The sequence below is a fragment of the Pseudomonas sp. NBRC 111138 genome, from assembly GCF_001320835.1.
Taxonomy (GTDB): domain Bacteria; phylum Pseudomonadota; class Gammaproteobacteria; order Pseudomonadales; family Pseudomonadaceae; genus Aquipseudomonas; species Aquipseudomonas paracarnis.
Genome location: NZ_BCBO01000061.1, coordinates 1 through 57,671, shown reverse-complemented (window position 1 = coordinate 57,671; position 57,671 = coordinate 1). Strand labels below are relative to the sequence as shown.

At 60.6% G+C, this 57,671-nt stretch carries 47 protein-coding genes and 2 tRNA genes (1 of these 49 running past the window's edge); 39 read left to right on the top strand and 10 right to left on the bottom strand.

Going from position 1 to position 57,671, the window contains the following annotated elements:
- The 9 genes from APH41_RS10765 to APH41_RS10725 form a co-directional block, all read left to right on the top strand.
- On the top strand, positions 1–123 hold the 3' portion of the coding sequence (locus APH41_RS10765) for an NUDIX domain-containing protein (protein WP_054918867.1). The gene continues 495 nt to the left of window position 1, outside the view; the window shows 123 of its 618 coding nt (coding positions 496–618); its start codon lies off the left edge, out of view; the stop codon is at positions 121–123.
- Entirely contained in the window at positions 114–563 is a 450-nt protein-coding gene (locus tag APH41_RS10760) for a DUF1249 domain-containing protein (protein WP_003188022.1), read from the top strand. The genes APH41_RS10765 and APH41_RS10760 overlap by 10 nt, the downstream gene beginning before the upstream one ends.
- A gap of 97 nt (positions 564–660) precedes the next feature.
- Entirely contained in the window at positions 661–1,473 is an 813-nt protein-coding gene (cpdA, locus tag APH41_RS10755; protein WP_054918866.1) for a 3',5'-cyclic-AMP phosphodiesterase, read from the top strand.
- Positions 1,474–1,651: 178 nt separating this feature from the next.
- The gene (locus APH41_RS10750; RefSeq protein ID WP_014716651.1) at positions 1,652–2,260 is read left to right on the top strand and encodes a YqiA/YcfP family alpha/beta fold hydrolase; all 609 of its coding nucleotides are present in this window, start codon (positions 1,652–1,654) and stop codon (positions 2,258–2,260) included.
- A gap of 46 nt (positions 2,261–2,306) precedes the next feature.
- Positions 2,307–4,211, top strand: coding sequence for a DNA topoisomerase IV subunit B (gene parE, locus APH41_RS10745; protein WP_003188026.1), 1,905 nt, complete (start codon positions 2,307–2,309; stop codon positions 4,209–4,211).
- The gene (locus tag APH41_RS10740) at positions 4,211–5,206 is read left to right on the top strand and encodes an esterase-like activity of phytase family protein (RefSeq protein ID WP_034125638.1); all 996 of its coding nucleotides are present in this window, start codon (positions 4,211–4,213) and stop codon (positions 5,204–5,206) included. The genes parE and APH41_RS10740 overlap by 1 nt, the downstream gene beginning before the upstream one ends.
- Positions 5,207–5,276: 70 nt before the next feature.
- Positions 5,277–7,541: a DNA topoisomerase IV subunit A gene (gene parC, locus APH41_RS10735; protein ID WP_034125639.1), complete on the top strand. Its 2,265-nt coding sequence runs from the start codon at positions 5,277–5,279 to the stop codon at positions 7,539–7,541.
- Positions 7,542–7,714: 173 nt separating this feature from the next.
- The gene (locus tag APH41_RS10730; protein ID WP_032873461.1) at positions 7,715–8,428 is read left to right on the top strand and encodes a membrane integrity-associated transporter subunit PqiC; all 714 of its coding nucleotides are present in this window, start codon (positions 7,715–7,717) and stop codon (positions 8,426–8,428) included.
- Between the two features lie 163 nt (positions 8,429–8,591).
- Positions 8,592–11,162: a hypothetical protein gene (locus tag APH41_RS10725; protein WP_054918864.1), complete on the top strand. Its 2,571-nt coding sequence runs from the start codon at positions 8,592–8,594 to the stop codon at positions 11,160–11,162.
- A gap of 53 nt (positions 11,163–11,215) precedes the next feature.
- Here APH41_RS10725 and APH41_RS10720 read toward each other — a convergent pair whose 3' ends face one another.
- Positions 11,216–12,763 (bottom strand): HAMP domain-containing protein, encoded by a 1,548-nt coding sequence (locus APH41_RS10720; protein WP_034125640.1) that lies wholly within the window; start codon positions 12,761–12,763, stop codon positions 11,216–11,218.
- Positions 12,764–12,896: 133 nt separating this feature from the next.
- Between APH41_RS10720 and serB the strand changes: the two genes are divergently transcribed.
- Positions 12,897–14,111, top strand: coding sequence for a phosphoserine phosphatase SerB (gene serB / locus APH41_RS10715; protein WP_003188034.1), 1,215 nt, complete (start codon positions 12,897–12,899; stop codon positions 14,109–14,111).
- A 134-nt stretch (positions 14,112–14,245) separates the two neighbouring features.
- On the opposite strand, the gene asd is transcribed toward serB, so the two are convergent.
- From asd to APH41_RS10700, 3 genes are read right to left on the bottom strand one after another with little or no spacing between them, the layout of a single operon-like run.
- Entirely contained in the window at positions 14,246–15,106 is an 861-nt protein-coding gene (gene asd, locus APH41_RS10710; RefSeq protein WP_054896259.1) for an archaetidylserine decarboxylase, read from the bottom strand.
- A gap of 15 nt (positions 15,107–15,121) precedes the next feature.
- A complete protein-coding gene (locus APH41_RS10705) occupies positions 15,122–15,937 on the bottom strand; it encodes a rhodanese-like domain-containing protein (protein WP_054918863.1) in 816 nt (271 codons plus the stop codon).
- Positions 15,938–15,994: 57 nt separating this feature from the next.
- Positions 15,995–17,530, bottom strand: coding sequence for an HDOD domain-containing protein (locus tag APH41_RS10700; protein WP_054918861.1), 1,536 nt, complete (start codon positions 17,528–17,530; stop codon positions 15,995–15,997).
- A gap of 166 nt (positions 17,531–17,696) precedes the next feature.
- Here APH41_RS10700 and motA point away from each other — a divergent pair, with 166 nt between their 5' ends.
- On the top strand, positions 17,697–18,548 hold the full coding sequence (gene motA, locus APH41_RS10695; RefSeq protein WP_003188041.1) for a flagellar motor stator protein MotA: 852 nt from the start codon (positions 17,697–17,699) through the stop codon (positions 18,546–18,548).
- A gap of 3 nt (positions 18,549–18,551) precedes the next feature.
- On the top strand, positions 18,552–19,571 hold the full coding sequence (motB, locus tag APH41_RS10690; protein ID WP_054896262.1) for a flagellar motor protein MotB: 1,020 nt from the start codon (positions 18,552–18,554) through the stop codon (positions 19,569–19,571).
- 360 nt (positions 19,572–19,931) lie between these two features.
- Here the strand turns inward: motB and rsgA are convergent, their stop codons facing one another.
- Complete coding sequence (gene rsgA / locus APH41_RS10685) at positions 19,932–20,963, bottom strand: small ribosomal subunit biogenesis GTPase RsgA (RefSeq protein ID WP_003188044.1); 1,032 nt, start codon at positions 20,961–20,963, stop codon at positions 19,932–19,934.
- 108 nt (positions 20,964–21,071) lie between these two features.
- Between rsgA and orn the strand changes: the two genes are divergently transcribed.
- The gene (orn, locus tag APH41_RS10680) at positions 21,072–21,614 is read left to right on the top strand and encodes an oligoribonuclease (RefSeq protein ID WP_003171343.1); all 543 of its coding nucleotides are present in this window, start codon (positions 21,072–21,074) and stop codon (positions 21,612–21,614) included.
- Between the two features lie 182 nt (positions 21,615–21,796).
- Positions 21,797–22,414 carry a trimeric intracellular cation channel family protein gene (locus tag APH41_RS10675; RefSeq protein WP_169913170.1) on the top strand — a complete coding sequence of 206 codons (618 nt, stop codon included), beginning with the start codon at positions 21,797–21,799 and terminating at the stop codon, positions 22,412–22,414.
- On the opposite strand, the gene queG is transcribed toward APH41_RS10675, so the two are convergent.
- Positions 22,411–23,475 carry a tRNA epoxyqueuosine(34) reductase QueG gene (gene queG / locus APH41_RS10670; RefSeq protein WP_038448633.1) on the bottom strand — a complete coding sequence of 355 codons (1,065 nt, stop codon included), beginning with the start codon at positions 23,473–23,475 and terminating at the stop codon, positions 22,411–22,413. The two genes, APH41_RS10675 and queG, sit on opposite strands and share 4 nt — an antisense overlap.
- Before the next feature lie 63 nt (positions 23,476–23,538).
- On the opposite strand from queG, the gene APH41_RS10665 reads away from it, so the two are divergent.
- The 12 genes from APH41_RS10665 to APH41_RS10610 all read left to right on the top strand — a co-directional run bounded on the left by APH41_RS10665 (position 23,539) and on the right by APH41_RS10610 (position 37,887).
- Positions 23,539–24,399: an NAD(P)H-hydrate dehydratase gene (locus APH41_RS10665; protein ID WP_054918859.1), complete on the top strand. Its 861-nt coding sequence runs from the start codon at positions 23,539–23,541 to the stop codon at positions 24,397–24,399.
- On the top strand, positions 24,387–24,857 hold the full coding sequence (gene tsaE, locus APH41_RS10660; RefSeq protein WP_014716665.1) for a tRNA (adenosine(37)-N6)-threonylcarbamoyltransferase complex ATPase subunit type 1 TsaE: 471 nt from the start codon (positions 24,387–24,389) through the stop codon (positions 24,855–24,857). The genes APH41_RS10665 and tsaE overlap by 13 nt, the downstream gene beginning before the upstream one ends.
- Positions 24,858–24,872: 15 nt before the next feature.
- Positions 24,873–26,294, top strand: a complete 1,422-nt coding sequence (locus APH41_RS10655) for an N-acetylmuramoyl-L-alanine amidase (protein WP_003188054.1) — start codon at positions 24,873–24,875, stop codon at positions 26,292–26,294.
- Positions 26,294–28,210 carry a DNA mismatch repair endonuclease MutL gene (gene mutL / locus APH41_RS10650; protein ID WP_054918857.1) on the top strand — a complete coding sequence of 639 codons (1,917 nt, stop codon included), beginning with the start codon at positions 26,294–26,296 and terminating at the stop codon, positions 28,208–28,210. Before APH41_RS10655 ends, mutL begins: the two co-directional genes overlap by 1 nt.
- On the top strand, positions 28,210–29,181 hold the full coding sequence (gene miaA / locus APH41_RS10645) for a tRNA (adenosine(37)-N6)-dimethylallyltransferase MiaA (RefSeq protein ID WP_034125648.1): 972 nt from the start codon (positions 28,210–28,212) through the stop codon (positions 29,179–29,181). Before mutL ends, miaA begins: the two co-directional genes overlap by 1 nt.
- A gap of 94 nt (positions 29,182–29,275) precedes the next feature.
- Positions 29,276–29,536: an RNA chaperone Hfq gene (gene hfq, locus APH41_RS10640; RefSeq protein ID WP_003188059.1), complete on the top strand. Its 261-nt coding sequence runs from the start codon at positions 29,276–29,278 to the stop codon at positions 29,534–29,536.
- Between the two features lie 12 nt (positions 29,537–29,548).
- The gene (gene hflX, locus APH41_RS10635) at positions 29,549–30,850 is read left to right on the top strand and encodes a ribosome rescue GTPase HflX (RefSeq protein WP_003188061.1); all 1,302 of its coding nucleotides are present in this window, start codon (positions 29,549–29,551) and stop codon (positions 30,848–30,850) included.
- Positions 30,851–30,946: 96 nt separating this feature from the next.
- Positions 30,947–32,122, top strand: coding sequence for an FtsH protease activity modulator HflK (gene hflK / locus APH41_RS10630; RefSeq protein WP_003188062.1), 1,176 nt, complete (start codon positions 30,947–30,949; stop codon positions 32,120–32,122).
- On the top strand, positions 32,122–32,988 hold the full coding sequence (gene hflC / locus APH41_RS10625; protein ID WP_003188064.1) for a protease modulator HflC: 867 nt from the start codon (positions 32,122–32,124) through the stop codon (positions 32,986–32,988). Before hflK ends, hflC begins: the two co-directional genes overlap by 1 nt.
- 293 nt (positions 32,989–33,281) lie before the next feature.
- Positions 33,282–34,469 carry an ATP phosphoribosyltransferase regulatory subunit gene (locus APH41_RS10620; protein WP_003188066.1) on the top strand — a complete coding sequence of 396 codons (1,188 nt, stop codon included), beginning with the start codon at positions 33,282–33,284 and terminating at the stop codon, positions 34,467–34,469.
- A gap of 54 nt (positions 34,470–34,523) precedes the next feature.
- On the top strand, positions 34,524–35,813 hold the full coding sequence (locus APH41_RS10615; protein WP_014716669.1) for an adenylosuccinate synthase: 1,290 nt from the start codon (positions 34,524–34,526) through the stop codon (positions 35,811–35,813).
- 139 nt (positions 35,814–35,952) lie between these two features.
- On the top strand, positions 35,953–37,887 hold the full coding sequence (locus APH41_RS10610) for a methyl-accepting chemotaxis protein (RefSeq protein WP_054918855.1): 1,935 nt from the start codon (positions 35,953–35,955) through the stop codon (positions 37,885–37,887).
- A 108-nt stretch (positions 37,888–37,995) separates the two neighbouring features.
- Here the strand turns inward: APH41_RS10610 and APH41_RS10605 are convergent, their stop codons facing one another.
- The 4 genes from APH41_RS10605 to APH41_RS10590 form a co-directional block, all read right to left on the bottom strand.
- On the bottom strand, positions 37,996–39,549 hold the full coding sequence (locus APH41_RS10605; RefSeq protein ID WP_054918853.1) for an iron ABC transporter permease: 1,554 nt from the start codon (positions 39,547–39,549) through the stop codon (positions 37,996–37,998).
- Positions 39,549–40,574, bottom strand: a complete 1,026-nt coding sequence (locus APH41_RS10600) for an extracellular solute-binding protein (protein ID WP_034125652.1) — start codon at positions 40,572–40,574, stop codon at positions 39,549–39,551. Before APH41_RS10600 ends, APH41_RS10605 begins: the two co-directional genes overlap by 1 nt.
- Before the next feature lie 144 nt (positions 40,575–40,718).
- Positions 40,719–40,805 (bottom strand) — tRNA-Leu (locus APH41_RS10595).
- Positions 40,806–40,959: 154 nt separating this feature from the next.
- Positions 40,960–41,046 (bottom strand) — tRNA-Leu (locus APH41_RS10590).
- 224 nt (positions 41,047–41,270) lie between these two features.
- Between APH41_RS10590 and rnr the strand changes: the two genes are divergently transcribed.
- The 13 genes from rnr (at position 41,271) to APH41_RS10520 (ending at position 57,585) form a co-directional block, all read left to right on the top strand.
- The gene (gene rnr / locus APH41_RS10585) at positions 41,271–43,898 is read left to right on the top strand and encodes a ribonuclease R (protein ID WP_054896269.1); all 2,628 of its coding nucleotides are present in this window, start codon (positions 41,271–41,273) and stop codon (positions 43,896–43,898) included.
- The gene (gene rlmB / locus APH41_RS10580) at positions 43,895–44,656 is read left to right on the top strand and encodes a 23S rRNA (guanosine(2251)-2'-O)-methyltransferase RlmB (RefSeq protein WP_003188074.1); all 762 of its coding nucleotides are present in this window, start codon (positions 43,895–43,897) and stop codon (positions 44,654–44,656) included. Before rnr ends, rlmB begins: the two co-directional genes overlap by 4 nt.
- A gap of 324 nt (positions 44,657–44,980) precedes the next feature.
- Positions 44,981–45,403, top strand: coding sequence for a 30S ribosomal protein S6 (rpsF, locus tag APH41_RS10570; protein WP_003236224.1), 423 nt, complete (start codon positions 44,981–44,983; stop codon positions 45,401–45,403).
- Between the two features lie 28 nt (positions 45,404–45,431).
- Positions 45,432–45,662: a 30S ribosomal protein S18 gene (rpsR, locus tag APH41_RS10565; protein ID WP_002551829.1), complete on the top strand. Its 231-nt coding sequence runs from the start codon at positions 45,432–45,434 to the stop codon at positions 45,660–45,662.
- Positions 45,663–45,698: 36 nt separating this feature from the next.
- Positions 45,699–46,592: a hypothetical protein gene (locus tag APH41_RS10560; protein ID WP_034125655.1), complete on the top strand. Its 894-nt coding sequence runs from the start codon at positions 45,699–45,701 to the stop codon at positions 46,590–46,592.
- An 18-nt stretch (positions 46,593–46,610) separates the two neighbouring features.
- A complete protein-coding gene (gene rplI, locus APH41_RS10555; protein ID WP_003171376.1) occupies positions 46,611–47,057 on the top strand; it encodes a 50S ribosomal protein L9 in 447 nt (148 codons plus the stop codon).
- Positions 47,058–47,167: 110 nt separating this feature from the next.
- Positions 47,168–48,565, top strand: coding sequence for a replicative DNA helicase (gene dnaB, locus APH41_RS10550; protein WP_003188079.1), 1,398 nt, complete (start codon positions 47,168–47,170; stop codon positions 48,563–48,565).
- Positions 48,566–48,689: 124 nt separating this feature from the next.
- Entirely contained in the window at positions 48,690–50,993 is a 2,304-nt protein-coding gene (locus APH41_RS10545) for a YgiQ family radical SAM protein (RefSeq protein WP_003188080.1), read from the top strand.
- Positions 50,994–51,195: 202 nt separating this feature from the next.
- Positions 51,196–52,128, top strand: a complete 933-nt coding sequence (locus tag APH41_RS10540) for a hypothetical protein (RefSeq protein ID WP_014716676.1) — start codon at positions 51,196–51,198, stop codon at positions 52,126–52,128.
- Positions 52,125–52,574 carry a hypothetical protein gene (locus tag APH41_RS10535; RefSeq protein WP_054918852.1) on the top strand — a complete coding sequence of 150 codons (450 nt, stop codon included), beginning with the start codon at positions 52,125–52,127 and terminating at the stop codon, positions 52,572–52,574. Before APH41_RS10540 ends, APH41_RS10535 begins: the two co-directional genes overlap by 4 nt.
- A 166-nt stretch (positions 52,575–52,740) precedes the next feature.
- Positions 52,741–53,661, top strand: coding sequence for a hypothetical protein (locus APH41_RS10530; protein WP_054918850.1), 921 nt, complete (start codon positions 52,741–52,743; stop codon positions 53,659–53,661).
- The gene (locus APH41_RS10525) at positions 53,658–54,107 is read left to right on the top strand and encodes a hypothetical protein (protein ID WP_054918848.1); all 450 of its coding nucleotides are present in this window, start codon (positions 53,658–53,660) and stop codon (positions 54,105–54,107) included. The genes APH41_RS10530 and APH41_RS10525 overlap by 4 nt, the downstream gene beginning before the upstream one ends.
- Positions 54,108–54,294: 187 nt before the next feature.
- Positions 54,295–57,585 carry a DUF2126 domain-containing protein gene (locus tag APH41_RS10520; protein WP_054918847.1) on the top strand — a complete coding sequence of 1,097 codons (3,291 nt, stop codon included), beginning with the start codon at positions 54,295–54,297 and terminating at the stop codon, positions 57,583–57,585.
- Positions 57,586–57,671: the final 86 nt, after the last annotated feature.

Below are 57,671 nucleotides of genomic sequence, written 5' to 3'. Positions count from 1 at the left end.
GTCTGGGCATTCGAAGATGCCTTGCAGGCGGTGCGCGATGGCAAGATTTCCAACGCAGCCAGCATTATCGCCCTGCAATGGCTTGCGCTTAATCGCGCGGAAGTGAGGGGGTTATGGCAGTAAAGGCACGGGAACGTTATCGAGTTGACCTGATCGGGCTGCAAGCGGCCTGCGAGGCCAACTATGCGCGGCTGATGCGCCTGCTCCCCGACATGCGCCACGCCCCCCAGGCGCGGCGCATTGCTGTCACCCATGGCGACCAGATGCTCGGTGTGCTGACCCTGGAAGTCATTCTCACCTGCCCGTACACCACCACCCTGCGGGTGCGCCAGGAACACAGCCTGCCGTGGTTGCCGGTGCCGCAACTGGAAGTACAGGTGTACCACGACGCGCGTATGGCCGAAGTGATCAGTGCCGAGCACGCACGACGCTTTCGCAGCATCTATCCTTACCCGAATGTGTTCATGCACCAGCCCGATGAGAAAGCACAGCTCAATGTGTTCCTCGGCGAATGGCTCAGCCACTGCCTGGCCTTGGGCCATGAGTTTGAAGTGGTGCGGTAGATGTGAACTGTGCCTGCTTCCTTGGGTTTCCTCTTTGTGTCCTGCCCCAGCATAATCGCGCCAAATGTCCATTCCTGTAGTTGCCAGGGAGAGCGCCTTGCCGAGCGTATCCGCCGTGAATCCTGATGCCGTGTTGCTGGTGCAGTTGTCCGACAGCCACCTGTTCGCCGACGCTGACGCCACGTTGCTGGGCATGAATACCCGTGAAAGCCTGCAGCGGGTGGTCGAGCTGGTGCGTGCGCAACAGCCGGCCATCGACCTGATACTGGCGACCGGCGACTTGTCTCAGGACGGCACGCTGGCGTCCTATCAGCAGTTTCGCGATTTGACCGCTCCCCTTGGCGCCCCGGCGCGCTGGATTCCCGGCAACCACGACGAACCGCAGGTCATGGCCCAGGCCGCCATGCACAGTGATTTGCTCGAACCGGTGGTGGATATCGGCAACTGGCGTATCACCCTGCTGGATTCGGCGGTACCCGGTTCGGTGCCGGGCTACTTGCAAGACGAGCAACTGCAACGGCTGGCGCAGGCCTTGAGCGAAGCGCCGGACCGCCATCACCTGGTGTGTTTCCACCATCATCCGGTGCCCATCGGTTGTGCGTGGATGGAGCCTATCGGCCTGCGCAACCCCGAGGCGCTGTTTGCCGTGCTTGAGCGCTTCCCGCAGACCAAGGCATTGCTTTGGGGCCATGTACATCAGGAAATCGACGGCGAGCGCAACGGGGTGCGACTGCTGGCTTCGCCGTCCACCTGTATCCAGTTCGCGCCGGGAAGTGAGGATTTCCAGGTCAGCGAGCAGGCGCCGGGTTATCGCTGGTTGCGTTTGCATGGCGACGGACGGTTGGAGACGGGGGTGGAGCGTTTGGTCGGCTTCGCATTCACCGTCGATTACGGCAGCACCGGCTATTAAGACCTGCAAACACTGATCAAAGGGTGGGAGCTGGCTTGCCTGCGATGGCGGTGTACCTGGCGCTGACTCGTTGACTGAATCGCCGCCATCGCAGGCAAGCCAGCTCCCACATTGGGTCCGCTTCTGCCTGCATTCCCTGTAAACTGCGCCTCTTTGGCCCCAGCACGGAGAGCCCGGCATGTCCGCTTCGATCCTGTATATCCACGGTTTCAACAGTGCGCCGGCTTCCAACAAGGCCAGCCAGTTGACCACTGTGATGGGCACCCTCGGCCTGTCCGACCAGCTACGTGTACCGGCGTTGCATCACCACCCTCGTCAGGCGATTCTTCAATTGGAGCAAGCGATTGCGCAACTGGGCCGGCCACTGCTGGTCGGCAGCTCACTCGGCGGCTACTATGCAACCCATCTTGCAGAACGCCATGGTCTCAAGGCGTTGCTGGTCAACCCGGCGGTCAGTCCCCATCGGATGTTCGACGGTTACCTGGGCACCCAGAAGAACCTCTACACCGATGAGACCTGGGAATTGACACAGGACCACGTCACGGCCCTGGCCGAGCTGGAAGTACCGGCGCCCCAGGATGCGGCGCGTTATCAGGTGTGGTTGCAGACCGGGGACGAAACCCTGGATTATCGCCTGGCCCAACAGTATTACCGGGCCTGCGCCTTGCGCATCCAGGCCGGTGGCGACCATGGCTACCAGGGGTTCGCCCAGCAATTGCCGGCACTGTTGTGTTTTGCCGGCATTGGCGCAGATCAGTTTCAATCCTTCGATTTTTCGTCACTGTAAAAAATCGCAGGTCACTTTTTAATCGAACGACTCACGACGAGACCCCATGGCCACTCCCAGCGCTAGCTCTTATAACGCCGACGCCATCGAAGTCCTCTCGGGCCTCGACCCGGTGCGCAAACGCCCCGGCATGTATACCGACACCAGTCGGCCGAACCACCTTGCCCAGGAAGTCATCGACAACAGCGTCGACGAAGCCTTGGCCGGGCACGCCAAGTCGGTGCAAGTCATCCTTCACGCCGACCATTCCCTGGAAGTGTCCGACGATGGTCGTGGCATGCCGGTGGACATTCACCCCGAAGAGGGTGTGCCGGGCGTCGAGCTGATCCTTACCAAGCTCCATGCCGGCGGCAAGTTCTCCAACAAGAACTACCAGTTCTCCGGCGGTTTGCACGGTGTGGGTATTTCCGTGGTCAACGCGCTGTCGACCCTGGTGCGGGTCAAGGTCAAGCGCGACGGCAACGAGTACCAGATGACCTTCGCCGATGGCTACAAAGCCACCGACCTGGAAGTGATCGGTACCGTTGGCAAGCGCAACACCGGCACCAGCGTGTACTTTGCGCCGGACCCCAAGTATTTCGATTCGCCCAAATTCTCCATCAGCCGCCTCAAGCACGTGCTCAAGGCCAAGGCTGTGTTGTGCCCGGGCCTGCTGGTCAGCTTTGAAGACAAAGGCACCGGCGAGAAGGTCGAGTGGCACTACGAAGACGGCCTGCGTTCCTACCTGGAAGACTCGGTCAGCGACTTCGAACGCCTGCCCAACGAGCCGTTCTGCGGCAGCCTGTCGGGTAATAAAGAAGCGGTGGACTGGGCGCTGCTGTGGTTGCCCGAAGGTGGCGACAGCGTGCAGGAAAGCTACGTCAACCTGATCCCCACGGCCCAGGGCGGCACCCACGTCAACGGTTTGCGCCAAGGCTTGCTGGATGCCATGCGTGAGTTCTGCGAATACCGCAGCCTGTTGCCGCGCGGCGTCAAACTGGCGCCGGAAGACGTGTGGGAGCGCATCGCGTTCGTGCTGTCGATGAAGATGCAGGAACCGCAATTCTCCGGGCAGACCAAGGAGCGCCTGTCGTCCCGCGAGGCAGCGGCGTTTGTCTCTGGCGTGGTCAAGGACGCCTTCAGCCTGTGGCTCAACGAGCATCCCGAGCTGGGCCTGGCCCTGGCGGAGCTGGCGATCAACAACGCCGGCCGGCGCTTGAAGGCCAGCAAAAAGGTCGAGCGCAAGCGCATCACCCAGGGCCCGGCACTGCCGGGCAAACTGGCCGATTGCGCCGGGCAAGACCCGATGCGTTCCGAGCTGTTCCTGGTCGAAGGTGACTCCGCCGGCGGTTCCGCCAAGCAAGCGCGGGACAAGGAGTTCCAGGCGATCCTGCCACTGCGCGGCAAGATCCTCAACACCTGGGAAGTCGACGGCAGCGAAGTGCTGGCCAGCCAGGAAGTACACAACATCGCCGTGGCCATCGGGGTCGACCCGGGTGCAGCGGACATGAGCCAGCTGCGCTATGGCAAGATCTGTATCCTCGCCGACGCCGACTCCGACGGCCTGCACATCGCTACCTTGCTGTGCGCGTTGTTTGTGCAGCACTTCCGCCCATTGGTGGATGCCGGTCACGTCTACGTCGCCATGCCGCCGCTGTACCGCATCGACCTGGGCAAGGAAATTTTCTACGCCCTGGACGAAGCCGAGCGCGATGGCATCCTCGACCGCCTGGTGGCCGAGAAGAAACGCGGCAAGCCACAGGTCACGCGATTCAAGGGCCTGGGTGAGATGAACCCGCCGCAACTGCGCGAAACCACCATGGACCCGAACACCCGGCGCCTGGTGCAGTTGACCCTGGAAGACTTCGCCGCTACCTCGGAAATGATGGACATGCTGCTGGCTAAGAAACGCGCTGGCGACCGCAAGACCTGGCTTGAATCCAAAGGCAACCTGGCCGAGGTTCTGGGCTGATGCGCACAGGCTTCGCCCTGGCGATCCTGATGTTGAGCGGGCTGGCGGTCACCCAGTTGGCCGCAGCCAGCGTGGCAGAGCTCAAGCTGGTCTCGGAACACCCGGTTGACGGCATGCGCGGTGGGAACCTGTCGGGCCTGGCGTTGTGTGGCAACGAGCTGTGGACGGTTTCGGACCGCGATGACGACCAGATTTACCGCCTGGATACCCGTGCGCCGACGTGGAGCGCGCAAGCGCTGAAGATCGACGTGCCGCCCGTGCCCGAGTCCGGCCTGCCTTGGGGCTTGCGTTCGCGCACCAAGGCCGCTTCGTTCATACGTGGTGGTGACCTGGACTTTGAAGGCATCAGCTGTGATGCCGCAGGCAACCGTTACATTGTCAGCGAAGCCCATGCCGCGGTGTTGCAGGTGCCCGCCACGGGCGCGCCGGAGTGGTTGAAAATCGCGCCGGGCATGGTGCGTGAAGCCAGGGCCAGTGGCATGTTGCTGCACTTTAATGCCTTGTTCGAAGGCTTGGCGGTAAACCCTGAAGGCAATCAGATCTGGCTGGCTGCCGAGCGTGAACGCCGTGGCCTGGTCTCGATCAAGCGTGGGCAGAGCGTATGGGATTGTGATGGCCGTTGTGTATTGTTGAGCGAGGCCGGCCAGGAAGTGCAACCGGCGCAGTTCCCCAACGCCAAGGCCGTGTCCAAGGACTTTGCCGACTTGTCGCTGTTCAACGGCAAGCTGTTTACCCTGGAGCGCAATGCGTTCCAGATCTGCCGGCGCGACCCGCTCACGGCCAAGGTTGAGCTGTGCTGGTCGTTTGCCGACGACACCCTGACGCCACAGCGACGTTACCCACAGTCGTATGGCCTGGCTGAGGCCCTGTTGGTGGATGCTGACGGTGCCTGGGTTGGGATCGACAACAATTTCGGCCCGCGTGCCGATGGTGAAAAACGTCCGATGGTCTATCGTTTTGCCGCTCCGGATGGCGGCTGGAGTGCCCAGCCATGAGTCGAGATTTTTTTGAATTGAATCAGCGCAGCGGCAGTTCCGCTGCGCCTTACCCCATGATGAGGCCCGCATGAGTGACATCCTCGCAGACAGCTTAGATGGCGTAGAACGCCGGTCGCTGGCTGAATTCACCGAAAATGCCTACCTCAACTACTCCATGTACGTGATCATGGACCGTGCCTTGCCGCATATCGGCGACGGCCTGAAGCCCGTGCAACGGCGCATCATCTACGCCATGAGTGAGTTGGGCCTGGACGCCGATTCCAAGCACAAGAAGTCGGCGCGTACCGTCGGTGACGTGCTCGGTAAGTTCCACCCCCACGGCGATTCGGCGTGCTATGAAGCGATGGTGCTGATGGCCCAGCCGTTCAGCTACCGCTATACCCTGGTGGACGGCCAGGGTAACTGGGGGGCACCGGATGACCCCAAATCCTTCGCCGCCATGCGTTACACCGAGGCGCGGTTGTCGCGTTATTCCGAAGTGCTGCTCAGCGAGCTGGGCCAGGGCACTGCCGACTGGGGGCCGAACTTTGACGGCACCCTTGACGAACCCCTGGTGTTGCCGGCGCGTTTGCCGAATATCCTGCTCAATGGCACCACCGGTATCGCGGTCGGCATGGCCACCGACGTGCCGCCGCACAACCTGCGCGAAGTCGCCACCGCCTGCGTGCGCTTGCTCGATGAGCCCAAGGCTACGGTCGAGCAGCTCTGCGAGCATATCCAGGGCCCGGATTACCCGACCGAAGCAGAGATCATCACGCCGCGCGCCGACCTGCTGAAGATGTACGAAACGGGCAAGGGCTCGGTGCGTATGCGTGCCGTGTACCACATTGAGGACGGCGACATTATTGTGACCGCGCTTCCGCACCAGGTATCGGGTGCCAAGGTGCTGGAGCAGATCGCCGCGTTGATGCAGGCCAAGCCGTCGAAATTGCCGCAAGTGGCCGACCTGCGTGACGAGTCCGACCATGAGAACCCGTGCCGTATCGTGATCATCCCGACCAACAGCCGGGTGGATCATGAAGTGTTGATGCAGCATTTGTTTGCCAGCACCGACCTGGAGTCCAGCTATCGGGTCAACGTCAATATCATCGGCCTGGACGGCAAGCCGCAGTTGAAGAACCTGCGCAATCTGCTGGTGGAATGGCTGGAGTTCCGCGTACAAACCGTGCGCCGCCGCCTGCAATTCCGCCTCGACAAGGTCGAGCGCCGCTTGCATCTGTTGGACGGTTTGCTGATCGCCTACCTCAACCTGGATGAAGTGATCCATATCATCCGTACCGCCGAGCATCCGAAGGCCGAGCTGATCGCGCGTTTCGAGCTGAGCGAAATCCAGGCGGACTACATCCTCGACACCCGCTTGCGCCAGTTGGCACGCCTGGAAGAAATGAAACTGCGCGATGAGCAGGATGCCCTGCTCAAGGAACAAGCCAAGCTGCAAGCCCTGCTGGGCAGCGAAGCCAAGCTCAAGAAGCTGGTGCGCAGTGAGCTGCTCAAAGATGCGGAAACCTATGGCGATGACCGTCGCTCGCCTATCGTCGAGCGCGCTGAAGCCAAGGCCCTGACCGAAACCGAGCTGTTGCCCAACGAGAAAATTACCGTCGTTCTGTCGGAAAAGGGTTGGGTTCGCTCCGCCAAAGGGCATGATATTGACGCAACCGGCCTTTCGTACAAAGCCGGTGATGGCTTCAAGACCGCTGCCGCCGGGCGTTCCAATCAGTTCGCGGTGTTTATCGACTCGACCGGGCGCAGTTATTCGGTGCCGGCCCACACCCTGCCGTCTGCACGGGGGCAGGGCGAGCCGTTGACCGGGCGCCTCACGCCGCCGCCGGGGGCGAATTTCGAGTGCGTGCTGTTGCCGGACGATGATTCGCTGTATGTCATCGCCTCCGACGCCGGTTACGGTTTCGTGGTCAAGGGTGAAGACCTGCAGGCCAAGAACAAGGCGGGCAAGGCGCTGTTGAGCCTACCGAACAACGCCAAGGTGATTCTGCCGAGGCCGGTGGAGGATCGTGAAAGCAACTGGCTGGCGTCGGTGACCACCGAAGGGCGCTTGCTGGTGTTCAAGATCAGCGACTTGCCGCAGTTGGGCAAGGGTAAAGGCAACAAGATCATCGGGATTCCCGGTGACCGGGTGGCCAGTCGCGAGGAGTATGTGACTGACATCGCCGTGGTCCCGGAAGGCTCTACCCTGGTGCTCCAGGCCGGCAAGCGCACGTTGTCATTGCGCCCTGACGACCTTGAACACTACAAGGGTGAGCGTGGCCGGCGAGGTAACAAACTGCCACGAGGCTTCCAGCGAGTGGATGCCTTGCTGGTCGAAACGCCGGTTTAAGCGGTACTAGAGGCCTCGATCTACGATTTAACGCGTAGATCGATGCTTTCGCGCTGGAGTCATGGCGCATATTCACGGATGATATGGCCTTTCCAGCGCCGGCGTGGCCGAGCGTGTTCAGGTTATTTTTAGTATTACATTGTGGTTCGCCTTGTGGCAGCCACTTGGATGGGATGATGACTGCTCCACGCCTTCCTCTATTTTTGATGCTCGCTGGCCTTTTGGGGTTGGCGGGTTGCAGCACACATCAACCGGTGTCGCTGTACCAGCTGGACAGCGGAAGTCCGGCTCAGCCAGCCCAAACCGCTGGCATGGCAGTATTGCTGGGGCCGGTAGTCGTTGCCGATTACCTGCAACGCGAAACCCTGCTTCAACGTCAGAACGACGGCAGCCTGCAAGGTTCCACAGATGGTCGTTGGGCCGGTAGCCTGTCGTCGGATATCAACCAGTTGATGTTGCGTCAGGTCGCCGGCCAGTTAGACAGCCAGCGAGTAGTCCTGGCGCCGGGACCCTCCGGGTTCACCCCGGATGTACAGGTGTTGCTGACCATTACGCGGCTGGATTCCGGGAAGTCGCAACCGGCGATCCTGGATGCACAGTGGCGCCTGATCGACCGTCGCGGGCAGGTGCGGGACAACCGCATTGTGCACCTGCAGGAAGAACACGCCGGCACCACTGCGTCCCAGGTCCAGGCTCAGGGTGTGCTGTTGCAGCACTTGGCACAGCAGTTGTCGGTGGCGCTCAAACCACTGGCCAACCAGCCGCCGATTGCCGAAGCGCAGCCGCGTAAACAGGCCCCTGCCCAGGCCAAGCCTGCGGCCCCGGAAAAGCCGAAGATGCCGATGGCCACGCCGATTCGTACGGATCTGGAAGTGTTCAGGTTCTGATCTGAAATTTATTTTTGAAAAAGCCCGCCAAGCCCGCGGGCTTTTTCATGCCTGCTGTAAAACGCCAGCGCCTAATTCTGCGTACCTGTTAATTCTGACAGTATCCAGCTGCGCATAAGGTCTCTAGTGTGATTTCAGTCCTATCTCTTAAGGTACTGAACTCATGAAAAAAATATCGATCTTCCTCGCTTGGTTTTTTTGTAGTGCATTAAGTGTTGCTCTCATGGGCTGTAGCCATGAAGTTAATCGTGAATTTGGCGGCCTTGAAAATGATGAACTTCCGCCCGCCGAAGGTGAACTGTCAAGCTTGAGTCAGATAATCCGCCCTGTGACGGGCACCAAGAGGATGCTGGTCACGGTAACCCATTGGCAGGGAGAGCGAGTGTTGGACAGGGATCAGGTGGAGTTGCATACGCTGTCTACTGATCCTAATTCATTACGCTCTTATATTCTGGCTGCGTCCGGTGGAAAGCTGAAGTTGGAGGGGCGGGTAGTGGAGGCGACGTCTGGACCGAAGCCTGAGGGATGCTCTATGTCCACGTCTATCGCGGAGGGTCGCAAGACTGCCGAAAAGAATGGCCTTAATCCCGATGATTTCGACTATGAAATTAACATCGTTAATTGTGGCGGTGGCGCCTTGGCCTTTACCCCCGGTAGGCATGTTGGAGTGTTTGGCAAGGCAGGCTCACCGCATGTTTACAAGCACGAGCTTGGTCATAATTTAGGCTTTCGTCATGGGGGAAGCCTCATAGGCTGCCCCCGCAATGGCGCGTCTGTGAGTGCGCCTGTTGATTGCACTTACGTTGAGTATGGAGACACTGGTGACTCAGTGTCAGGTGGTGGCACGCTTTATCCTGCGGTCAGCCGCCGCTATGCCGGCTGGCTGGATGATGGCCAGGCGACGACTATCACGCGCACCGGCCTTTACAGTTTGAAGGTGTTGGGACGCGAAGGCCCGCAGCTGTACCTGATCAAGATCCCTGAAACCCATTCGCCCGGTGGGGCCTACTACCCGTTGTTGTCGCTCGAATACAGGAAACCTACGGTCTTTGATAACTTTCCGGAGAATGACAACCGGGTCAATGGCGTGTGGATGCGTTATGCGAGGGAGCAAGGCGTGCAGAATGTGCAGATTGATGCCACGCCAGAGACGCCAAGAACCAACGATCCTACCTTACTTACGGGGCAGACATTTGAGGACTCTTCCGGCAAGGTTAAAGTGCTTGTGTGCAGCGCCGGGCCGGACGAGGCGATAGTCGCGGTCGCGCTTGATGGGGCGGGTTTTCCTTACTGTACAACCACGGTCCCCGCTCCCGTCATTGCGGTCCCTCTCGAGGGGGCCAGCACCGGTAAACAGCCAGTATTTGCCGGCACTGCCTGGCCTGGCGCACGTATTGAAATAGTAAATGCTTCCAAGCCCGAGGAAGTCGTGGGCACAGCCATTGCTGATGGCAACGGCAACTGGTCGGTGTACTCGCTGTCAGTGCATGATGTTGGCAGTTATTCTTATACTGCCCGACAAACTTTTGGGGGAAGAACCTCGGTGTTATCTGGCAATCGCAGCTTCAAGGTGGCTGAACTGAGCGTGCCTGCGGCAATAATCGAGACCCCCGCCCAAAATATCGAAGTTGGCCGCCTGCCGCAAGTGTCAGGTACCGGTGTTCCTGGTGCTACTGTGGTGTTGCTTAAATCCAACGATCCTTACAATCCGCTGGCCACTACTAGGGTCGATGGATATGGCCGCTGGTCAGTGCGCATAGAGCGCCCTCTACCGATAAGTCCACCCGCCTTTACCATGACCGGCTATCAAACCCTTGATGGAAAACGTTCGGGTTGGCTGGCGAACAGGACACTCAAGGTTGTTGATGTACCTGACCCGGCGATTATCCAAACGCCGGCCCAAAGCGTCAGAACGGGCCGCCGGCCTTTTGTGACAGGTACGGGTGTAGCAGGTGCTACTGTTGTGTTGATGCAGTCGTACAAACCTGAAAATATTTTAGCCACTACTACCGTCGATGGTTATGGGCGATGGGCCACGCAGGTTGATAATCCGCTGCCGATAAGCCCACCAGCCTTTACCATGACTGGATATCAGTCGATTGAGGGGAAAAGATCCGGTTGGTTGGCCAATAGAACTATCCAGGTTGTCGATGCTCCCGATCTGGCGATTATCGAAACCCCTGCACAAGGTGTGAAAACAGGACGTCGGCCAGTTGTGTCAGGTAGTGGTATTGCGGGCGCGACCGTCGTGTTGCTCAAATCGGGTGACCCGTATAACGCCTTGGCGACCACCACTGTCGATGGCTATGGACGCTGGTCGGTGCAGGTTGATCAGCCTCTGCCGGTCACAAACTCCTTTGTCATGACGGGCTATCAGCAGCTTGACGGTAAAATCGCCCGCTGGTTGGCGAATAGGACCTTCCAGGTAGTGCAGGTTCCCGATGCTCCGGTTATCGAAACCCCTGCCGAAAACCAGACCGTTGGCCGCCAGCCTCTTGTAAAAGGCACTGGCGTTGTGGGGGCCGTGGTTGAGTTGAATCAGGAGAACAGGCCCGGAATTCCACTTGGGTACGCGGTTGTCGATGGTTTTGGACAATGGTCTGTCCAGATAGAAAGGCCGCTACCCGTCGGGTCCAACTTTAAAATGAGTGGGTATCAGCTTTTGGACCAGGTCAGGTCAGGCTGGATTCCACGCCGAACCATTAATGTCGCGGATAGCAAGAAAATCAAATAGTACTAGAAAGCCCGCAGGTGTTCGTTCTCTGCGGGCTTGTGATCATCAATGCATTAGTCTTGGAGTCGACCCTTGTTGCGGGTCTCATGCATCCGCGCCAATTGCCGCTCCAGCATCGACGGATACGGTTCCATCAACCGCTCCACACAACTGGCCCCTTCAGGGCTGGCAATCGGGCGGATACGTGCGCGTTGGCGGATCAACGTGTCTTCACTGATCTTGCGCTCCACCAACAGCAGGTTACGGCTGTGCTGGGACAAGGCCAGGGCATCCTGGGCGATTTCGGTCAGAAGCAGGTCGATCTGGCTAATGCCAAACAGGTCGTCACCCACGGTTAGACCCAGCTGCAGTTGCAGGGTAATGCCGCTGTCGGCCACTTCGATCTGCAGGGCATGGCCAAGGGCGCGCAACAGCTCGCCGCAGCAGATGGCATTGGTCAGGTAGTCCTCGCCGCTGTCTTCGCTGTGGAACAGCATCAGCGTGCTGCCATCGTTCAGGGTGTGCAGTTCGCTCTGGTAGAGCGAAGCGGCCTGGTCGAGGCAGTCGCGGTAGCGTTCGAGCAGTTCGGTCAGGCGGGCACGGGGCAGGCGGCGCAGTTGCTCCTGGGCGCCCAGTTGCACGGCGAGTACGGCACTGTGCTGTGGCTCGGCGTTCTTGACCGCAACGGGTTTGGGCGCAGCGACTGGGGCGGCTGCCGAGGTGTCGCGCAGGTCGGCGAACGGGTCTTCGTCGTCCAGCTCGTCTTCCTCGGCCTTGATCACATGGCGCGGCGCAGGCTTGAGGCCGGCCACCGGGGCGCTTTCGTCGAAGCCTGGGTCGCGCAGGTCGCGCACTTCAAACTCAGGCTCGTCATTGTAGTCCTCGGTGTCGTCGTACTCAGGCTCGGGCTCGACTTCAGGCGCTTTTGGCTCCGGGGCAAAGCTGGCGTGGAGCTGACGCGCGAGGTCGCCGATTTCGTCCTGGCGATCGGTGGCCGGGGTGTGTTCGTCGATATCCCGCAGCCAGATGCGCAGTTGCATCAACGGCGTGGAGATATGCCGGCCCAGGCGCAGGCTCAAGGCCAGGGCCAAGGCCAGTAGGATCGCGCTCAGAATGCCCATGCTTTGCAGGCTGATGGTCATCGGCTGCTGGAACTGTTGCATATCAAGGCTGATACGCAGTTGGCCGGCCTTCACGTCCTGGAACGTAATATTACTCTGATACAGGCCTTCGGCCTCACCGAGCAGACCGTTTTTCGGGCGTTGCCCGGCCTCGGCCATGATCCGGTTGTCCACGCTATAGATAGCGGCGTGGGCCACGAGCGGGTTCTTGGTCAGGTTGTTGAGCAACACGTTGAGGCTGAGGATGTCGTTGGACACCAACAACTCAGTCGCCGAAGTGGCAGTCTGGGTTGTCAGGCTCGCGCCCAGGGCGTCAGCTTGCTCGTGCATGGCCTGCTTGAACTGCAAACCCATCACGCAGGCGTAGATCACCAGGGCCAGAGCGACCAGGATCACGTTATGGCTGGCGATGCGCAATGCAATCGGTACACGGCGATGGCGCAGTGCCCGGAAGATCAGCAGGAAGAAGTTATCGGTTTTTACTGGCGTGGGCCGGTTCACTTGCGCTCGGCTCTTGGTCCGTGAAGTTGACGCGCAGTATAGCGACAGGCCCATGGCCGGCAAAGCGCTGGCTGTGCCCGATGGTCACTGAAAGTGGGTAGAATGCGGTTTTTTTCCAGCCTGGGGGTGCGCTTTGCGCGAAATTGTCCTGATCAACATCACGGGTGAAGACCGGCCGGGTCTCACCGCAGCCATTACCGGCGTCCTGGCCCAGGGTGGTGTGAACATTCTCGACATCGGCCAGGCGGTGATCCACGACACCTTGTCGTTCGGCATCTTGGTGGAGATCCCCAGCACCGAACAGGCCTCCTCGGTACTCAAGGACATCCTGTTTACGGCGTATAAGCTCGATCAACAGGTACGTTTCACCCCGGTGTCCGAAGCTGACTACCAGCACTGGGTCGAAGGCCAGGGTAAAAAGCGCCATATCGTCACCCTGTTGACCCGCAAGGTAACGGCTGAGCAGTTGCAGCGCGTTAGTTCAATCACTGCGCAATACGGATTGAATATCGACCATATCGACCGTCTGTCGGGTCGCATGCCCTTGGACACTCCGGCTGACAAAGGCAAGGGCTGCATCGAGTTCTCTGTGCGCGGTGAACCGGCTGACGCGCAAGCGCTACGCGCCGATTTCCTGAGCGTGGCCCAGGAACTGAATGTCGATATCGCCTTCCAGGAAGACTCCCTGTTCCGTCGCAATCGCCGCTTGGCGGTGTTCGACATGGACTCCACCTTGATCGAAGCCGAAGTCATCGACGAGCTGGCCAAGGCGGCCGGTGTGGGCGAGCAAGTCTCGGAGATTACCGAGCGCGCGATGGCCGGCGAGCTGGATTTTCGTGCCAGCTTCAAGGAGCGTCTGGCGCTGCTCAAAGGCTTGGACGTTGGCGTGCTGGATTCGATCGGCGCGTCGCTGCGCCTGACTGAAGGCGCCGAAACCCTGTTCGCCGAACTCAAGCGCCTGGGCTACAAGACCGCCATCCTGTCCGGCGGTTTCACTTACTTCGCCAAGCAGTTGCAAGCCAAGCTGGGCATTGACTATGTATTCGCCAACGAGCTGGAAGTGGTGGATGGCAAAGTGACTGGCGTCGCGGTGGAGCCGATTGTCGACGCCCAGCGCAAGGCCGACCTGCTCAAGGAATTGGCCCATAAGGAAGGCTTGCGCCTGGAGCAGACCATTGCGGTCGGCGACGGCGCCAATGACTTGCCGATGCTGGCGATTGCCGGGTTGGGGGTGGCCTTTCGCGCCAAACCGTTGGTCAAGCAGTCAGCCAAGCAGGCGATTTCGACCTTGGGGTTGGATGGCGTGTTGTATCTGCTGGGCCTGCGTGACCGAGACGGTCAGCTATAAGCCGATCTCACTGTCACTGATCGTTCCCACGCTCCGCGTGGGAGCGCCTCCAGTGACGCTCTGCGTCACGCTTTGGGCGCAGAGCGCCTCGGGCTGCATTCCCACGCGGAGCGTGGGAACGATCAACTGCAATATCAGGCTTTAGCTGCGGCGATACCCTGGCCCATCTGCACCGGCGTACCCGCTGCCAGTTCTTCAGCCCACTTCACCTGGTCCGGCCCGAACAACACGATGGCGGTCGATCCCAGTTTGAAGCGACCCAGCTCCGCACCTTTCTCCAGATGAATCGGCGCGCGGGCCGCTTCGTCGTAGCGGAAGGTTTTCAGCTCGCGTTTCGGCGGCGTCACCAAACCGGCCCACACGGTTTCAATCGACGCAACGATCATCGCACCTACCAACACCACGGCCATCGGGCCGCGTTCGGTGTCGAACAAGCAAACAACGCGTTCGTTACGGGCGAACAGTTCCGGCACGTTTTCGGCGGTGGTCTGGTTGACCGAGAAAATCCGCCCTGGCACATACACCATCTCGCGCAGGGTACCGGCCAGTGGCATGTGCACCCGGTGGTAGTCCTTGGGCGACAGGTAAATAGTCGCGAAGTCCCCGCCCATGAACGGCGCAGCCATTGCCGCATCGCCACCGAGCAGTTCCAGCACGCTGAAGCTGTGGCCCTTGGCCTGGAAGATACGACCATGTTCGATCGGGCCTAGCTGGCTGACCGCGCCATCGGCAGGGCTCAGCACTGCGCCTGGGGTTGGATCTAACGGACGGGCGCCGTCTTTCAGCGCGCGGGTGAAGAAGGCGTTGAAGTGCTCGTAGGCGGTCAGGTCTTCCACCAGGGCCTGGGACATGTCCACCTGGTAGCGCTTGGCGAACCAGGCAGTGAAGGCGTTCTTGAACCAGCGCACGCGGCACTCGGCGATACAGCCGGCCAGGCGCGACAGCAAGTGATGCGGCAGCAAGTACTGGCTGAGGATAAACAACTGCTTTTTCATAACTGTCCTTAAACCTTAAATCTCAACGGGGGTGTCGGGGTGGTTGCCCCATTCGCCCCAGGAACCGGCATAACCTTTGACTCGCGGATAACCGAGCGCCTTGGCCACCAGGTAGGTGAAGCCAGAGCGGTGGTGAGTCTGGCAGTGGGTGATGATTTCTTTGTCTTTGGTCAGCCCGAGGTCTTCGAGGATTTGCGGCATGTCACGGCGGATACGCAGGCTGCGCGCCTTGTCCATGCCGGCGGTCCATTCGAAGTTCACCGCGCCGGGAATGTGGCCGCCCTTGGCTGCGAGCACTTTCTCGCCGGAATACTCCAGCGGGCCACGAGCGTCCCAGATCCCCAGGTCGGCCGCGCCGAGGCGGCTTTGCAGGTATTCGCGGGTGGCTGTGGGGCCGTCGTGCAGCGTAAGGCTGACCGGGCCGCCGGCTGCTGGGGGCGCATCGGTGGAAAGCGGGTGCCCTTCCTCCAGCCAAGCCAGCAGGCCACCGTCGAGGTAGTGATATTTCTGGTGGCCGATCACGTCGAGCATCCAGATAAAACGCCCGGCCCAACCGCCGCCTTCGTCGTCATAGACCACATAGGTGGCGTCCGGGGTGTGGCCCAGTTCGCCGAACAGTTTTTCCAGGTCGGCCTTGCTTGGTAGCAGGCCGGGTGCCGGTGGCTGTCCCAGTTGGGTGCGCTTGGGGTCAACGAAGTGCGCGCCGGGGATATGCCCTTCGGCGTAGCGGGCGACACTGGTGAGGTCTACCAGTATCAAGTGCTTAGAATCGAGGCGACCCAACAGGTCGGCGGATTCGATCACCAGCGGCAAGCCAGAGAAGTCAGGCATGTGAGGTCTCCTGGGCACAAATGTTGGCGATAAAGGCCGGTGATTGTAGCGCAAGCATCAGGCGCTGCGGTTGGTAAAGCTGTGCAGGGCTTTCTCGATGCATTGGGCGGTTTTGCCGAACGCCTGCACGGTGGTTTCCGAGAACGGCCCGCCGCCCTGGTCCGCCACGATCAGCATGACCACGCGACCGTTGCAGCTCAGTGAGCGCAACAGCAAGTGCTCGCCAATAAATAGACGACGCAGGATTGGTGGCAGCAATGCGGAAAACTGCGCATGGTTGTCGGGGTTCAGGCGTACCTGGGCGGACTTTTCCAGCAGGCGTTGCAGCAGTGTGCTATTGACCACATCCAGGCTCAGGTGAGCCGCGTCCTTGGGCAGGCCGTCGGCCTGGTGTACACGCAAGGTGCTCAAGGCGCGATCTGCCATGAATATCAGTACCCGCTGCATGCCACTGGCGACCAGGGCTTCCTTGGCGCAAGTGGTCAGGTGCATGGCGTTGGCAAAGCGGCTCGGCTCCACCAGCAACTCGGTGCAACGCGTGCGCCACACGGCCAAGGCTTCGGCAGTGGGCGGTGGTGCCGGCAGCAAGCCGCGATGGACTTTCTGTACGTGCCACGGCCAGATCAGCGACAGCGCCGGGTGCCAGAGGTCGGGCATCAAGGTGGTACGAGCACTGGTCACCGCTTGTTGGTGGGCTTGCTGTTGCACATCGCTCAACGGCGTTTGCAGGTACAGCGCCGTCAGGTATTGCCAGCGCTCAGTGTGCGGGCAGGTCCAGGATTCCTGGGCCGACATCGCCAGGCCGTTGGCCAGCAACACGGTGTTGGCCGGCTGGTTCAGCCAGCGTCGCAGGTTGGGCTCGGCATCGAGCAATTGCTGGTGGCGCAGGGCATCGTCTTGACGGGCAATGTGCAGCGCCTTGACCAGCAGGCGTTGCTCGGCCAACAGCAACTTGTAGCCCTGTGAAACCCAGATCGGCAGGTGCCAGGCTTCGGTCAAGCCCAGGCACAGGTCAAGCAAACGCACGCCGAACAGCTGTTGCTCGACCTGGCGCGCCGATTGGCCTTTATGGATCACCCGCAACTCCCACTCCTCCAGGAGCTTGGGGTAGGCGACGGCCATCGGCCACAGCGGCGACAGAAACAGCAGGCTGCCCCAGTGGATGTCCTGCCACAGCCGCGCCAGGCGACTGCCGAACAAACCGTTGGCTTGCTGGGATGCGTGCTGGCTGATCAGCAACAGCTGACGCAAGGCCACGGGGATTTCCCGGGCGGGTACCGAAGGCAGGCGCGCCAACAACTCTTCGGCACGTTTGAGGCCAAGACGGTTAAGTGCGACTTCAAGGTTTTCTGCAGGTTCGGTCAGGCTGCCGTGGGCGTGGCTGTTGGCTTCGCGCATCACACTCAGCACCAGGGCCGGACTGTTTTGCATCAACTCAGCAATATCTCGCAATGAACTGCGGCTATCGCGAATGGCTTTGCACACGCGTTCATGGCTGGCCTGCGGCACGGGCAGCAGCACGTCGTCCAGGCACTTGATCCAAGCGGCGAGGGTAGTGGGGCGGTTTGTTGGGACTGTCGTTTCAATTGCCATGATTGGGGCGCGATCATCACTTGCGTTCAACACGCCCGGAACGGGCCGAATTGGCTTTTCGCCTTAACGGGCTATAGTCTGGCGCAGTTTTGCCGATAAGTAGAACAAGAGTTTTCTGCTGCACCCCATATGTCCATGAACCCGACGGCGCAAGTACCCCTCTCCTATGGCTAAAATTATCGGCATCATTGTCGTCATCGCAAGTGTGCTCGGAGGGTACGTCCTCTCCCACGGTAAAATCGCCGCACTGATCCAGCCTTTCGAAGTGCTGATTATCGGCGGTGCCGCGTTCGGCGCATTTTTGCAGGCCAACCCAGGCTATATGACCATGCACGTGGTCAAGAAGTCCCTGGGCATGTTCAGTTCGCGCTTCTCCCACACGTTTTATCTTGAAGTGCTGGGGCTGATCTACGAGATCCTCAACAAAAGCCGCCGTGAAGGCATGATGGCGATCGAAGGCGATATCGAAGACGCTGCGGCCAGCCCGATTTTTGCCAAGTACCCGGCCGTGCTCAAAGACGAGCGCATGACCGCGTATATCTGTGATTACCTGCGCATCATGTCCTCCGGCAACATGGCGCCTCACGAGCTGGAAGGCCTGTTCGACATGGAGTTGTTCAGCCTCAAGGAAGAGCTGGAGCATCCTTCCCACGCCGTGACCGGCATTGCCGACGGTATGCCCGGTTTTGGTATTGTCGCGGCGGTACTGGGGATCGTGGTGACCATGGCGTCCCTGGGCGAGGGCGATCAGGCGGCCATCGGCATGCACGTAGGTGCGGCGCTGGTCGGCACCTTCTTCGGTATTCTCGCCGCCTATGGTTTCTTCGGCCCGCTCGCCACCTCCCTGGCCCACGATGCCAAGGAAGAGATCAACCTCTACGAAGCGATCAAGGCGTGCCTGGTGGCATCGGCGTCGGGCATGCCGCCGTCGTTGGCCGTGGAGTTCGGGCGCAAAGTGTTGTACCCGAAACACCGCCCAAGTTTCTCCGAGCTGGAACAAGCGGTTCGCGGTCGCTAAGCCATGGAAAACAACCAGCCGATCATCATCAAGCGCGTCAAGCGCTTCGCTGCGGGGCACCATGGCGGTGCCTGGAAAATCGCCTTCGCCGACTTTGCCACGGCGATGATGGCGTTCTTCCTGGTGTTGTGGCTGATGTCCACCGCTACGCCAGAACAGAAAATCGCCATCGCCGGCTACTTCAAGGACCCGATTGGCTTTTCGGAAAGCGGTACGCCGTTTGTCATTGACCTGGGCGGCTCGCCGGAACTGGCGCCCGAGCGCACCATCAACCCGGAAGTGCAAACTGAATCGCCTCAGGAAAAAATCCCGATCGAGCGCGACACTGTCGAATCCATGGCCGAGCAGGTCGAACAGGAGCGACTGGAACTGTTGCTGCAGGAATTGCAGAACAAGGTTGAAGAAAACCCACAGTTGCTGAAGTTCAAGGACCAGATTTCCTTCGAGATCACCCCCGAGGGGCTGCGCATCCAGATTACCGATGCGGCCAACCGGCCGATGTTCGACTCTGGCAGTGCGCGGTTGAAGCCGTACTTTGAAGACATCCTGCTGGCCATGGCTGACACCATCAAGGCGGTGCCGAACAAGATCAGCATCAGCGGGCATACCGACGCCAAGCCCTACGCGGGCCAGGGTGATTTCGGCAACTGGGAACTCTCGGCCAACCGCGCCAATGCTGCCCGGCGTGCGCTGGTGGCCGGCAGCTACCCGGACCCGCAAGTGGCGCGGGTAGTGGGTTTTGCCTCCTCGCAACTGTTTGATCCCAAAGACCCGTTCAACCCGGTCAACCGCCGTATCGACATCGTGGTGCTGACCAAAAAAGCCCAGCGTGCGATTGAAGGCGATCAACCCCCGCCACCGGCACCGACCCAGGGCGACGGTGCGCCAGGCGAAGTGCCGGCCGACCCCAACGCGCTACCGCCGGAGCAGGAACCGCTGCCAGCCCATGAGCTGCGCCAGAAGCTGAACCTGTTTGATGATGGGGGCGTCAAGGATCCTACGACGCCTGCGCCGAAGCCGTAAGCTCCAGATACAACGAGGCCGCGATAATCGCGGCCTTGTTGTATCTGCGCTGTCATAGATATCTACACAATTTTGGGGCGACGCTGGGCCTGTGGCGAGGGAGCTTGCTCCCGTGACGGCCTGACAGCCGGCGCCTATCTACCTGACGCCCTCAATCCAAATGTGGGAGCTGGCTTGCCTGCGATGGCGATTTGCCGATGTACATATCCATTCCTGCGGTAACGGCCACCGATACCGATGCTGCATTGTAGGAGCGAGCTTGCTCGCGAAAAACGTCAACGATAACGCGTGTATCCAGGATGCCCGCGTTGCGCTTGAGGTCTTCGCGAGCAAGCTCGCTCCTACAGAGGTGGGGGCTGCTTAGTAGCTGCTCTCGGGCAAGCTCGCAATAATCGACCGATAGCTGTTCATCCGCTGCTGCTGCACGCGCCCATCTTCCAGTGCCTTGAGCAGCGCACAGCCCGGCTCGCGGTCGTGTTTGCAGTCGCGGAAGCGGCAGGTGCCGATCAGGTCGTTGAACTCAATAAAGCCGGCTTCCACATCGCTACGGCTGACGTGGCCCAAGCCAAATTCACGGATACCCGGCGAGTCGATCAACTCGCCGCCGCCCGGGAAGTGGAACAGCCGTGCGGTGGTGGTGGTGTGGGTGCCCTGGCCGGACAGCTCCGACAGCGGGCCCACGCGGGTTTCGACTTCCGGCAACAGGCTGTTGACCAGCGACGACTTGCCCACGCCAGACTGGCCGACGAACACGCTGATCCGCCCGTCCAACTGCTGTTGCAGCTGTTCCATGCCGTTGCCGTGGTGAGCCGACACTTCCAGCACCGGGTAGCCCAGGGTGCGGTAGACCGCCAGCAATGCGTTGAGCGCCGGGGCGTTCTGCTCGTCGATCAGGTCGAATTTGTTCAGCAGCAGCAACGGGCGGATGCCAGCATGCTCAGCCGCGACCAGGTAACGGTCGATCAGGTTGGCATGGGGCTCGGGCAGTGGCGCGAACACGATCACGATCATGTCGACGTTGGCCGCCACCGGCTTGAGCTGCCCACGGCTGTCGGGGCGGCGCAGCTCGGTACTGCGCGGCAACTGGGCGACGATGACGCCGATGCCCTGGTTGCCGGCACGCCACACCACCTTGTCGCCGGTGACCAGCGCGGGCAGGTTGGCGCGCAAGTGGCAACGGAACACCTGGCCCGCGAGTTCGCCTTCGAGCGCCTCGACTTCGACTTGCACACCAAAGTGCGCGATCACCAAGCCGGTTTGTTCGGGCCCCAGGTCGCCGCCCTCGAGCGCTTCCACGGCGGAGGATTCACGTTTGGCTGCGCGGGCGGCGCGTTCACCTTGAATCTTTTCGATGCGCCAGTTTTGGCGACGGTTGAGCTGGCGTTTGGCCATTGGTGTTCCGTGTCGATAATGCAAAAGTTGGGTAAAACGGTCGCGAGTCTAGCACGCCCCCGCCTGCTAAACTGCCCGGCTACGCCAAGGTGCCAAGAGAATCAAGCCATGCAAAACCCACAGAACCTGATTTGGATCGATCTGGAAATGACCGGTCTGAACCCCGACACCGACGTCATCATCGAGATGGCGACCATTGTCACCGACAGCAACCTCAACACCTTGGCCGAAGGCCCGGTGATCGCCATCCACCACAGCGACGCCGTACTCGCCACCATGGACGAGTGGAACACCCGCACCCACGGTAACTCCGGGCTGACCCAGCGCGTGCGCGACAGCCGCATCAGCATGGCCGAAGCCGAGGCCGAAACCATCGCCTTCCTGGAAAAATGGGTGCCCAAGGGCAAATCGCCGATCTGCGGCAACAGCATTTGCCAGGACCGTCGCTTCCTTTATACGCACATGAAGGGGCTGGAAAGTTACTTCCACTACCGCAACCTGGACGTGTCGACCTTGAAGGAACTGGCTGCGCGTTGGGCGCCGGAAGTCAAAGACAGCTTCCATAAAGGCAGCACGCACCTGGCGCTGGATGATATTCGCGAGTCGATTGCCGAGTTGCAGCATTACCGCAAGCATTTCATCAAGGCTTGATTCTGCGGCGCCAGTGAGTGCGCTATCGCAGGCAAGCCAGCTCCCACATTTGACTGCATTCGTAAATTCAAAGTGTGGGAGCTGGCTTGCCTGCGATACAGGCGACGCGGTTTATCGCCAAGCGCCCCCTTTTGGTGCCCTCGGCAAATGATTAGACTGCCGGCCTCTCTGTCAGGATCGCCATCATGTTGCTGATGCTCTACCTCGTCGCCATCACCGCCGAAGCCATGACTGGCGCCCTGTCCGCGGGTCGGCGTGGCATGGACTGGTTTGGCGTGGTGCTGATCGCTTGCGTGACAGCCCTGGGCGGCGGTTCGGTGCGCGATGTGTTGCTCGGCCACTACCCGCTGACCTGGGTCAAACACCCGGAATACCTGGTGCTGACCTCTGTTGCGGCGCTGGTGACGATCTTTATCGCACCGCTGATGCGCCACCTGCGCTCGCTGTTCCTGGCGCTGGATGCGGTGGGGTTGGTGGCCTTCACCCTGATCGGCTGCATGACCGCCCTGGAAATGGGCCACGGCATGTTGGTGGCGTCGGTCAGCGGAGTCATCACCGGGGTATTCGGCGGCATCCTGCGGGATATCTTCTGTAACGACATCCCGCTGATCTTCCGCCGCGAGCTGTATGCCAGCGTGTCGTTCCTGGCTGCCTGGTTCTACTTGCTGTGCCTGTACCTGGAGCTGCCCAGCGAGCAAGCGATTCTGCTGACGCTGTTCAGTGGCTTCCTGTTACGCCTGCTGGCGATCCGGTTTCACTGGGAAATGCCCAAGTTCGTCTACAACGACGATGTGCACTAGCGCGCAGCGTGTTGCTCCAGCGCCCATTCCACGTGTTCGCGTACCAACTCCGACGGGTAGTCCCGCCGCGCCTTCAAGGCTTCCAGCACTGGAATGCTGGAGGGCGCATTACCCAGGCCCACCGCCAGGTTGCGTAACCAGCGCTCGTAACCGGCGCGGCGCAGGGGAGAGCCCTCGGTGCTGCTGAGGAATTTATCCTCGTCCCACATAAACAATTCGGCCAGTTCTGCGTTATCCAGATTGTGCCGTGGCTTGAAATCGCTTTCGGCGGTAGGTCGAGCGAAACGATTCCACGGGCAAACGATCTGACAGTCATCGCAGCCAAATACCCGGTTACCAATCAGTGGGCGCAGATCTTCGGGGATGGCACTCTTGAGTTCGATGGTCAGGTACGAAATGCAGCGTCGCGCGTCCAGCACGTAAGGGCCAACGAAGGCGTTGGTGGGGCAGATGTCCAGGCACGCCGTGCAGCGGCCGCAGTGTTCTGTGGCGTGGGGTGGGTCTACCGGCAACGGTAGATCGACAAACAGTTCGCTCAGGAAGAAATAACTGCCGGCCTTGCGGTTGAGAACCAGGGTGTTTTTACCGATCCAGCCCAGGCCCGCTTGCTCGGCAATGGCTTTTTCCAGGACGGGCGCGCTGTCGACGAAGGCGCGAAAGCCGAACGGCCCGATCTGCGCCTGGATGCGGTCGGCCAGTTGCTGCACGCGCTTGCGGATCAGCTTGTGGTAATCGCGGCCCAGGGCGTAGCGCGAGATGTAGGCTTTTTCCGGCTGGCCGAGCAGTTGCGCCATCTGGGTGTCGCCGGGCAGGTAGTCCATGCGCAGTGACACCACGCGCAAGGTACCGGGCACCAGCTCGTCCGGGTGGGAGCGTTTGCTGCCGTGGGCGCCCATGTACTCCATCTCGCCGTGGTAACCCGCGTCGAGCCAGCGTTGAAGGTGCTGTTCATGCTCAGCCAGGTCGAGGCCGCTGATGCCCACTTGTTGAAAGCCCAGCTCGCGACCCCAGTCTTTGATCGATTGGGCGAGAGCGGGCAGATCGGAGGTAATAGCAGGCATGAGACACGGGAAACCACAGGTTAGATGCGTATAATTCTGCCAGACATCGGAGCTTGAAGACGCATGCCTCAGACAAAACACCCAATTACCGACGTGCAGCTGTTGTTGCCCGGCCATTTGCCGCAACTTGCTGCGCGTTCCCCGGACGCCCATAAGGGCCAGTTCGGCCACCTGCTGGTCATCGGTGGTGACCGTGGCGTTGGCGGCGCGGCGTTGCTGAGCAGCGAAAGTGCCTTGCGCAGCGGCGCCGGCATGGTCTCGCTGGCGACGCGGCCGGAACACGTGCCGGCCGCTCTGGCTCGGCTGCCGGAGGTCATGGCCGTCGGCGTGAGCTCGGCTAACCAGTTGATGGGGCTGCTGGAAAAAATCTCGGTGATCGTCATTGGCCCAGGCCTGGGCGATGACGCCTGGGGCAAGAGCCTGTTGTCGGTCGCGGCCAATGCCAGCGTGCCGCAGGTGTGGGATGCCGACGCGCTCAATCAACTGGCCACTGGCAGCGTCGAGCTGCCGGCCAACTGTGTGATTACCCCTCATCCGGGCGAAGCTGCGCGTTTGTTGGGGCTATCGACAGCCGAGGTTCAGGCAGATCGCCGTAAGGTGGCGCGCGCGTTGAGTCAGAAATTCAATGCAGTGGCTATCCTCAAGGGTGCTGGCAGTTTGATTGCCAGCCCGGATGGACGGCTTGCCCGTTGTGATCAAGGCCACCCGGCAATGGCGGCGGCGGGGCTCGGTGATGTCTTGGCCGGCCTGGTCGGGGCATTATTGGCTCAGGGTATGCCCGCGTACGAAGCGAGCTGCCTGGCCGTGTGGTTGCACGCGACCGCCGGAGACCGCCAGGGTAGTTTTGGTCGCGGCTTGGCTGCCAGCGACCTGATCCCCGCCATTCGTCAATTGCTGGAGGAGCAGTCGCCGTGCCTGAAGTAATTCTTTTCCTGGCAGATGAAGAGGCCATGGTCGCGTTGGGCCAGCGTATTTCGCAGGTCACGCAAGGGGCCGGGTTGATCTTTCTCGAGGGTGATCTGGGTGCAGGCAAAACCACACTGTCCCGGGGGATTATTCGCGGCCTGGGCCATACCGGCGCGGTAAAAAGCCCGACCTTCACGTTGGTCGAGCCCTACGAAATCGGCGACGTGCGTGCTTTCCACTTCGACCTCTATCGCCTGGTCGATCCTGAAGAGTTGGAGTTCATGGGCATCCGTGATTACTTCGACGATGATGCGCTGTGCCTGATCGAGTGGCCAAATAAAGGCACAGGCTTTTTGCCAAAGCCGGACCTGACCATTACCATTACGCCGCATGAGCACGGACGTCAGCTGAAGTTGTTGCCCCAGAGCCCACGCGCTGAGTCGTGGTGTGCTGCTCTGGCATTGGAATTCAAATAATTGGTGGGGTTAGGTATGCGCTTTCGCGCGTTGGTTGCTGTCGTGGGGGTGTTGCTTGCGGCAATGACTGTCAATGCTCTGGCTGCTTCACAGGTGAAAAGTGTTCGCCTGTGGCGAGCGCCGGATAACACGCGACTGGTGTTCGACCTGTCTGGCCCGGTCCAGCACAGCGTCTTTACCTTGACGGCGCCTGATCGCCTGGTGATCGACATCAACGGTGCCAGCTTGGCCGCGCCGCTGAAAGTCTCTACCGCCAACACGCCCATCACCGCCATGCGCTCGGCCCAGCGTACGCCGACCGACCTGCGTGTGGTCATCGACCTGAAAAAGGCCGTGACCCCCAAAAGCTTCTCCCTGGCCCCCAACGCCCAGTACGGCAACCGCCTGGTGGTCGACCTGTTCGACAACCCCGCCGACGCCGCACCGCCGCCTGCGCCAACGCCGAGCGTGGCGACGGTGCCTGCGGTGCCGGTCAACCCTTCGCAACCCCAGGTCAAGCTGCCACCGCCGCCGCCTGCACCGGCAGGCAAGCGCGACATTATCGTGGTGATCGATGCCGGCCACGGTGGCGAAGACCCGGGGGCTTCCGGCTCACGCGGCCAGCATGAGAAAGACGTGGTGCTCGCCATCGCCCGTGAACTGCAGCGCCAGGTCAACGGCATGAAAGGCTACCGCGCCGAGCTGACCCGTACCGGTGACTACTTCATTCCGTTGCGTGGCCGTACCGAAATTGCCCGTAAGAAGGGCGCTGACCTGTTCGTGTCCATTCACGCCGACGCCGCGCCTTCAACCGCTGCCTTTGGCGCCTCGGTATTTGCCCTGTCGGATCGCGGCGCCACCTCCGAGACTGCGCGCTGGCTGGCCGACAGTGAAAACCGTTCCGACTTGATCGGCGGGGCCGGCAACGTGTCCCTTGATGACAAGGACAAGATGCTCGCAGGCGTACTGCTCGACCTGTCGATGACCGCCTCGCTGACCTCCAGCCTCAACGTGGGCCAGAAAGTCCTGAGCAATATCGGCCGCGTGACGTCGCTGCATAAACAGCGTGTGGAACAAGCCGGGTTCATGGTGTTGAAGTCGCCGGACATCCCGTCGATCCTGGTGGAAACCGGGTTTATCTCCAACGCCAACGAAGCGTCGAAACTGGCCAGCGCCAGCCACCAGCAAGCGCTGGCGCGCTCGATCAGCGCCGGCGTGCGCCAGTTCTTCCAGCAGAACCCGCCGCCGGGCACCTACATCGCCTGGCTGCGTGACTCCGGCAAAATCGCCCAGGGCCCGCGTGACCATCGTGTGCAACCCGGTGATACCGTTGCCATGCTGGCGGTCCGTTTCCAGGTAACGCCTGCAGCCTTGCGCAGCGCCAATAACCTGAAAACCGACGAGTTGAAGATCGGCCAGGTGTTGACCATCCCCGGCACCTCATTGGCGGCGCAGTGATGAGCGAATCCACCTTGAACAGCGGCTCGCGCATTGAATTGCTCAGCCCGCGCCTTGCCAACCAGATCGCTGCGGGTGAGGTGGTTGAGCGCCCGGCGTCGGTAATCAAGGAGTTGCTGGAAAACAGCATCGACTCCGGCGCCAAGCGCATTGATGTCGATGTGGAGCAGGGCGGCGTCAAGCTGCTGCGGGTACGTGACGATGGCAGTGGCATCTCTTCGGATGACCTGCCCCTGGCCCTGGCCCGTCACGCCACCAGCAAGATCCGCGACCTGGAAGACCTGGAGCGGGTCATGAGCCTGGGCTTTCGTGGTGAGGCCCTGGCCTCCATCAGCTCCGTGGCCCGCCTGACCCTGACCTCCCGCACCCGCAGCGCCGAGCAGGCCTGGCAGGTGGAAACCGAAGGCCGCGACATGGCGCCTCGGGTCCAGCCGGCGGCGCACCCGGTGGGTACCTCAGTGGAAGTGCGCGACCTGTTTTTCAATACCCCGGCGCGGCGCAAATTCCTAAAGGCCGAGAAAACCGAATTCGATCACCTGCAAGAAGTCATCAAGCGCCTGGCCCTGGCCCGTTTCGACGTGGCCTTTCACCTGCGCCACAATGGCAAGACCATCCTCAGCCTGCACGAAGCCAACGACGACGCCGCGCGTGCTCGGCGGGTGGCAGCGGTGTGTGGCAGCGGGTTCCTGGAACAGGCGCTGCCGATTGAGATCGAGCGCAATGGCTTGAGGTTGTGGGGCTGGGTCGGGTTGCCGACGTTCTCCCGCAGCCAGGCCGACTTACAGTATTTTTTTGTGAACGGCCGGGCGGTCCGCGACAAACTGGTGGCCCATGCGGTACGCCAGGCTTATCGCGATGTGCTGTTCAACGGGCGACACCCCACCTTTGTACTGTTCTTTGAGGTTGACCCTTCGGTGGTCGACGTCAATGTGCACCCGACCAAGCATGAGGTGCGCTTCCGTGACGGGCGCATGGTGCATGACTTCCTGTATGGCACGCTGCACCGTGCCCTGGGTGATGTGCGCCCGGATGATCAATTGTCGGCGCCGATCGTCACCGCGGTGGTGCGCCCGAGCGGTCCCGAGGCCGGTGAGTTCGGGCCGCAAGGTGAAATGAGCCTGGCGGCCAACCTGCTGCAATCGCCGCAGGCGCAGCCAGCCTACACGGCGCCGAATTCGGGTGCCGGTGCGGGTTATCAGTACCAATACACACCGCGCCCGCAATCGACGGCGCCGGTGGCCGAAGCCCAGGCGGCGTACCGTGAGTTTTTCGCGCCGTTGCCGGGTGCCGAGCCGGGTGCTGCTGTGGCGTTGCCCGAAGGCGGCGGTGATATTCCGCCGCTGGGCTATGCCCTGGCGCAGCTCAAAGGCATTTATATCCTCGCCGAAAACGCCCATGGCCTGGTGCTGGTGGACATGCACGCTGCCCATGAACGGATCATGTACGAGCGCCTGAAGATCGCCATGGCCAGCGAAGGCCTGAGCGGCCAGCCGCTGCTGGTGCCCGAATCCCTGGCGGTGAGCCAGCGTGAAGCCGACTGCGCAGAAGAACATCACGGTGTGTTCCAGAAGCTGGGCTTCGAACTGCAACGCCTGGGCCCGGAAACCCTGGCGATCCGCCAGATTCCCGCGCTGCTCAAGCAGGCCGAGGCCAACCGCCTGGTGGCCGACGTACTGGCAGACCTGATGGAGTACGGCACCAGTGACCGTATCCAGGCGCATATCAACGAATTGCTCGGCACCATGGCCTGCCACGGCGCCATCCGCGCCAACCGCCGCCTGGCCCTGCCGGAAATGAACGGCCTGCTGCGCGACATGGAAAACACCGAGCGCAGCGGCCAATGCAACCATGGCCGACCGACCTGGACCCAGATGGGCCTGGATGATCTGGACAAACTGTTCTTGCGCGGCCGCTGATGAGTGCCTTGCCCCCCGCCATTTTCCTGATGGGCCCCACGGCCGCCGGCAAGACCGACCTGGCCATCGAGCTGACCAAGGTGCTGCCCTGTGAGTTGATCAGCGTCGACTCTGCCCTGGTTTACCGGGACATGGATATCGGTACGGCCAAGCCGTCGAAGGCGCTGTTGGCCCAATATCCGCACAAGTTGATCGACATCATCGACCCCGCGCAGAGCTATTCGGCGGCGGACTTTCGCACCGACGCCCTGGCGGCCATGGCCGAGATCACCGCGCGCGGCAATATCCCGCTGCTGGTGGGCGGCACCATGCTCTATTACAAGGCGTTGCAGGAAGGCTTGGCCGATATGCCGCCTGCCGATGCCCAGGTGCGCGCCGAACTTGAAGATGAGGCTGCGCGCCTTGGCTGGCAGGCCCTTCACGACCAGTTGGCGGCGGTAGACCCGGTGTCTGCGGAACGTATTCACCCCAATGACCCCCAGCGGCTCACACGCGCCCTGGAAGTCTGGCGCGTCAGTGGCCAGACCATGACTGAACATCGCCTGAAACAAACTGCGCAAAGTACTGATGCAGGCGCATCTGGACAGTCACAATTGCCCTATACTGTGGCGAATCTGGCCATCGCTCCGGCAAACCGCCAGGTGTTGCATGAACGAATTGCACAAAGATTCACAATAATGTTGGAACAGGGGTTTGTGGACGAGGTCGTAGCATTGCGTTCAAGAGGCGACCTGCATGCAGGGCTGCCTTCGATACGTGCTGTAGGCTACCGCCAAGTCTGGGATCATCTGGATGGCAAGCTGACGTCCGCCGAAATGCAGGAGCGCGGCATCATTGCCACGCGCCAATTGGCGAAGCGCCAGTTCACCTGGCTGCGCAGCTGGAGCGATTTGCACTGGTTGGACAGCCTGGACAGCGACAATCTGTCACGCGCCTTGAAATACTTGGGAACGGTCTCCATATTGAGCTGAGTCCTTGCAATTGCCGTCTATCCTTGGGGGTGTGACGGCCATAAGCTATCTATTTTCCGATTTTTTATTATTGATCCTTAAAGGAGTGCGGCACATGTCAAAAGGGCATTCGCTACAAGACCCTTACTTGAATACTTTACGTAAAGAGAAAGTTGGGGTTTCCATCTATCTGGTCAACGGCATCAAGCTGCAAGGTACGATCGAGTCGTTCGACCAATTCGTTATCCTGCTGAAAAACACCGTCAGCCAGATGGTTTACAAGCACGCTATCTCGACAGTCGTTCCAGTTCGTCCAATCCGTCTGCCTAGCGCAGCAGGTGATGAACAGGGTGACGCTGAGCCAGGTAACGCCTGATAGGAGTCTCCTTTGTTCTTTGAGCGCCACGGTGGTGGTGAGCGAGTAATCCTCGTTCACTTGGATGGACAGGACCCTGAGGCGCGCGAAGATCCGCAGGAGTTTCAGGAGTTGGCAAATTCGGCCGGCGCCGAGACCGTTGCGTTTTTTAACGTGCCGCGTCATCGGCCAACCGCCAAATACCTGATTGGCAGCGGCAAGGTCGAGGAACTGCGCGACCTGGTTCATGCCGAAGAAGCCGATCTGGTGATCTTCAATCACACCCTCACGCCCAGTCAGGAACGTAACCTCGAACGTGTTTTCGAGTGTCGCGTGATCGACCGTACCGGTCTGATTCTCGATATTTTCGCCCAACGCGCCCGCACCCATGAAGGTAAGCTCCAGGTTGAACTGGCCCAGCTTGACCACATGAGCACGCGCCTGGTTCGCGGCTGGACTCACCTTGAGCGTCAGGGTGGCGGTATCGGCATGCGTGGCCCGGGTGAAACCCAGCTGGAAACCGACCGGCGTCTGCTGCGGGTTCGCCTGCGCCAGATCAAGGGCCGCCTGGAAAAAGTGCGCAGCCAGCGTGAACAGTCGCGACGTGGCCGTTCCCGTGCGGATATCCCGACCGTGTCCCTGGTGGGGTACACCAACGCCGGCAAGTCCACGTTGTTCAATAACGTGACCAAGTCGGATGTGTACGCGGCCGACCAACTGTTCGCTACCCTCGACCCGACCCTGCGGCGTCTGGACATCGACGACCTGGGGCCGATTGTGCTGGCCGATACTGTGGGTTTCATTCGTCACCTGCCCCACAAGCTCGTCGAGGCATTTCGGTCTACGCTCGAAGAGTCGAGCAATTCCGACCTGCTGTTGCACGTGATCGATGCGGCCGAACCGGATCGCATGTTGCAGATTGAACAGGTCATGGTGGTGCTGGGCGAGATTGGGGCCCAGGACTTGCCGATCCTCGAGGTCTATAACAAACTCGATTTGCTTGAAGGCGTTGAGCCACAGATCCAGCGCGACGAGAACGGCAAGCCCCAGCGGGTCTGGTTATCGGCGCGAGATGGCAGTGGCTTGGAGTTGCTGGAACAAGCCATTGCCGAATTGCTCGGCAGCGATTTGTTCGTCGGCACCTTGCGCTTGCCGCAGCGTTTTGCTCGACTGCGTGCACAGTTTTTCGAGTTGGGCGCGGTACAGAAAGAAGAACACGACGAAGAAGGTGTCAGCTTGCTGGCCGTTCGATTGCCGCGCTCGGAACTCAATCGGCTGGTCAGCCGAGAGGGTGTTGTACCGGCAGAGTTCATCGAACAACACACTTTGCAATAAAAGCCTGAGAAAGCGGTTGTGCCGCAGTAGCAGGCATTCTGTAGCATTGGTCGGCGCGCCGTGGGTGCGTCTTTGCTTTATCAGATGGAGAGCGCTATGGCTTGGAATGAGCCGGGTGGCAACTCGAATAATCAGGATCCTTGGGGTGGTAAGCGCCGCAATAATGGCGACCGCAAGGGGCCACCGGATCTCGACGAGGCCTTCCGAAAGCTGCAGGAAAGCCTGAATGGGTTGTTCGGTGGTGGAAAAAAACGTGGTGGTGACGACGGCGGTCGCACAAGCAAGGGCGGTGGCTATGGCCTGCTGGGCCTGGGTCTTGTCGTGCTCGCGGCCGTATGGCTGTACAGCGCGGTCTACGTGGTGGACGAGCAGGAGCAAGCCGTGGTGCTGCGCTTCGGCAAGTACTACGAGACTGTCGGGCCAGGCCTGAACATCTATTTCCCGCCGATCGACAAGAAGTACATGGAGAACGTGACGCGTGAGCGTGCGTACACCAAGCAGGGCCAGATGCTGACCGAAGACGAGAACATCGTCGAAGTGCCGCTGACCGTGCAGTACAAGATCAGCAACCTGCAAGACTTCGTGCTGAACGTTGATCAGCCGGAAATCAGCCTGCAACACGCAACCGAAAGTGCCCTGCGCCACGTGGTGGGTTCCACCGCCATGGACCAGGTGCTCACCGAAGGTCGTGAGTTGATGGCCAGCGAAATCAAGGAGCGTCTGCAACGCTTCCTCGACACTTACCGCACCGGTATCACCGTTACCCAGGTGAACGTACAGAGCGCAGCGGCACCGCGTGAAGTGCAGGAAGCCTTTGACGACGTGATCCGTGCACGTGAAGACGAGCAGCGTTCGCGCAACCAGGCTGAAACCTATGCCAACGGCGTTGTGCCGGAAGCCCGTGGTCAGGCCCAGCGCATCCTTGAAGATGCCAACGGTTATCGCGATGAGGTGGTCTCCCGCGCCAAGGGTGAGGCAGATCGTTTCACCAAGCTGGTCGCCGAGTACCGCAAGGCTCCTGAAGTGACCCGCGAGCGTCTGTACCTGGACACCATGCAGGAAGTCTTCAGCAACACCAGCAAGGTTCTCGTGACCGGCAGCAAAGGTGGGCAGAACAACCTGCTGTACCTGCCGCTGGACAAGATGATCGAAGGTGGTCGTAGCGGCGCCAGTGCACCGTCCACCGGTTCGAATGCCGCTGCCAACGAAGCGAGCGCCCGTGCGGCCGCTGACTTGCTGCAACAGCAAACACGTACCAGGGAGAGCCGTTGATGAGCAATAAATCGCTGACCGCCCTGATTGTGGGCGTCGTCGTGGTCATCGCTGCCTGGAACTGCTTCTACATCGTCGCTCAGACCGAGCGTGCGGTGCTGCTGCAATTCGGTCGCGTGGTCCAGGCGGATGTCCAGCCGGGCCTGCATGTGAAAGTCCCCTACGTCAACCAGGTGCGCAAGTTCGACGCCCGCCTGATGACCCTGGATGCACCGACACAGCGCTTCCTGACCCTGGAAAAGAAAGCCGTGATGGTTGACGCCTACGCCAAGTGGCGCGTCAAGGATGCCGAGCGCTTCTACACCGCGACTTCCGGCCTCAAGCAGATTGCCGACGAGCGTTTGTCCCGTCGTCTGGAATCGGGCCTGCGTGACCAGTTTGGTAAGCGCACCCTGCACGAGGTGGTATCCGGTGAACGTGATGCGCTGATGGCTGACATCACCCGTTCGCTGAACACCATGGCGGAAAAAGAGCTGGGTATTGAAGTGGTCGACGTTCGCGTCAAGGCCATTGACCTGCCCAAGGAAGTGAACCGCAGCGTGTTCGAGCGTATGAGCACCGAGCGTGAGCGTGAAGCGCGTGAGCACCGCGCCAAGGGTAACGAGTTGGCTGAAGGTATCCGTGCCGATGCCGACCGTCAGCGTCGTGTACTGCTGGCAGAAGCTTATCGTGAGTCTGAAGAGGCTCGTGGTGACGGCGATGCTCAAGCCGCGGCGATCTACGCCAAGGCCTACGGCCAGGACCAGGAGTTCTACGCGTTCTACCGTAGCCTGCGCGCTTACCGTGAAAGCTTCGCGAACAAAACCGACGTACTGGTGTTGGACCCAAGCAGCGACTTCTTCCGCTACCTGGAAAAGTCCAAGTAACCAGCCCGTGATTCTGTAAGGCGCACTCCGTCGGGCGGCTAAAATGCCTGGCGGGGTGATCCTTTCAGAAAACGGGTGTATGATGCGGCAGCCGGGAAATTCCCGGCTTTTTTGCGTCTGCATGTTTGATTCGGCAGGCGTGACAGGTTTTTCGAGGAAAGTGCCCGACGAGGCCGTTTGCAGGCCGTTCGTCACGTCGCTCTTGCGCGTGGTTTATGCAAGGGGCGGGTATTTTCTGCTTCACTCAAGGCTCGGCCGAGGGCTGGCCGCCCGGATCAAAGGGGAATGGCGTAATGGCAACGGTAGACCGCTGGCTGCTGCCAGATGGCATCGAAGAAGTACTGCCACCAGAAGCTGCGCGCATTGAAGTAGCGCGTCGCCAGGTGTTGGATCTGTTCCAGAGCTGGGGTTACGAGTTTGTCGTGACTCCCCATATTGAGTACCTGGAATCCCTGCTGACCGGCGCGGGCCAGGACCTGGATCTGCGCACCTTCAAGGTCATCGACCCGCAATCGGGCCGGCAAATGGGGTTCCGTGCCGACATCACGCCACAAGTGGCGCGCATAGATGCGCACACCCTGCGTCGCGAAGGCCCCAGCCGCCTGTGCTACGCCGGCAGCGTACTGCATGCCCAGCCGCGCGCCTTGTCGTCCTCCCGTAGCCCGATCCAGTTGGGCGCCGAGTTGTACGGTGATGCCAGCCCGAGCAGCGATGTTGAAGTGATCAGCCTGATGCTGGCCATGCTGCAACTGGCGGATGTGCCGGACGTGCACATGGACCTGGGCCACGTCGGTATCTACCGTGGCCTGGCGCGTGCTGCCGGGTTGTCCGGTGAAGTGGAGCAACAGTTGTTCGATGCCCTGCAGCGCAAGGCGATCGATGAAGTGATCGCTCTCACCGAGGGTGTGCCTGCTGAACTGGCTGGCATGCTGCGGGCGCTGGTAGACCTGTGCGGCGGCCGTGAAGTGCTGGTGGCTGCGCGTGAGCGCCTGGCCAATGCGCCGGCACCGGTATTGGCAGCACTGGACGATGTGCTGGCAATTGCCGAGCGCCTGTCGGCGCGGTTCCCGGAGCTGCCGCTGTATTTTGATCTGGGTGAATTGCGCGGCTACCACTACCACACCGGTGTGGTGTTCGCGGTATTCGTCCCGGGTGTTGGCCAGGCCATCGCCCAAGGTGGTCGCTATGACGATATCGGCGCCGACTTCGGTCGTGCGCGTCCGGCCACTGGTTTTTCCACCGATTTGAAAACCCTGGTGACCCTGGGGCGTGCTGAGGTCGAGCTGCCGTCTGGTGGCATCTGGATGCCCGACAGTACGGACGCAGCGCTCTGGCAGCAGGTTTGCCAGTTACGCCGTGAGGGTCAGCGTGTAGTCCAGGCCTTGCCTGGGCAGCCATTGGCCGCCGCCCGTGAAGCGGACTGCGACCGGCAATTGATTCAGCAGAACGGGCTTTGGCAAGTATCGCCACTGGCTTCTTGAGTTTTCCTGCCGGCCATCGCCGGCACCAAGTTTGCGCGAATGAGGACAAGTGTTATGGGTAAGAATGTCGTAGTCCTGGGCACCCAATGGGGTGATGAGGGCAAAGGCAAGATCGTTGATCTGCTGACCGAACATGCTGCCGCCGTAGTGCGCTACCAAGGTGGCCACAACGCTGGCCACACCCTGGTCATCGATGGCGAAAAAACTGTCTTGCACCTGATCCCGTCGGGTGTCCTGCGCGAAGGCGTGCAGTGCCTGATCGGCAACGGCGTGGTGGTTGCACCTGACGCTCTGCTGCGCGAGATCACCAAGCTGGAGGAGAAAGGCGTACCGGTGCGCGAGCGCCTGCGTATCAGCCCGTCCTGCCCGCTGATCCTGTCCTTCCACGTTGCGCTGGACCAGGCCCGTGAAAAGGCGCGTGGCGAGCTGAAGATCGGCACCACCGGTCGCGGCATCGGCCCGGCCTACGAAGACAAGGTTGCACGTCGTGGCCTGCGTGTGGGCGACCTGCTCAACATGCCGCGCTTTGAAGACAAGCTGCGTGAACTGGTGGATTACCACAACTTCATGCTGGTGGGTTACTACAAAGAGCCAGCCATCGAGTTTGAAAAGACACTGGCCGAGTGCAAGGAATACGCTGAGCTGCTCAAGCCGCTGATGCTGGATGTGACGGCCGAGTTGCACGACCTGCGTCGCGCTGGCAAGGACATCATGTTCGAAGGTGCCCAGGGTTCGTTGCTGGACATCGACCACGGTACCTACCCGTATGTGACCAGCTCCAACACCACCGCTGGTGGCGTTGCGACCGGTTCTGGCGTTGGCCCGATGTTCCTGGACTACATCCTGGGTATCACCAAGGCCTACACCACTCGCGTAGGTTCGGGCCCGTTCCCGACTGAGCTGTTCGACGACGTCGGCGCGCACCTGGCCAAGCAAGGCCACGAATTCGGCGCCACCACTGGCCGTGCTCGTCGTTGCGGCTGGTTCGATGCCGTTATCCTGCGTCGCGCTATCGATGTGAACAGCATCTCGGGCATCTGCTTGACCAAGCTGGACGTACTCGACGGTCTGGAAGCCATCAACATCTGCGTCGGCTACAAAGACGCCCAAGGCAACGATGTTGCCCCGACTGACGCTGACAGCTACGTGGGCCTGCAGCCTGTGTACGAAGAAGTGCCAGGCTGGACCGAATCGACCGTGGGCGCCAAGACCCTGGAAGAGCTGCCAGCCAACGCCCGCGCCTACATCAAGCGTGTGGAAGAGCTGATCGGTGCGCCGATCGACATTATTTCGACGGGCCCGGACCGCAACGAGACCATCGTTCTGCGTCACCCGTTCGCGTAATAAGCTGTTGATGTGAAAAGCAAAGGGCTCCTTCGGGAGCCCTTTGTCGTTTCTGCCTGGCAAGCGGCACGACCCTTGCTGTGTTTCCCTCTTTCGAGGTGCTATCAAATTAGTGGCACCCGTGGTGGAGGGATTTCCAGTGTCTGCCGTTCTCTCGTTGTTACAAAGCCGTCTGTTGCGGCCGGTGTTCGTTACCCTTGGTATCGCTCTTTTGGTGCAAGTGCTGGTGGCCGTCGCGCTGACGCGGAGCACGGTGACGGCGCTGGAAGCCGATTTGGGCAATCGCCTGGGCATTGATAGCCAGAAGTTGTCTGGCGAACTGGCCCAAGCTGGCAAGGAAGTCACGTCCAGCCTGGACAGCCTGTCCGCCAGCACGCGCCAGCGACTGACAACTGGGCTTTCCACGCGCTTGCAGGAAGAGCAAAAGCAGTTGCGTGCGACGCTGGAAAAAGACCTGCAGGACTCCGCCAATGACATGGCGCAACTGCTGGCCTCGGTCGCGCCCCGCGCCATGTGGGACAGTGACGTGCCGACCCTTTCAGAGTTTGCCCGCCGGGCCCAGCGCAACCCCAATGTGCTGTTCGTGGTGTATGACGACGCCGCAGGCGAGCACCTGACGCGTTATCTGAACCGTGAGAACCCGATCAACCAGGCGTTGCTGGCAAAAGGCGCGGGTGAGCGTGCTCTGGATAAGGTACTGGACGCGGCCAAGACTGACCCTTCCGTGTACTACGTTGAAGCCTCCATCAGCCCCAACGGCGTGGAAATCGGCAAGGTGCGCATGGGCGTGTCGACCGCGATGGTTGAAGCCGACCTGCAAGCCTTGGATAAGCGCTTTGCCACGCTGATCGCCAGCGGTGATCAACTGGTGGGTGACAGCCTCAAGGGAGCCGCCGCTGACAGCGCCAACGCCATGGGCGCCCGGCTGCAATCGGCGCAAGCCACTGCCACGCAAATGACGGCCAATACCGCCAGCGCCGTGCAAGACGCGGCGGGCACCCTGCGCTGGCGCATCGGCATGGGGCTGGCACTGGTGGGGCTTGGGGTATTGCTGCTGATCGCCATTGTGCTGGGGCGACGCGTGGTCAATCGCCTGAAGTTGCTGATTGCCGCGATGGATGATCTGGCGGCCGGCGAGGGCGACCTCACCAAGCGCGTGCAGATCAACAGCAAGGATGAAATCGGCGATATGGCCTCGGCGGTCAATCGCTTTGTGGATAAGTTGCAGCCCATCGTACGGGAGGCAGGCGACGTGGCCCAGCGTACCGGTGTGGAAATCGGTGCCATGACATTGCGCAATGCTGGCGCCGATGCGGCGGCGGGCTTGCAGCGTGATGAAGTGGCCGAGAGTTTGCGCGCTTTGTCGCAAATGGCCGACGAGGCCCAGGCCGAAAGTCACGCTATGCAGGCGGCGTTGCAGCAGGTGGTGGATATTCGCCAGGCCACGGATGAAAACTCACGAACCTCGGCTGAAGTCGGTAGCTTGATCGAGGCGTTGGCGGGGCAGGTGCAGGCCGGTTCCCAGGTGATCGAACGGCTGGCGCAGCAAAGCGAACAGATTGAAGTGGTGTTGACCGTGATTCACGGCATCGCCGAGCAAACCAACTTGCTCGCTCTCAACGCGGCCATCGAGGCGGCACGGGCTGGCGAGACTGGGCGCGGCTTTGCGGTGGTGGCCGATGAAGTGCGTGCGCTGGCGAGCAAGACTCAAAGCTCCACTGGCGATATCCAGGCGCATATCGTGGCATTGCAGCAGGGCGCGCGTGAGGCGGTGGAAACCATCGGCAAGGCGGGGCGCCAGGCCAGTGAGGGCTTGCTGGTGCTGCGCGACAGCGTGCGCTTGCAGCAGACGGTGCAGGCTTCTGTGGAGCAGGTGCATGCGGCGATTGGCCTGGCGACGCGCGCGGCCGAGCATCAAGCCCAGGGCGCGCATGCGGTGCGTGGGCGCGTGGAGGTGATCCATGCCCAGGCCGAGCGTGCGGCGCAAGCGGTGGTAGAGACGACGGCCAGTGGGAAGGTGCTGGATGGGCTGGCGGCGCAGTTGAAGGCGAGCTTGGGGCAGTTCAGGGCTTGAGGTTGTCTGGAAGGGCCTCATCGCAGGCAAGCCAGCTCCCACATTCAACTGCATTCCAAAGTTGGAGCGCGGTCAACTGTGGGAGCTGGCTTGCCTGCGATAGCTGTTTCAGCGGCTCAAATACATCCGCGTCGTAAGCAGATACACCGGCAACCCCGACACCAGAATCAACAACGCTGCATACGGCGCCGCCGCCGCAAATTCCACATTCGAGGTATGCGCCCAGACGGCCGTCGCCAAGGTATTCAGCCCGGTCGGGCTCAGCAGCAATGTCGCCGTCAATTCCTTCATCGCATCCAGGAACACCAAGGCAAACGCCGCCCCCAGCGCCGGAAAGATAATTGGCAACGTCACCCGGCAAAACGCACTGAAGGACGATGCGCCTAACGTGCGCGCAGCCTCTTCCAACTGTGGCGCCGCCTTGTTCAGCGCTGTACGAATCGGCGCCTGCGCCAATGGCAAAAACAGCAGCGCATAAGCAATCAGCAGCAATGCCGAGGTCTGGTACAGCGCCGGCACGTAATGCAGGGCGAAATACACCAGGGTCAACGCAATGACCAGACCGGGCAGGGCATGCAGCAAGTACGGCAAGCGTTCGGCCCATATTGCCAGTTGCCCTTTGTAGCGCACCACTAGCAAACCAACCGGTACTGCCAGTACCAGGCACAGTGCGGCGCCGCCCAGCGAGAGCGCCAGGGAAGACAGCAGCGCCTCACCGATCTCGGCCATCGGAAACGCTGCCGACGAACCGACTGCCAACCAATACCCGAGCATTCCCAGTGGGATGCCGCTGCCGATGATCGCTAGCGCCAGGCAATACACCTGGCCCAATGGCGCCCACTTGCCGAGTCGAACCTGCTCGGCGTGCCGCGCCGCGCCCTGGCCGATGCGCACGTGCCGGCCTTTGCCGCGTACGCGCAGTTCCAGCCATAGCAGGGTCAGGCACATCACCAGCAGCACTGCCGAGAGCATTGCCGCATTGGCATTGCTGAATTCCAGTTCGAACTGCTGGTAGATCGCGGTGGTGAAGGTCTGCAACCCGATAATCGACAGCGCGCCGAATTCCACCAGCATGTGCAGTGCGATCAATAGTGAGCCGGCCAGCAGCGATGGCCACAGCAGCGGGAGTGTGATGCGAAAGAACACGCCCCAGCGGTTGAGCCCTAGCGTGCGGGCCGATTCTTCCAGGGAGGGGTCTAGATTGCGCAGTGTTGCCGCCACCGGCAAAAACACCAGCGGGTATTTGGACAGGCTCATCACCAGGATCGCGCCACCGAGCCCCTCGAACTGAGCGCTCAGCGACACCCAGGTAAAGCTGCTGACAAACGCCGGCACCGCAAACGGCAGGCAAAGGATCACGCCCCAGATGCGCCGTCCTGGCAGGTTGCTGCGTTCCAGTAGCCAGGCCAGGGACAGGCCGATCACGCCGCAGGTCAGGGTCACGCCGACCATCAATGCCAGCGTGTTGCGCAGCAGCCCGAACACATAAGGTCGCCACAGTAGATGCACCGCCTCCGTCCAGCCCGCCTGCCAGGCTTTGAGCCCGACATAGGCGAGCGGCAACAGGCTCAGGCCAACCAGCAATAGCACAGGCAGCAGCAGCCAGATTGATGGGCGTTTGCGACGGGGGGTGAACCCCGTGACGGAAAGCGATGGGTTCATCAGTTCAGGCCAACGTCACGTTCCAGTTCCAGGGCTTCTTCGGCGTTACCCAGGTCTGCGGGGGTGACCTTTGGTGGCTGCAGCTCGCTGAATGGCTTGAGGCCGCGGTTCGATTCCATGCCCTTGCGCAGCGGGTACTCGGCCGACGTGTTGGTGATCACGCGCTGGCCTTCTTCGCTGGCCATGAATGCCAGCAATTGCTGAGCTTCTTTGGGATGCTTGCTGGATTTGAGTGCGGCAGCGGAGGATACGGTGATCAGGCCGCCAGCATCACCATCGGTGAAGTAGTGCAGTTGGGAATCCAGATTGGTTTTTTCCTTTTTCAGGGCAAACCAGTAGTAGTTATTCACCAGCACGGTGGCCACTTCGCCTTTTTCCACGGCCTTGAGGGCAACCATATTGTTGCTGTACACCTTGCCGAAGGCGCGCAGGCCGGTCAGCCATTCTTCTGCGGCTTCGCGACCGTGCAGCTTGATGATCGCCACGGCTTGCTCCTGAAACGCGCCGCTGGTGGGGACGAAGCCGACTTTGCCTTGCCACTCGGGGCCGGCAAAATCCAGTACCGACTTGGGCAGGTCTTTTTCGGCAATCAGTTTGGGGTTGAAGGCTACGACGCGGGTGCGTGCGGTCACGCCCATCCAGTCGCCGTTTTTGCCCACGTAATCCTTGGGCAGGACATCGAGGGTGCTGGCATCGATTTTTGCCAACAGGCCTTGCTCGCCGAGTTTGTTGAGGGGCGGTGATTCTTCGGTGTAGATGACGTCGGCAGGGGAGCGCTCACCTTCTTCGACGACCTGGCTGGCCAGCTGGTTGCTGCTACCTTTGCGCACGTTGACGTGGATGCCGGTCTTGGCTTCGAAGGCCTTGGCGAGTTCATCGCCGACTTCTTTGTGTTGGCCGTTGTATAAGGTCAGGGAGACCTTGTCGGCAGAGTGGGCGGCGGGCGAGAGCAGGGTCAGGCTGAGTAGAGTGAGGGTCAGGCCGCGCAGAAGGGATGTCTTGAGTCGGTTGTCACGGATCATCATCCGAAGTGTTCCTCGCTTATATGCAACAAATCATTGCAAGGATAAACGATAAATCTTCTCAAGTGCGGATGAGGGGGAAATCATGGGGGAAGTTTTCAAACCTCGGAAACGAAAAAACCCGCTTTCGCGGGTTTGATCTGAATTTGGTGCCCAGGAGAAGACTCGAACTTCCACGACCTTGCGATCACCAGCACCTGAAGCTGGCGTGTCTACCAATTTCACCACCTGGGCATTATCTAACAACGTTGCCGCTGTTGATGGGGCGAACTATACGGCGGGGCTTTTGATCTGTAAACCCCTGATTCGAAAAATATAAATCAATTTTTCCGTTAAAAATCAGAGGCCTGAAACGAAAAAACCCGCTTTCGCGGGTTTGATCTGAATTTGGTGCCCAGGAGAAGACTCGAACTTCCACGACCTTGCGATCACCAGCACCTGAAGCTGGCGTGTCTACCAATTTCACCACCTGGGCAGCATCAACAACGTTGCCGTCGTCGATGGCGCGCACTATACGGAGCGATATTTGAGCTGTAAACCCCTGCCATGAAAAAAGCCTGGAAAATTTCGCCAGTGGTCGTGCAAGGTGCGCGCCGGGGGTCGCAAAGGGCTTTTAAACGCTTGTTGATACCTGAAATTTCCCGTTTCAATACGCGTATGCCAAACTAACCCGCATATAGACAAGGTGAAAACTCTCTAATGGCCGATTGGCAGTCCCTCGATCCCGAGGCCGCTCGTGAAGCGGAAAAATATGAAAACCCTATTCCTAGCCGCGAACTGATCCTGGCGCACCTCGCCGATCGTGGTTCGCCTGCTAGCCGTGAGCAACTGGTTGAAGAATTCGGTCTGACCACCGAAGACCAGCTCGAAGCCCTGCGCCGCCGTCTGCGTGCGATGGAGCGCGATGCTCAATTGATCTACACCCGTCGTGGCACTTATGCGCCGGTCGACAAGCTGGACCTGATCCTGGGTCGCATTGCCGGCCACCGTGACGGCTTCGGCTTCCTGATCCCGGACGATGGCAGCGACGACCTGTTCATGAGCCCGGCGCAAATGCGTCTGGTGTTCGATGGCGACCGTGCCCTGGCGCGGGTTTCTGGCCTCGACCGCCGTGGTCGTCGTGAAGGCGTGATCGTCGAAGTGGTGTCCCGCGCCCACGAATCCATCGTCGGCCGTTACTTCGAAGAAGGCGGCATCGGCTTCGTTGTGCCGGATAACCCGAAGGTCCAGCAGGAAGTGCTGATCACCCCGGGCCGTAATGGCGCCGCCAAGGTCGGCCAGTTCGTCGAGGTGAAAATCACCCACTGGCCAACGGCGCGCTTCCAGCCCCAGGGCGATATCGTTGAAGTGGTCGGCAACTACATGGCGCCGGGCATGGAAATCGACGTTGCCTTGCGCACCTACGATATCCCTCACGTCTGGCCTGAGGCCGTGCTCAAGGAAGCCGCCAAGCTCAAGCCGGAAGTCGAAGAGAAAGACAAAGAAAAACGCATCGACCTGCGTCATCTGCCGTTTGTCACGATTGACGGTGAAGATGCCCGCGACTTCGACGATGCGGTCTACTGCGAAGCCAAGCCTGGCAAGCTGCGCCTGTTCTCCGGCGGCTGGAAGTTGTACGTCGCGATTGCCGACGTGTCCAGCTACGTGAAGATCGGTTCGGCCCTGGATAACGAAGCCCAGGTGCGCGGCAACTCCGTGTACTTCCCAGAGCGCGTGATCCCGATGCTGCCCGAGCAGCTGTCCAACGGCCTGTGCTCCCTGAACCCGAAAGTCGACCGTTTGGCCATGGTGTGCGAGATGACCATCTCCAAAACCGGCGAAATGACCGACTACCAGTTCTACGAAGCGGTGATCCACTCCCAGGCACGCCTGACCTACAACAAGGTCAGCACCATCCTGGAAACGCCGAAGACCAGCGAAGCCAAGGCCCTGCGTACCGAGTACGCTGGCGTGGTGCCGCACCTCAAGCAGCTGTACTCGCTGTACAAGGTGTTGCTGGGTGCCCGTCATACCCGTGGCGCGATCGATTTCGAAACCCAGGAAACCCGCATTGTCTTCGGCTCCGAGCGCAAGATTGCGGCGATCACCCCGACCACCCGTAACGACGCGCACAAGCTGATCGAGGAGTGCATGCTGGCGGCCAACGTGGCCACTGCCGAGTTCCTCAAGAAGCACGAAATTCCTGCGTTGTACCGTGTGCACGACGGCCCGCCGCCGGAGCGCCTGGAAAAACTTCGCGCCTTCCTCGGCGAACTCGGCCTGTCTCTGCACAAAGGCAAGGACGGCCCGACGCCGAAGGATTACCAGGCCCTGCTGGCCAGCATCAAGGACCGTCCGGATTACCACGTGATCCAGACCGTGATGCTGCGCTCGCTGAGCCAGGCGGTGTACAGCGCCGATAACCAGGGCCACTTCGGCCTGAATTACGAGGCGTACACCCACTTCACTTCGCCAATTCGGCGTTACCCGGACTTGCTCACGCACCGGGCGATCCGCAGCGTGATCCATTCCAAGCAGAACACCCCGCACGTCAAGCGCGCCGGTGCCATGACCATTCCGAAAGCACGGATCTACCCGTACGACGAAGCGGCCCTGGAACAACTGGGCGAGCAGTGCTCCATGAGCGAACGCCGCGCCGACGAAGCCACCCGCGACGTGGTGAACTGGCTCAAGTGCGAGTTCATGAAGGATCGCGTGGGCGAGTCGTTCCCGGGTGTCATCACCGCCGTGACCGGCTTTGGCCTGTTCGTCGAGCTGACCGACATCTACGTCGAGGGCCTGGTGCACGTCACCGCCTTGCCGGGTGATTACTACCACTTCGATCCTGTGCATCACCGCCTGGCGGGCGAGCGCACCGGTCGCAGCTTCCGCTTGGGCGATACCGTTGAAGTGCAGGTCATGCGTGTCGATCTCGACGAGCGCAAGATCGACTTCGGCATGCCTGACAAACCGGCAGAGCCTGCGGGTCGTAAAAAACGTGGTGAAACCACAGCGCCTGCGTCCAAAGGCAAAGCGGCCACCCCAAAAACCACGGCCGAGCCTGCACCTGCCAAGGCTGGTCGTCGTTCTTCCGCCAAGGACAAGGCCCCTGAAGCCTACCGCCCAAGCGACGCGGCGGCGAAAAACGCCGAGCTGCGCAAGAGCCGCGAGTTGAAGCAACAGTTGCTCAACGAAGCCAAAAGCGGTGGTAAAGCGGCGTCTGGGGGAAAGTCCCACGGGGCGGAAAAGCCGTCGAGCAAGCCAAGTAAACACCGTAAAGGCCCGCCAAAAGCGGGTTCGGCTCCCGCAAAAAGCGGCGGGTCGCGCAAACCTAAGGCCAAGTCATGAGTCTGGAAAAAATCTACGGCGTGCACGCCGTAGAAGCACTGCTGCGTCACCATCCCAAGCGCGTCAAGCAGGTGTGGTTGGCCGAAGGTCGCAGCGAGCCGCGCGTACAGGCGCTGGTCGAGTTGGCCACGCAGAATAAGGTTGCCATCGGCCAGGCCGAGCGTCGTGAAATGGACGTGTGGGTCGAAGGCGTTCACCAAGGTGTGGTGGCTGACGTCAGTCCGAGCCAGGTGTGGGGCGAGGCGATGCTCGACGAGCTGCTCGACCGTACCGAAGGTGCACCGTTGCTCTTGGTGCTGGACGGCGTGACCGACCCGCACAACCTCGGCGCCTGTCTGCGTTCGGCGGATGCTGCCGGTGCGCTGGCAGTGATCGTGCCCAAGGACAAGTCCGCGACCCTGACGCCGGTGGTGCGTAAAGTCGCCTGCGGTGCGGCGGAAGTGATTCCGCTGGTGGCCGTGACCAACCTGGCGCGTACCCTGGAGAAGCTCCAGCAGCGCGGCCTGTGGGTCGTGGGCACGGCGGGGGAGGCTGAGGTCAGCATTTATGACCAGGACCTTACCGGCCCTACCATCCTGATCATGGGCGCCGAAGGCAAAGGCATGCGCCGCCTGACCCGTGAGCATTGCGATTATCTGGTGCACCTGCCGATGGCCGGTAGTGTCAGCAGCCTCAATGTGTCGGTGGCGACGGGCGTGTGCCTATTTGAAGCCCAGCGTCAGCGTGGTGCCAAGGCTAAGGCCAAGCCCAAGAAGTAATCACCATGTGGGGCTTGCCCCAATCCTGATGTAGGAGCGAGCTTGCTCGCGAAAAACGTCAACGATAACGCGGGCTTCCTGAATGAGCGCGGTGTCTGTGAGTTTTTCGCGAGCAAGCTCGCTCCTACATTTGTGTTTGTGGTGCTTGGGGTTGTTCAAATAATCACCAATTGCCTTGCGCCGCTTCTCCCCCTTCTCTACAATTGCGCCCCTTGCCTTCCTGGCAGGCACCGATGTGCCTCCCCTGCGGCAAGATCCATAAGTGTCATTCACTCCTTGTCTGACCGTTTTTGAGCGGCAGGCTACAACCCGTAAGGAGCATTCATGCGTCATTACGAAATCATCTTTTTGGTCCACCCGGATCAAAGCGAGCAAGTCGGCGGCATGGTTGAGCGTTACACCAAGCTGATCGAAGAAGACGGCGGCAAAATCCACCGTCTGGAAGATTGGGGCCGTCGTCAACTGGCCTACGCAATCAACAATGTTCACAAGGCTCACTACGTGATGCTGAACGTTGAGTGCACTGGCAAGGCCCTGGCCGAGCTGGAAGACAACTTCCGCTACAACGATGCTGTGATCCGTAACCTGGTCATCCGTCGCGAAGAAGCCGTTACTGGCCAATCCGAGATGCTCAAGGCTGAAGAAAACCGCAGTGAGCGCCGTGAGCGTCGCGACCGTCCTGAGCACGAAGGCGCTGATAGCGCTGATAGTGATGACAGCGACAACAGCGATAACGCTGACGAGTAATCCACGGACCTTTTAAGGAGCCTATCAAATGGCACGTTTCTTCCGTCGTCGTAAATTCTGCCGCTTCACCGCTGAAGACGTGAAAGAGATCGATTACAAAGATCTCAACACTCTGAAAGCCTACGTATCCGAGACCGGCAAAATCGTTCCAAGCCGTATCACCGGTACCAAAGCACGTTATCAGCGTCAGCTGGCCACCGCTATCAAGCGCGCCCGCTTCCTGGCCCTGCTGGCCTACACCGACAGCCACGGCCGCTGAGACCGGGCAGTCGACAAGTAGTAAGGGATTGAATGCATGCGCGCCTTAGCTGAGTTCATCATGCGCGGTCGCGTGCAGGCCACTCTGGTAGTGGCTGGATGTGCGGCATTGCCGTTGCTTTATTGGTTGGGTGCTGCCGCAGGTTGCCTTGTGCTACTGCGGCGCGGTTTGAAGGACGCCCTTGGCGTTCTTGCCCTGGGTTTGTTGCCGGCCTTGATCTGGTGGCTGCAAATGGGTGATCCACGGGTACTTCTGGTACTGCTGGGGTCATCGAGCCTTGCGTTGGTTTTGCGCGCAAGTGAGTCCTGGGTCCGCACGCTGCTGGTCAGCGTGGCATTGGGGTTGGTGTACTCAGTGATGCTTGGCGCGGCTTTCCGCCCGCAGATCGAGGCGCTGGCGCAGGAGATCGTCAAGATCCTGCCGTTGGCCCTCGGGGATCTCTACCAGCATTTGTCGGTAGATGAGCGAGCGCGGTTTGCGTCACTGATTGCCCCGGTCCTGACCGGCCTGATTGCGGCTTTGTTGCAGGTCGTCAGCGTGCTGAGCCTGATTCTTGGGCGTTATTGGCAGGCGTTGTTGTACAACCCGGGTGGTTTTGGTCGCGAGTTTCGCAGTATCAGAATCCCAGCGGGGCCGGCGATGTTGCTGCTGGCGTGCATGGTTGTCGGGCCGAACTTCGGCCCACAGATGGCCTTGCTGGCGCCGATTTGCAGTGTACCGCTGGTGTTTGCCGGGCTGGCCCTGATTCATGGGCTTGCCGCGCAAAAGCGACTGGCCAGGTTCTGGCTGGTGGGGTTGTACGTCACGCTGTTGCTGTTCATGCAGCTGATCTATCCGTTACTCGTGGTCTTGGCCATTGTTGACAGCCTGATTGATTTTCGCGGTCGTCTGGCGTCGAAAGACGCCGATAACGCGAACGGTGAAGGTTAAAAGTTAGAGGATTTTCACATGCAACTGATCCTTCTGGAAAAAGTCGCCAACCTGGGCAACCTGGGCGACAAAGTGAACGTTAAGGCCGGCTACGGTCGTAACTACCTGCTGCCATACGGCAAAGCCACCGCTGCAACCGCTGCCAACCTGGCTGCGTTTGAAGAGCGTCGTGCTGAGCTGGAAAAAGCCGCAGCAGACAAAAAAGCGTCGGCCGAAACTCGCGCTGCCCAACTGGCTGAGCTGGAAGTGACTATCACTGCCACCGCTGGTGACGAAGGCAAGCTGTTCGGTTCGATCGGTACCCACGACATCGCTGATGCACTGACCGCCTCCGGCGTTGAAGTGCAGAAGAGCGAAGTTCGTCTGCCGAACGGCACCATCCGCAACGTAGGCGAATTCGACGTAGCCGTGCACCTGCACGCCGAAGTTGAAGCCACCGTACGCGTTGTCGTGGTAGCAGCTTAAGTCGCACCTAACTGACTGGCACCTCGCGTGCCAGCCGGTTAACATCGGGCACGATCCTGTTTACAGGTCGTGCCTTTTGTTTTTCTACACACCCCAAATTCCAAGTGGCCATGAACGAAATCTCCGCTCCTGAGCAATACGATCTGCAAACCGCTGCCCTGAAGGTGCCGCCGCATTCCATCGAGGCCGAACAGGCCGTGCTCGGTGGCTTGATGCTGGACAACAACGCCTGGGAACGCGTGCTGGATCAAGTCTCGGACGGTGACTTCTATCGTCATGACCACCGCCTGATCTTCCGCGCCATCGCCAAGCTGGCCGACCAGAACTCACCGATCGACGTGGTAACCCTGGCCGAGCAGTTGGACAAGGAAGGCCAGACCTCCCAAGTGGGTGGTCTGGGCTACCTCGGTGAGCTGGCAAAAAACACGCCGTCCGTCGCCAACATCAAGGCCTATGCCCAGATCGTCCGCGAGCGCGCCACGTTGCGCCAGTTGATCGGCATCAGCACCGAAATCGCCGACAGCGCCTTCAACCCCGAAGGCCGCACCGCTGCCGAGATCCTTGACGAAGCCGAGCGCCAGATCTTCCAGATCGCCGAGGCCCGGCCGAAAACCGGCGGCCCGGTCAGCGTCAACGACCTGCTGACCAAAGCCATCGACCGCATCGACACCCTGTTCAACACCGATGCCGCGATTACCGGTATTTCCACCGGTTACACCGACCTCGACGAAAAGACCAGCGGCCTGCAGCCGTCCGACTTGATCATCGTCGCCGGTCGTCCGTCCATGGGTAAAACCACCTTTGCGATGAACCTGGTGGAAAACGCCGTTCTGCGTAGCGACAAGGCGGTACTGGTGTACTCCCTTGAGATGCCAGGTGAATCGCTGATCATGCGTATGCTCTCGTCGCTTGGCCGTATCGACCAGACCAAGGTACGTTCCGGCCAGCTTGAAGACGACGACTGGCCGCGCCTGACCTCAGCGGTCAACCTGCTCAACGACCGCAAGCTGTTCATCGATGACACTGCCGGTATCAGCCCGTCCGAAATGCGCGCGCGTACCCGACGCCTGGTGCGTGAGCATGGCGACATCGCCCTGATCATGATCGACTACCTGCAGTTGATGCAGATCCCCGGTTCCAGTGGCGACAACCGTACCAACGAGATTTCTGAAATCTCTCGTTCCTTGAAGGCCCTGGCCAAGGAATTCAACTGCCCGGTGGTGGCGTTGTCCCAGCTCAATCGTTCCCTGGAACAACGTCCCAACAAGCGTCCGGTGAACTCCGACTTGCGGGAATCCGGAGCGATCGAGCAGGACGCCGACGTGATCATGTTCGTGTACCGCGACGAGGTGTACCACCCCGAGACGGAACACAAGGGCATTGCCGAAATCATCATCGGCAAGCAGCGGAACGGCCCGATCGGGTTTATCCGGTTGGCGTTCATCGGCAAGTACACGCGTTTCGAGAACCTGGCGCCGGGTAGCTACAACTTCGACGACGACGAGTAGTTTCAAGCGCCTGTAAGGGCCTCATCGCAGGCAAGCCACAATTCCGACTACTACCGTCGGAATTGGTCAAAATTTGTGCTATATTCCGCGCCCGCGATTTTTCATCTTCACACCGGTCACCGTCATGCAAACAGCCAAGCCGTTATTTGACTATCCCAAGTACTGGGCCGAATGTTTCGGTCCTGCGCCATTCCTGCCGATGAGCAGGGAGGAGATGGATCAGCTTGGCTGGGATTCGTGCGACATCATCATCGTCACCGGTGATGCCTATGTTGACCACCCATCGTTCGGCATGGCGATCATCGGCCGGCTGCTGGAGTCCCAGGGCTTTCGCGTCGGGATCATCGCGCAACCGAACTGGCAGTCCAAAGACGACTTCATGAAGCTCGGCGAGCCGAACCTGTTCTTCGGCGTCGCGGCCGGCAACATGGACTCGATGATCAACCGCTACACCGCCGACAAGAAAATCCGCTCCGACGACGCCTATACCCCTGGCGGCATGGCTGGCAAACGCCCCGACCGTGCGAGCCTGGTGTACAGCCAGCGTTGCAAGGAAGCCTACAAGAACGTGCCGATCGTGCTTGGCGGCATCGAAGCTTCCCTGCGTCGTATCGCCCACTACGACTACTGGCAGGACCGCGTGCGCAACTCGATCCTGATCGACGCCACCGCCGATATCCTGCTGTACGGCAACGCCGAGCGGGCCATCGTCGAAGTTGCCCAGCGTTTGTCGTGGGGCCACAAGATCGAAGACATCACCGATGTGCGCGGTACCGCGTTCATCCGCCGTGATACGCCGGCCGGTTGGTACGAAGTGGATTCCACGCGCATCGACCGTCCGGGCAAGATCGACAAGATCATCAACCCGTACGTCAACACCCAGGACACCCAGGCCTGCGCCATCGAGCAGGAAAAGGGGCCGGTGGATGATCCGGAAGAAGCCAAGGTTGTGCAGATCCTGGCCAGCCCGCGCATGACCCGTGACAAGACCGTGATCCGCCTGCCATCGGTGGAAAAAGTCCGCGGCGACGCGGTGCTCTATGCCCACGCCAACCGCGTGTTGCACCTGGAAACCAACCCAGGCAACGCCCGCGCCCTGGTGCAGAAGCACGGTGAAGTTGACGTGTGGTTCAACCCGCCGCCCATTCCGATGACTACCGAAGAAATGGACTACGTGTTCGGCATGCCTTATGCCCGCGTACCGCACCCGGCGTATGGCAAGGAGAAGATCCCGGCCTACGACATGATCCGTTTCTCGGTGAATATCATGCGTGGCTGCTTCGGCGGCTGCACCTTCTGCTCGATCACCGAGCACGAAGGCCGCATCATCCAGAACCGTTCCGAAGAGTCGATCATTCGCGAGATCGAAGAGATCCGCGACAAAGTGCCGGGCTTCACCGGCGTGATCTCCGACCTCGGCGGCCCGACGGCGAACATGTACCGCATCGCCTGCAAGAGCCCGGAAATCGAATCCGCGTGCCGCAAGCCGTCGTGCGTGTTCCCTGGCATCTGCCCTAACCTGAACACCGACCACTCGTCGTTGATCCAGCTGTACCGCAGCGCCCGTGCGTTACCGGGTGTGAAGAAGATCCTGATCGCTTCCGGCCTGCGCTACGACCTGGCCGTCGAGTCGCCGGAATACGTCAAAGAGCTGGTCACCCACCACGTCGGTGGTTACCTCAAGATCGCCCCGGAACACACCGAGGAAGGTCCGCTCAACCAGATGATGAAGCCGGGCATTGGCAGCTATGACAAGTTCAAGCGCATGTTCGAGAAGTACACCAAGGAAGCGGGCAAGGAGCAGTACCTGATCCCGTACTTCATCGCCGCCCACCCGGGTACCACCGATGAAGACATGATGAACCTGGCCCTGTGGCTCAAGGGCAATGGCTTCCGTGCCGACCAGGTGCAGGCGTTCTACCCGTCGCCGATGGCCACCGCCACCGCGATGTACCACTCGGGCAAAAACCCGCTGCGCAAGGTCACCTACAAGAGCGACGCGGTGACCATCGTCAAGAGCGAGGAGCAGCGCCGCCTGCACAAGGCGTTCCTGCGTTACCACGACCCGAAGGGCTGGCCGATGCTGCGTGAAGCATTGACCCGCATGGGCCGTGCCGACCTGATCGGGTCGGGCAAGGACCAGTTGATCCCGCTGCACCAGCCGTCCACCGACAGCTACCAGAGCGCCCGGCGCAAGAACTCGACGCCGGCCGGCAGCCATAAGGTCGCCAAGGAAACCACCACCAAGATCCTCACCCAGCACACCGGCCTGCCACCCCGTGGCAGCGACGGCAGCAACCCGTGGGACAAGCGCGAGCAAGCCAAGGCTGCGGCCCAGGCGCGCAATAAGCAGGCGGCCAAAGAGCGCAGCGATGCGGCCAAGGGCAAGGGCGGCAAGCCTACGCGCAAGCCGGTTGTACCGCGGTGATCGACGTCTGAAATGCAAAACGCCAGCCTCGTGCTGGCGTTTTGCTTTCTGGTCGGTGGTGAGTCTGTTTGGTAAGGTGGCGCCCATTAGATTGCTATCGCAGGCAAGCCAGCTCCCACAAGAGAATGTATTTCAAGCGTGGGAGCTGGCTTGCCTGCGATGAGGCCGGTCTGGGCACTCTCGATTTCAAGGAAGAACACTTATGGGCAACCCCTTGCTCAACATCGGCATGGACTCCAACCGCTCCCAATTCATGGCGCGCCAGCGCATTGAGAGCCAGATCAACCTGCCGCGGCTGTTCGCCGTCATTGACGCCGACCCCAGCATCGTCGGCGCTGGCGTGGTGTACATCGACGCCGACTTCAACGTGATCACCCTGCGCGAATTCAAACCCATCTGCAGCATCAAACCCAAGCGCGTCATTTTGCGCGAGGCGCAGAAGTACATCTCGCCGGCGCAGTTTGTCGAGCAGGTGAAGACCGACCCCCGTGAAGGGCGCCTCCAGAAGGAGGCCTTTGACATGGGGCTTTCCTGTGGGGCGGCGGTGATCGGCTGGATCGTGGTGTTCAGTGGCAGCGTCGCCGTACCGTTCACCGCCGGTGCCAGTGCTTTTGTGGTGGGTATCGGTGTCACGGCGGCGCTGGCCAGCAGCGCTCAGTGCGGGTTTGGCGTGGCCCGGACCTATAACGAGATCCTTGACCCAGATGCCAACGACCGCATGGACGACGCCCAGTGGTATGGCGCGGTGTCACCGATTCTCGATGCCGCGTCGTTGGTCGGGATCGGAACGGGAGCTTTCACCACATTAAGGCTGCTCAAGGCCAAAAAAGCCGCTGCGTTGGGCAAGAGCTGGTATGAATTGCTCAAGGGCTTGAATCGCCAGGAGCGCAAGAAGTTGACCCAGGAATTGCTCAGTCTCAAAGACCCAAGCCTGACCCCCAAGTTGCTCAAGTTGCAGCAGCGCGCCGGCACGTTGCCCAAGCGCTACAGCTCCACGGAAATTCGTCATGCCACGCTCACCCAGCTCAAGGACGCCTTGGGCGGCATGTTGGGTATCTGGGGCAGCTATCGAACCGGTCACGTTGGCTCGGCGTCGACGCTTGCCATTGGCCTGTATGAGGAACTGACGGAATGAAGGGGTTTCCCGATAGGCGCAGTTTCCTTGCGCGTTATTTTCCGGTGTTCATGGGCACCATCTTCATGGCGATTTTCTCTGGTTCGGTGGCTGTCTCCACGGCGGGCGTAACCTATTTGCGCGGGGTTGAACCGGCGCTCAAGGCCAACTACTCCGGGGCTGCAATACTGGTGCTGGTAGCGGTACTGGTGTTTGGTAATGTGATGATTGCACGCGGGTACCCCTGGGCGACCCGGCTGGTGGCGGGCTATCTGGTGTGTTGCCTGCTGTTCGTTTTGCCGATGATTCAATACGGCCTCAATACCCTGGTGTACGGCTCGGCGGTGCTGTTTCCGCTGCTGGGTTTGTTGCTGCTCAACAGCAAGCGCCACCGTGAAATGCGCCAGCGGCTGCTCGAAATCCGCCATTTGCGCCAAGCGGCCATTGCGCAACGCAAAGCCCGTTGATTCTGTAGATTTATTGGCGGTGGGTGGCCTGTTTGTTAGGGTAGCGCCCATTAGATTGCTATCGCAGGCAAGCCAGCACCCACAGGGGAATGCATTTCAAGTGTGGGAGCTGGCTTGCCTGCGATGAGGCCGGTCTGGGCACTTTCAATTTCAAGGAAGAACACTTATGGGCAACTCCTTGTTCAACATCGGCATGGATTCCAACCGCTCTCAATTTATGGCGCGCCAGCGTATCGAGAGCCTGATCAACCTGCCACGGCTGTTCGCCGCCATCGATGCAGACCCCGGCGTTGTAGGTGCTGGCGTGGTGTATATCGATGCCGATTTTAATGTCGTCACTCTGCGCGAATTCAAGCCCATCTGCAGCATCAAGCCAAAGCGTGTCATCCTGCGCGAGGCGCAGAAATACATCGCGCCGACACAATTCGCTGATCACGTAGTAAACAATCCCCGGGAATCCAGGCTGATCGGCGAGGCCGTAAATACCGGAATCTCTTGCCTGGGCGCCGTCATCAGTTGGGCTGCGATTGCCAGCGGCACTATTCTGGTTCCTTTCAGTGCCGGCGCGAGCTCGGTCATTGTGGTGGTGGGGTACGCGGCCGCAGGCGCGAGTTCGCTCCAGTGCTTCAATGGCATTGCCCGAACGACCCTTGAGGTGGCCAAGCCTGAGGTAAACGATTGGCTCGACAGTGAAGGTTGGTACCAGAATGCATCCATTGTGCTGGACGCGGCATCGTTGGCCGGTGTGGGCGCTTCAGCCCTGACGACGGTCAAGCTGGTCAAGGTCGCCAAGGCATCGACGGGCAAAAGCCTGCGGGAAGTGCTACGAGGCTTGAACCGTCAGGAGAGGGCCAAGCTGACCAAGGAACTACTGAGTATCAATGATCCCAGCTTGACCTCGAAGATGCTCAAGCTCAGGCAGGCATCGGGTGAGCTCTCCAAGCGTTTCACCCCGACGCAACTCAAGCAAAGCACCAGTACTCAGATCAAAGATATCCTGGGCGCGACCGTCGGGTTCGGAGGCAGCGCCTACTCTGGGAACGTCAATACCATTGCGATAGGGTTGTACGAGGAAATAAACGAATGAGTGAGTTGATGACGCTGCGCGACTTCTTCAGGCATCACTTTTTGACGTTTCTGGGCGGCGTATTTGCTGCCTACTTTTCACTAGCGCTTGCAGTGGCGCTGGCTTTCGTCACCTATTTTCGTGATGCGCCCCTTGCTCAAGTCGGGCTCAAGATCCTGCTTGCAGGTGCATTGCTTATCGTGTTGACGGTCCATAGCAACTTTATGATCCTGCGGGGCAAACCTTCGTGGGCATGGGTGATGGTCGCCATCTACGCTGCCTGTCTTTTGTTTGTGCTCCCAATGATTCAGTACAACCCACACAGGGTTCTCTATAGCCTGTCGCTGATTTTCCCGCTGTTCGGCCTGCTGGTGCTCAACAGCAGTGGGCAGCGAGAGATGCGGGCAAAACTTGTGCAAATTCGCCAACTGCGCCAAGCCCTGAATACCAGGCGTACTACGCCTTAACTGGGTAGATTCACCACCTGCCCTCAGCCCGGCGCTACAAATGTGTGCAGCGCCTGCACCATAGCCACAACGTTGGCGCCGTTTTGGTGCTGTACTGCACCGGGCCTGACGTTTTAGTGCAATGACTGCTGCTGTGGCATAAGTCTTGCGCGCGTTGTGCTTATGCCCTGGCTCGCAGGAGGCCGCCGTGTCGATTCATGTCGCGTTGCACCACGTTACGCATTACCGCTACGACCGTGCTGTCGAACTCGGCCCACAGATCGTTCGGCTACGCCCGGCAGCCCATAGTCGTACGCGAATACTGTCCTACGCGCTGAAGGTGTTGCCCGAGCAGCATTTCATCAACTGGCAGCAAGACCCCCAGGGCAATTATCTGGCGCGCCTGGTGTTCCCGGAAAAGACTGACGAGTTGCGCATTGAGGTCGACCTGGTCGCCGAGATGGCGGTGTTCAATCCGTTCGATTTTTTCCTCGAGCCGTACGCCGAAAAAATCCCGTTCAGCTACGCCGCCGATGAGCAGCGCGAGCTGGCGCCGTACTTGGAAACCCTGCCGCTGACGCCAAGGTTTGCCGCTTACCTGGCCGGTATCGATCGCACGCCGCTGCCTGCTGTGGATTTCCTGGTCGGCCTCAACCAGCGCCTGGCCGCCGATATCGGTTACCTGATTCGCATGGAGCCGGGCGTGCAAACTCCGGAATTTACCCTGGAAAATGCATCCGGCTCCTGCCGCGACTCGGCCTGGTTGTTGGTGCAATTGCTGCGCAATCTCGGGTTGGCGGCGCGATTTGTCTCTGGTTACCTGATACAGCTCACCGCTGACGTCAAAGCCCTCGACGGCCCGTCCGGTACCGAGGTGGACTTCACCGACCTGCACGCCTGGTGCGAAGTGTATCTGCCCGGCGCTGGCTGGATTGGCCTGGATGCCACGTCCGGGTTGTTCGCCGGTGAAGGGCATATCCCCTTGGCCTGCAGCCCCGATCCATCGTCTGCCGCGCCCATCAGTGGGTTGGTTGAGCCGTGCGAATGCGAGTTCACCCATGAGATGTCGGTGGAGCGCATCTGGGAAGCGCCACGGGTGACCAAGCCCTACACCGAAGAACAATGGTTGGCGATCCAGGCCCTGGGCCGGCAGATCGACGGCGACCTGCTCAAGGACGACGTACGCCTGACCATGGGCGGCGAGCCGACCTTCGTCTCTATCGACGACCCAGACGGCGCCGAATGGAACACCGCAGCCCTGGGCCCGGACAAGCGTCGCCTGTCGGCCGAGCTGTTCCAGCGCCTGCGCCAGCACTATGCGCCCAAGGGCCTGGTGCATTTCGGCCAAGGCAAGTGGTACCCCGGCGAGCAACTGCCGCGCTGGTCGCTCAATTGCTACTGGCGCCGCGACGGCGTGCCGATCTGGCACAACAGCGCACTGATCGCCGATGAGCAAGAAGACTACGGCGCCGATGGGGTGATGGCCGGGCGTTTCCTGGCCAGCGTCGCCGAGCGCCTGAAACTGCCGGCGCGCTTTGTGTTCCCGGCGTTCGAGGACAATTTCTACTACCTGTGGCGCGAAGGGGCGCTGCCCCAGAACGTCACCGCCCAGGACCCGCGCCTGAGCGACGACCTGGAGCGTGAGCGCCTGCGCAAAGTGTTCAGCCAGGGCCTGGATAAAGTCATCGGCCAGGTGCTGCCGCTGGCACGTACTGCGGCCAATGACCGCTGGCAGAGTGGGCGTTGGTACCTGCGCGACAACCATTGCCGGTTGGTGCCGGGTGATTCGCCGCTGGGTTACCGGCTGCCCTTGGCTTCCCAGCCCTGGGTGACGGCGGCTGAGTATCCGTTCATACACCCCACCGACCCGAACCAGGACCAGCCCGAGCTTCCCACTGCGGCGCAATTGCGCAGCCATGGCGAGCCGGCCCCGGACGACGAGCGTGTGCCCAAGGTCGACGAGTCCGCCGACTGGCTGACCCGTACCGCGCTGTGCGCCGAAGCACGGGAAGGTCGCCTGTACCTGTTTATGCCGCCGCTGGAGCGCGTCGAGGATTACCTGGAGCTGGTGACTGCCATTGAGGCCACCGCCGAAGAGCTGCATTGCCCGGTACTGCTGGAGGGCTACGAGCCGCCAGCGGATACGCGCCTGAGCAATTTCCGGGTCACGCCAGATCCCGGTGTCATCGAGGTCAACGTACAGCCGTCCGCCACCTGGGACGAGTTGGTAGAACGCACCGAATTCCTCTACGAAGAGGCCCGGCAAACCCGCCTGACCACCGAGAAGTTCATGATCGATGGGCGCCATACCGGCACCGGTGGCGGTAACCACTTCGTACTGGGCGGTGCGACGCCCAAGGATTCGCCCTTCCTGCGCCGACCGGACCTGCTGCGCAGCCTGATCAGCTACTGGCATAACCACCCGTCGTTGTCCTATTTGTTCTCCGGCCTGTTTATCGGCCCCACCTCCCAGGCACCCCGGGTGGATGAGGCGCGCAACGATGCGCTGTATGAACTGGAAATCGCCTTCGCGCAGATGCCGGCACAGGGCGAGGACTGCCCGCCATGGTTGGTGGATCGCCTGTTGCGCAACCTGCTGATCGACGTGACGGGTAATACCCATCGCGCCGAATTCTGTATCGACAAACTTTACTCACCCGACGGCGCCACTGGCCGCCTGGGGCTGCTGGAACTGCGCGCCTTTGAAATGCCCCCCCATGCGCGCATGAGCCTGACCCAGCAGTTGTTGCTGCGGGCGCTGGTCGCGCGGTTCTGGCGCGAGCCCTATGCGCCGCCGAAGCTGGCGCGCTGGGGCACTGAACTGCATGACCGTTTCCTGTTGCCGCATTTTATCGAGCAGGACTTTGCCGACGTGATCGTCGAGCTGAACGCGGCCGGCTACCCGCTGCGTGCCGAATGGTTCGCAGCGCATCTGGAGTTTCGTTTCCCCAAGGTGGGCGACTACGCCGTCAGCGGTATCGAACTGGAACTGCGCCAGGCCTTGGAACCCTGGCACGTGCTGGGCGAGGAGGGCGCAGTGGGTGGCACGGTGCGGTATGTGGATTCGTCCCTGGAGCGCCTTCAAGTGAAGTTGAGCGGGTTGCCACCGCAACGCTACCTGCTGACCTGCAATGGCGTGCCGGTGCCGCTGCAACCAACCGGCCGCGTCGGCGAGTTCGTGGCGGGCGTGCGTTACCGCGCCTGGCAACCGGCCAACTGCCTGCAACCGACCATCCCCGTGCATGCGCCGCTGGTATTTGACCTGCTCGACACCTGGATGCAGCGTTCGTTGGGTGGCTGCCAATACCATGTGGCGCACCCGGGCGGGCGCAATTACGACAGCCTGCCGGTGAATGCCAATGAGGCGGAGAGCCGGCGCATGGCGCGTTTTTTCCGCTTGGGGCATAGCCCGGGCAAGCTGCCAGTGCCGACTGTAACGGTAAACGATGAGTTGCCAATGACCCTGGATTTGCGGCGCTTCACAAAAAATAAGGAATGAACATGATCCTAGTGTGGGAGGGCTTTTGTGGCGAGGGAGCTTGCTCCCGCTGGGGTGCGAAGCGCCCCCAATTGCAGGCGACTGCT

What these genes read in the sequence shown, in the direction of transcription:
- APH41_RS10600 (WP_034125652.1), bottom strand. Translation starts at nt 40,574, where the DNA reads ATGATGATCCGTGACAACCGACTCAAGACATCCCTTCTGCGCGGCCTG.
- rpsR (WP_002551829.1), top strand. Translation starts at nt 45,432, where the DNA reads ATGGCACGTTTCTTCCGTCGTCGTAAATTCTGCCGCTTCACCGCTGAA.
- queG (WP_038448633.1), bottom strand. Translation starts at nt 23,475, where the DNA reads ATGCCTGCTATTACCTCCGATCTGCCCGCTCTCGCCCAATCGATCAAA.
- APH41_RS10615 (WP_014716669.1), top strand. Translation starts at nt 34,524, where the DNA reads ATGGGTAAGAATGTCGTAGTCCTGGGCACCCAATGGGGTGATGAGGGC.
- APH41_RS10530 (WP_054918850.1), top strand. Translation starts at nt 52,741, where the DNA reads ATGGGCAACTCCTTGTTCAACATCGGCATGGATTCCAACCGCTCTCAA.
- APH41_RS10560 (WP_034125655.1), top strand. Translation starts at nt 45,699, where the DNA reads ATGCGCGCCTTAGCTGAGTTCATCATGCGCGGTCGCGTGCAGGCCACT.
- APH41_RS10705 (WP_054918863.1), bottom strand. Translation starts at nt 15,937, where the DNA reads ATGCCTGACTTCTCTGGCTTGCCGCTGGTGATCGAATCCGCCGACCTG.
- APH41_RS10700 (WP_054918861.1), bottom strand. Translation starts at nt 17,530, where the DNA reads ATGGCAATTGAAACGACAGTCCCAACAAACCGCCCCACTACCCTCGCC.
- APH41_RS10545 (WP_003188080.1), top strand. Translation starts at nt 48,690, where the DNA reads ATGCAAACAGCCAAGCCGTTATTTGACTATCCCAAGTACTGGGCCGAA.
- dnaB (WP_003188079.1), top strand. Translation starts at nt 47,168, where the DNA reads ATGAACGAAATCTCCGCTCCTGAGCAATACGATCTGCAAACCGCTGCC.
- APH41_RS10725 (WP_054918864.1), top strand. Translation starts at nt 8,592, where the DNA reads ATGAAAAAAATATCGATCTTCCTCGCTTGGTTTTTTTGTAGTGCATTA.
- APH41_RS10655 (WP_003188054.1), top strand. Translation starts at nt 24,873, where the DNA reads ATGCGCTTTCGCGCGTTGGTTGCTGTCGTGGGGGTGTTGCTTGCGGCA.
- hfq (WP_003188059.1), top strand. Translation starts at nt 29,276, where the DNA reads ATGTCAAAAGGGCATTCGCTACAAGACCCTTACTTGAATACTTTACGT.
- orn (WP_003171343.1), top strand. Translation starts at nt 21,072, where the DNA reads ATGCAAAACCCACAGAACCTGATTTGGATCGATCTGGAAATGACCGGT.
- rnr (WP_054896269.1), top strand. Translation starts at nt 41,271, where the DNA reads ATGGCCGATTGGCAGTCCCTCGATCCCGAGGCCGCTCGTGAAGCGGAA.
- APH41_RS10730 (WP_032873461.1), top strand. Translation starts at nt 7,715, where the DNA reads ATGATGACTGCTCCACGCCTTCCTCTATTTTTGATGCTCGCTGGCCTT.
- rlmB (WP_003188074.1), top strand. Translation starts at nt 43,895, where the DNA reads ATGAGTCTGGAAAAAATCTACGGCGTGCACGCCGTAGAAGCACTGCTG.
- motA (WP_003188041.1), top strand. Translation starts at nt 17,697, where the DNA reads ATGGCTAAAATTATCGGCATCATTGTCGTCATCGCAAGTGTGCTCGGA.
- asd (WP_054896259.1), bottom strand. Translation starts at nt 15,106, where the DNA reads ATGAAAAAGCAGTTGTTTATCCTCAGCCAGTACTTGCTGCCGCATCAC.
- APH41_RS10620 (WP_003188066.1), top strand. Translation starts at nt 33,282, where the DNA reads ATGGCAACGGTAGACCGCTGGCTGCTGCCAGATGGCATCGAAGAAGTA.
- rpsF (WP_003236224.1), top strand. Translation starts at nt 44,981, where the DNA reads ATGCGTCATTACGAAATCATCTTTTTGGTCCACCCGGATCAAAGCGAG.
- parE (WP_003188026.1), top strand. Translation starts at nt 2,307, where the DNA reads ATGGCCACTCCCAGCGCTAGCTCTTATAACGCCGACGCCATCGAAGTC.
- APH41_RS10740 (WP_034125638.1), top strand. Translation starts at nt 4,211, where the DNA reads ATGCGCACAGGCTTCGCCCTGGCGATCCTGATGTTGAGCGGGCTGGCG.
- APH41_RS10665 (WP_054918859.1), top strand. Translation starts at nt 23,539, where the DNA reads ATGCCTCAGACAAAACACCCAATTACCGACGTGCAGCTGTTGTTGCCC.
- APH41_RS10750 (WP_014716651.1), top strand. Translation starts at nt 1,652, where the DNA reads ATGTCCGCTTCGATCCTGTATATCCACGGTTTCAACAGTGCGCCGGCT.
- mutL (WP_054918857.1), top strand. Translation starts at nt 26,294, where the DNA reads ATGAGCGAATCCACCTTGAACAGCGGCTCGCGCATTGAATTGCTCAGC.
- hflK (WP_003188062.1), top strand. Translation starts at nt 30,947, where the DNA reads ATGGCTTGGAATGAGCCGGGTGGCAACTCGAATAATCAGGATCCTTGG.
- APH41_RS10605 (WP_054918853.1), bottom strand. Translation starts at nt 39,549, where the DNA reads ATGAACCCATCGCTTTCCGTCACGGGGTTCACCCCCCGTCGCAAACGC.
- motB (WP_054896262.1), top strand. Translation starts at nt 18,552, where the DNA reads ATGGAAAACAACCAGCCGATCATCATCAAGCGCGTCAAGCGCTTCGCT.
- rsgA (WP_003188044.1), bottom strand. Translation starts at nt 20,963, where the DNA reads ATGGCCAAACGCCAGCTCAACCGTCGCCAAAACTGGCGCATCGAAAAG.
- APH41_RS10760 (WP_003188022.1), top strand. Translation starts at nt 114, where the DNA reads ATGGCAGTAAAGGCACGGGAACGTTATCGAGTTGACCTGATCGGGCTG.
- miaA (WP_034125648.1), top strand. Translation starts at nt 28,210, where the DNA reads ATGAGTGCCTTGCCCCCCGCCATTTTCCTGATGGGCCCCACGGCCGCC.
- APH41_RS10540 (WP_014716676.1), top strand. Translation starts at nt 51,196, where the DNA reads ATGGGCAACCCCTTGCTCAACATCGGCATGGACTCCAACCGCTCCCAA.
- parC (WP_034125639.1), top strand. Translation starts at nt 5,277, where the DNA reads ATGAGTGACATCCTCGCAGACAGCTTAGATGGCGTAGAACGCCGGTCG.
- rplI (WP_003171376.1), top strand. Translation starts at nt 46,611, where the DNA reads ATGCAACTGATCCTTCTGGAAAAAGTCGCCAACCTGGGCAACCTGGGC.
- APH41_RS10525 (WP_054918848.1), top strand. Translation starts at nt 53,658, where the DNA reads ATGAGTGAGTTGATGACGCTGCGCGACTTCTTCAGGCATCACTTTTTG.
- hflC (WP_003188064.1), top strand. Translation starts at nt 32,122, where the DNA reads ATGAGCAATAAATCGCTGACCGCCCTGATTGTGGGCGTCGTCGTGGTC.
- APH41_RS10535 (WP_054918852.1), top strand. Translation starts at nt 52,125, where the DNA reads ATGAAGGGGTTTCCCGATAGGCGCAGTTTCCTTGCGCGTTATTTTCCG.